This is a genomic window from Draconibacterium sediminis, from assembly GCF_000949475.1.
GTDB lineage: Bacteria > Bacteroidota > Bacteroidia > Bacteroidales > Prolixibacteraceae > Draconibacterium > Draconibacterium sediminis.
The window spans coordinates 1-57,671 of the sequence record NZ_JRHC01000005.1 but is presented as its reverse complement, the minus strand read 5'-3'; the positions used below and the strand labels follow the sequence as shown (position 1 = coordinate 57,671).

At 41.9% G+C, this 57,671-nt stretch carries 46 protein-coding genes (1 of these 46 running past the window's edge); 22 read left to right on the top strand and 24 right to left on the bottom strand.

What is annotated here, in order from left to right:
* On the top strand, positions 1–958 hold the 3' portion of the coding sequence (locus LH29_RS17005; protein WP_045032120.1) for a DEAD/DEAH box helicase. 365 nt of this gene lie to the left of the window's left edge; 958 of the gene's 1,323 nt are visible here — the last part of the coding sequence; its start codon lies off the left edge, out of view; the stop codon is at positions 956–958.
* Positions 959–1,062: 104 nt separating this feature from the next.
* Here LH29_RS17005 and LH29_RS17000 read toward each other — a convergent pair whose 3' ends face one another.
* The 5 genes from LH29_RS17000 to LH29_RS16980 form a co-directional block, all read right to left on the bottom strand.
* Positions 1,063–1,533 carry a hypothetical protein gene (locus tag LH29_RS17000; protein ID WP_045032118.1) on the bottom strand — a complete coding sequence of 157 codons (471 nt, stop codon included), beginning with the start codon at positions 1,531–1,533 and terminating at the stop codon, positions 1,063–1,065.
* 686 nt (positions 1,534–2,219) lie between these two features.
* Positions 2,220–4,097, bottom strand: coding sequence for a PAS domain-containing hybrid sensor histidine kinase/response regulator (locus LH29_RS23995; RefSeq protein WP_052671044.1), 1,878 nt, complete (start codon positions 4,095–4,097; stop codon positions 2,220–2,222).
* Between the two features lie 713 nt (positions 4,098–4,810).
* On the bottom strand, positions 4,811–5,464 hold the full coding sequence (locus tag LH29_RS16990) for an HAD family hydrolase (protein WP_045032116.1): 654 nt from the start codon (positions 5,462–5,464) through the stop codon (positions 4,811–4,813).
* Positions 5,465–5,493: 29 nt separating this feature from the next.
* The gene (locus tag LH29_RS16985) at positions 5,494–7,011 is read right to left on the bottom strand and encodes a bifunctional ADP-dependent NAD(P)H-hydrate dehydratase/NAD(P)H-hydrate epimerase (protein WP_045032114.1); all 1,518 of its coding nucleotides are present in this window, start codon (positions 7,009–7,011) and stop codon (positions 5,494–5,496) included.
* Positions 7,012–7,153: 142 nt separating this feature from the next.
* Complete coding sequence (locus LH29_RS16980; protein WP_045032112.1) at positions 7,154–8,182, bottom strand: DUF481 domain-containing protein; 1,029 nt, start codon at positions 8,180–8,182, stop codon at positions 7,154–7,156.
* Between the two features lie 195 nt (positions 8,183–8,377).
* On the opposite strand from LH29_RS16980, the gene LH29_RS16975 reads away from it, so the two are divergent.
* On the top strand, positions 8,378–9,637 hold the full coding sequence (locus tag LH29_RS16975; RefSeq protein ID WP_045032110.1) for a DUF819 family protein: 1,260 nt from the start codon (positions 8,378–8,380) through the stop codon (positions 9,635–9,637).
* Between the two features lie 20 nt (positions 9,638–9,657).
* Here the strand turns inward: LH29_RS16975 and LH29_RS16970 are convergent, their stop codons facing one another.
* On the bottom strand, positions 9,658–10,149 hold the full coding sequence (locus tag LH29_RS16970) for a response regulator (protein ID WP_045032108.1): 492 nt from the start codon (positions 10,147–10,149) through the stop codon (positions 9,658–9,660).
* Positions 10,150–10,298: 149 nt separating this feature from the next.
* Between LH29_RS16970 and LH29_RS16965 the strand changes: the two genes are divergently transcribed.
* Genes LH29_RS16965 through LH29_RS16955 form a run of 3 tightly spaced genes read left to right on the top strand, consistent with a single transcriptional unit; the run spans position 10,299 to position 13,051 of the window.
* Entirely contained in the window at positions 10,299–11,111 is an 813-nt protein-coding gene (locus LH29_RS16965) for an alpha/beta hydrolase (RefSeq protein ID WP_045032105.1), read from the top strand.
* Positions 11,112–11,124: 13 nt separating this feature from the next.
* Positions 11,125–12,516 (top strand): alpha/beta hydrolase family protein, encoded by a 1,392-nt coding sequence (locus LH29_RS16960; protein WP_045032103.1) that lies wholly within the window; start codon positions 11,125–11,127, stop codon positions 12,514–12,516.
* A 1-nt stretch (position 12,517) separates the two neighbouring features.
* Positions 12,518–13,051 (top strand): GNAT family N-acetyltransferase, encoded by a 534-nt coding sequence (locus LH29_RS16955; protein ID WP_045032102.1) that lies wholly within the window; start codon positions 12,518–12,520, stop codon positions 13,049–13,051.
* A 29-nt stretch (positions 13,052–13,080) separates the two neighbouring features.
* On the opposite strand, the gene LH29_RS16950 is transcribed toward LH29_RS16955, so the two are convergent.
* A complete protein-coding gene (locus tag LH29_RS16950) occupies positions 13,081–14,448 on the bottom strand; it encodes an ADP-ribosylglycohydrolase family protein (protein ID WP_045032101.1) in 1,368 nt (455 codons plus the stop codon).
* Positions 14,449–14,637: 189 nt separating this feature from the next.
* On the opposite strand from LH29_RS16950, the gene LH29_RS16945 reads away from it, so the two are divergent.
* The 3 genes from LH29_RS16945 (at position 14,638) to LH29_RS16935 (ending at position 20,951) form a co-directional block, all read left to right on the top strand.
* A complete protein-coding gene (locus tag LH29_RS16945; protein ID WP_045032099.1) occupies positions 14,638–15,942 on the top strand; it encodes an NRAMP family divalent metal transporter in 1,305 nt (434 codons plus the stop codon).
* Between the two features lies 1 nt (position 15,943).
* Positions 15,944–19,699: a hydantoinase B/oxoprolinase family protein gene (locus tag LH29_RS16940; RefSeq protein WP_045032097.1), complete on the top strand. Its 3,756-nt coding sequence runs from the start codon at positions 15,944–15,946 to the stop codon at positions 19,697–19,699.
* 97 nt (positions 19,700–19,796) lie between these two features.
* A complete protein-coding gene (locus LH29_RS16935) occupies positions 19,797–20,951 on the top strand; it encodes a DUF819 family protein (RefSeq protein WP_045032095.1) in 1,155 nt (384 codons plus the stop codon).
* A gap of 130 nt (positions 20,952–21,081) precedes the next feature.
* Here LH29_RS16935 and LH29_RS16930 read toward each other — a convergent pair whose 3' ends face one another.
* A complete protein-coding gene (locus tag LH29_RS16930) occupies positions 21,082–22,326 on the bottom strand; it encodes a M14 family metallopeptidase (protein WP_045032093.1) in 1,245 nt (414 codons plus the stop codon).
* A gap of 9 nt (positions 22,327–22,335) precedes the next feature.
* On the bottom strand, positions 22,336–22,608 hold the full coding sequence (locus LH29_RS16925) for a hypothetical protein (protein ID WP_198152490.1): 273 nt from the start codon (positions 22,606–22,608) through the stop codon (positions 22,336–22,338).
* A gap of 208 nt (positions 22,609–22,816) precedes the next feature.
* On the opposite strand from LH29_RS16925, the gene LH29_RS16920 reads away from it, so the two are divergent.
* Positions 22,817–23,812, top strand: a complete 996-nt coding sequence (locus LH29_RS16920) for an NAD(P)H-dependent glycerol-3-phosphate dehydrogenase (protein WP_045032091.1) — start codon at positions 22,817–22,819, stop codon at positions 23,810–23,812.
* Positions 23,813–23,913: 101 nt separating this feature from the next.
* On the opposite strand, the gene LH29_RS16915 is transcribed toward LH29_RS16920, so the two are convergent.
* From LH29_RS16915 to LH29_RS16905, 3 genes are all read right to left on the bottom strand, one after another.
* Positions 23,914–24,480 (bottom strand): CDP-alcohol phosphatidyltransferase family protein, encoded by a 567-nt coding sequence (locus LH29_RS16915; RefSeq protein WP_045032089.1) that lies wholly within the window; start codon positions 24,478–24,480, stop codon positions 23,914–23,916.
* 122 nt (positions 24,481–24,602) lie between these two features.
* The gene (gene pgi / locus LH29_RS16910; protein ID WP_045032087.1) at positions 24,603–26,249 is read right to left on the bottom strand and encodes a glucose-6-phosphate isomerase; all 1,647 of its coding nucleotides are present in this window, start codon (positions 26,247–26,249) and stop codon (positions 24,603–24,605) included.
* 210 nt (positions 26,250–26,459) lie between these two features.
* Positions 26,460–26,645: a hypothetical protein gene (locus LH29_RS16905; RefSeq protein ID WP_045032084.1), complete on the bottom strand. Its 186-nt coding sequence runs from the start codon at positions 26,643–26,645 to the stop codon at positions 26,460–26,462.
* 333 nt (positions 26,646–26,978) lie between these two features.
* Between LH29_RS16905 and LH29_RS16900 the strand changes: the two genes are divergently transcribed.
* The 7 genes from LH29_RS16900 (at position 26,979) to ppk2 (ending at position 35,913) form a co-directional block, all read left to right on the top strand.
* Positions 26,979–27,884, top strand: a complete 906-nt coding sequence (locus tag LH29_RS16900) for a DMT family transporter (RefSeq protein WP_045032082.1) — start codon at positions 26,979–26,981, stop codon at positions 27,882–27,884.
* A gap of 244 nt (positions 27,885–28,128) precedes the next feature.
* Positions 28,129–29,514, top strand: coding sequence for an efflux RND transporter periplasmic adaptor subunit (locus tag LH29_RS16895; RefSeq protein WP_052671043.1), 1,386 nt, complete (start codon positions 28,129–28,131; stop codon positions 29,512–29,514).
* Positions 29,515–29,532: 18 nt separating this feature from the next.
* Positions 29,533–30,906: an ABC transporter permease gene (locus LH29_RS16890; protein ID WP_045032080.1), complete on the top strand. Its 1,374-nt coding sequence runs from the start codon at positions 29,533–29,535 to the stop codon at positions 30,904–30,906.
* 114 nt (positions 30,907–31,020) lie between these two features.
* Complete coding sequence (locus tag LH29_RS16885) at positions 31,021–32,502, top strand: TolC family protein (RefSeq protein ID WP_045032749.1); 1,482 nt, start codon at positions 31,021–31,023, stop codon at positions 32,500–32,502.
* A gap of 3 nt (positions 32,503–32,505) precedes the next feature.
* A complete protein-coding gene (locus LH29_RS16880; protein ID WP_045032078.1) occupies positions 32,506–33,741 on the top strand; it encodes an efflux RND transporter periplasmic adaptor subunit in 1,236 nt (411 codons plus the stop codon).
* Between the two features lie 70 nt (positions 33,742–33,811).
* The gene (locus LH29_RS16875; RefSeq protein WP_045032076.1) at positions 33,812–35,035 is read left to right on the top strand and encodes a hypothetical protein; all 1,224 of its coding nucleotides are present in this window, start codon (positions 33,812–33,814) and stop codon (positions 35,033–35,035) included.
* Between the two features lie 65 nt (positions 35,036–35,100).
* Positions 35,101–35,913 carry a polyphosphate kinase 2 gene (gene ppk2, locus LH29_RS16870; protein ID WP_045032074.1) on the top strand — a complete coding sequence of 271 codons (813 nt, stop codon included), beginning with the start codon at positions 35,101–35,103 and terminating at the stop codon, positions 35,911–35,913.
* Positions 35,914–35,964: 51 nt separating this feature from the next.
* On the opposite strand, the gene LH29_RS16865 is transcribed toward ppk2, so the two are convergent.
* A complete protein-coding gene (locus tag LH29_RS16865; protein WP_045032072.1) occupies positions 35,965–36,888 on the bottom strand; it encodes a DUF1338 domain-containing protein in 924 nt (307 codons plus the stop codon).
* 101 nt (positions 36,889–36,989) lie between these two features.
* Positions 36,990–37,895 (bottom strand): PfkB family carbohydrate kinase, encoded by a 906-nt coding sequence (locus LH29_RS16860; RefSeq protein WP_045032070.1) that lies wholly within the window; start codon positions 37,893–37,895, stop codon positions 36,990–36,992.
* Between the two features lie 177 nt (positions 37,896–38,072).
* Here LH29_RS16860 and LH29_RS16855 point away from each other — a divergent pair, with 177 nt between their 5' ends.
* Positions 38,073–38,687 (top strand): acyl carrier protein phosphodiesterase, encoded by a 615-nt coding sequence (locus tag LH29_RS16855; protein WP_045032068.1) that lies wholly within the window; start codon positions 38,073–38,075, stop codon positions 38,685–38,687.
* A 13-nt stretch (positions 38,688–38,700) separates the two neighbouring features.
* Here LH29_RS16855 and LH29_RS16850 read toward each other — a convergent pair whose 3' ends face one another.
* The 7 genes from LH29_RS16850 to purH form a co-directional block, all read right to left on the bottom strand.
* Positions 38,701–39,996 (bottom strand): KamA family radical SAM protein, encoded by a 1,296-nt coding sequence (locus tag LH29_RS16850; RefSeq protein WP_045032065.1) that lies wholly within the window; start codon positions 39,994–39,996, stop codon positions 38,701–38,703.
* A 264-nt stretch (positions 39,997–40,260) separates the two neighbouring features.
* Entirely contained in the window at positions 40,261–41,688 is a 1,428-nt protein-coding gene (rodA, locus tag LH29_RS16845) for a rod shape-determining protein RodA (protein WP_045032063.1), read from the bottom strand.
* Positions 41,688–43,505, bottom strand: a complete 1,818-nt coding sequence (mrdA, locus tag LH29_RS16840) for a penicillin-binding protein 2 (RefSeq protein WP_045032062.1) — start codon at positions 43,503–43,505, stop codon at positions 41,688–41,690. Before mrdA ends, rodA begins: the two co-directional genes overlap by 1 nt.
* Positions 43,506–43,599: 94 nt before the next feature.
* Positions 43,600–44,073, bottom strand: coding sequence for a rod shape-determining protein MreD (gene mreD, locus LH29_RS16835; RefSeq protein WP_232302858.1), 474 nt, complete (start codon positions 44,071–44,073; stop codon positions 43,600–43,602).
* A gap of 10 nt (positions 44,074–44,083) precedes the next feature.
* Entirely contained in the window at positions 44,084–44,932 is an 849-nt protein-coding gene (gene mreC / locus LH29_RS16830; RefSeq protein ID WP_045032058.1) for a rod shape-determining protein MreC, read from the bottom strand.
* Between the two features lie 19 nt (positions 44,933–44,951).
* The gene (locus tag LH29_RS16825) at positions 44,952–45,974 is read right to left on the bottom strand and encodes a rod shape-determining protein (protein ID WP_045032056.1); all 1,023 of its coding nucleotides are present in this window, start codon (positions 45,972–45,974) and stop codon (positions 44,952–44,954) included.
* A gap of 46 nt (positions 45,975–46,020) precedes the next feature.
* Positions 46,021–47,613: a bifunctional phosphoribosylaminoimidazolecarboxamide formyltransferase/IMP cyclohydrolase gene (gene purH, locus LH29_RS16820; protein ID WP_045032054.1), complete on the bottom strand. Its 1,593-nt coding sequence runs from the start codon at positions 47,611–47,613 to the stop codon at positions 46,021–46,023.
* 270 nt (positions 47,614–47,883) lie between these two features.
* Here purH and LH29_RS16815 point away from each other — a divergent pair, with 270 nt between their 5' ends.
* Positions 47,884–49,137: an ABC transporter permease gene (locus LH29_RS16815; RefSeq protein WP_045032053.1), complete on the top strand. Its 1,254-nt coding sequence runs from the start codon at positions 47,884–47,886 to the stop codon at positions 49,135–49,137.
* Here LH29_RS16815 and mgtE read toward each other — a convergent pair.
* Together mgtE and rsmA are read right to left on the bottom strand one after the other, a co-directional pair.
* Positions 49,134–50,492 (bottom strand): magnesium transporter, encoded by a 1,359-nt coding sequence (gene mgtE / locus LH29_RS16810; RefSeq protein WP_045032052.1) that lies wholly within the window; start codon positions 50,490–50,492, stop codon positions 49,134–49,136. The two genes, LH29_RS16815 and mgtE, sit on opposite strands and share 4 nt — an antisense overlap.
* A gap of 3 nt (positions 50,493–50,495) precedes the next feature.
* The gene (gene rsmA, locus LH29_RS16805) at positions 50,496–51,263 is read right to left on the bottom strand and encodes a 16S rRNA (adenine(1518)-N(6)/adenine(1519)-N(6))-dimethyltransferase RsmA (RefSeq protein ID WP_045032050.1); all 768 of its coding nucleotides are present in this window, start codon (positions 51,261–51,263) and stop codon (positions 50,496–50,498) included.
* A 189-nt stretch (positions 51,264–51,452) separates the two neighbouring features.
* Between rsmA and LH29_RS16800 the strand changes: the two genes are divergently transcribed.
* The 4 genes from LH29_RS16800 to LH29_RS16785 all read left to right on the top strand — a co-directional run bounded on the left by LH29_RS16800 (position 51,453) and on the right by LH29_RS16785 (position 55,649).
* A complete protein-coding gene (locus tag LH29_RS16800; RefSeq protein ID WP_045032747.1) occupies positions 51,453–52,481 on the top strand; it encodes a lysylphosphatidylglycerol synthase transmembrane domain-containing protein in 1,029 nt (342 codons plus the stop codon).
* A gap of 76 nt (positions 52,482–52,557) precedes the next feature.
* Positions 52,558–53,811 carry an ABC transporter permease gene (locus tag LH29_RS16795; RefSeq protein ID WP_045032048.1) on the top strand — a complete coding sequence of 418 codons (1,254 nt, stop codon included), beginning with the start codon at positions 52,558–52,560 and terminating at the stop codon, positions 53,809–53,811.
* Between the two features lie 66 nt (positions 53,812–53,877).
* On the top strand, positions 53,878–54,888 hold the full coding sequence (locus tag LH29_RS16790) for an LLM class flavin-dependent oxidoreductase (RefSeq protein WP_045032046.1): 1,011 nt from the start codon (positions 53,878–53,880) through the stop codon (positions 54,886–54,888).
* Between the two features lie 149 nt (positions 54,889–55,037).
* Positions 55,038–55,649, top strand: a complete 612-nt coding sequence (locus LH29_RS16785) for an NUDIX hydrolase (RefSeq protein ID WP_045032044.1) — start codon at positions 55,038–55,040, stop codon at positions 55,647–55,649.
* Here the strand turns inward: LH29_RS16785 and LH29_RS16780 are convergent.
* Positions 55,646–57,592 (bottom strand): putative porin, encoded by a 1,947-nt coding sequence (locus tag LH29_RS16780; RefSeq protein ID WP_045032043.1) that lies wholly within the window; start codon positions 57,590–57,592, stop codon positions 55,646–55,648. The two genes, LH29_RS16785 and LH29_RS16780, sit on opposite strands and share 4 nt — an antisense overlap.
* Between the last annotated feature and the right edge of the window lie 79 nt (positions 57,593–57,671).

Here is a 57,671-nt window from a genome sequence, read left to right as displayed (position 1 = left end):
AATTGATATTCTGGTTGCCACACCGGGCCGTCTGTGGGATTTGTACCAGGTCGGTGCGCTGCGGTTAAAAAAGGTAAAATACCTGGTAATCGACGAAGCCGACCGTATGCTCGACATGGGATTTATCCCTCAAATCAAACAACTTCAGGAAATTATTCCGTCGCGCAGGCAAAACCTGTTGTTTTCGGCTACCTTCTCGGAAAAGATTGAAAAGCTTGCAGAAGAATTTCTCGATCACTACGATAAATTGGAAATAGCACCATCGGCCACTCCGGTTGGTTTGGTAACACAAACCTGCTATAAAGTTCCGAATTACAGAACAAAACTAAACCTCATCAAACACCTGCTTCAGGATGAAGAGAAATTTACGCGTGTGGTAATTTTTGTGAAAACAAAAGAACATGCCGAGGGTGTTTACAAAGTGGTTCAGCGAAAAGCGGAAGGCGAAAAACGGATTCTCCATTCGAACAAAGCGCAAAACTCGCGTATTAATTCCATCCAGGCATTTAAAAGTGGTGAAGTTCGGATATTAATTACTACCGATGTTTCGGCGCGTGGTATGGATGTGAGCCAGGTGAGCCACGTAATTAACTTTGATTTACCGAATGATTACGACGACTATATCCACCGTATTGGCCGAACTGCTCGTGCCGGAAATAAAGGAGACGCAATTACCTTAATCGATCCGGCGGCAGAGTGGCACTGGAAAAAGATTGAAAGTTTGATGCGCCAGGAAATTCAGCTTTTGGATTTACCCGAAGGTATAGAAGTTGTCGAATCGGAGTTTAAAGAAAGCCAGGATATGCTGCGCGAGATCGACCGTCAGCGCAAAATTGACGATCCTACGTTCCAGGGCGCTTTTCATCAGAAAAAAAGAAAAGGCTCTTCAAAACGTTCGTTCGAAGATAAATTTTCGCGCACAAAAGAGCGCCAGAAACGGAAGAAAAGAAAAAAGTAACAGTATAAAATTGCCAACGATGATTTTCGTTGGCATTTTTGCTTTTTGGGCGATGGTTACATGTTCGTTAAGGCACATAGTTTACAAAGTTAAAGTCACATCCTTTACACAATTCTCGGACTTAACCTTGTTGTTGATTCTTTATAACTTAAGTCATTTTGATTAAAGTATCCTAAAAGTGCTAAACCAATTCCGATAAGAAAACTTATTCTTGCTATCCATTTAGTTTTAGGATACTCTTTAAGCATTTTTTCAGCAAGTTCTAAATCTATTTTGGATTTTCTTAGTTCTAAATATTTCCTTTCTTTCTCTTCAGATTCTATTTTTGAGAAACCTCCTGAATTAAGAAATGATTCAATTAATCCGGAAGGTCTTATTTTAAGCGGTGAATTTTGTAGGCTTATTACTTTTATTAGCTCCGGTCTTTCATTAATTATTTCTTTTATTAAAAATTCAATTTCTTCTTTATTTTTATTTTTAAGTATAAACGAATTCAATGATTCGGATGTATAGAAAGTGTTTTTATCTCCAATACCGTTATTAATGGTTCTTAATATTAAATCCTTTTCATTCATTTTTCTTCATCTTCTTTTTCAAACTGAGTGATAACTATGTTGTATGTAAGTAAAAACCTTACAACACACCCAAACACCGGAATTATTATCAGGTTTAGGCATACAATATCTAATTTTGTAAATGCTATTTTCTGTTGTTATTACAGGGCGTGTATTCACGAATTTAGGTTTTGGTGTTATAAAACTAAACATATTTTTTATGTTTCAGGTAGTTAGGGGATAAAAACCAGTAACATAAACTTTCGGTGCTGTGTGGCGTAGGGGAAAATATGGTTGAGATGAAGCGCGACAGCTGTTGCCAACGAAAAACTGGATGAAACCTTTACCCTTTTGTCTGTCGACATTTTCCCTTAAGAAGGGAAAACCGTTCTGATGTAATGCCACAATTTTAATTGTAAAGCTGCTGGTAGCCGGCTCCCCTGCCGAGGGGAGCTCCCGACAGGGTGAGGGGTAAAGGGATCGAATTAAATACTTACCCTTTTGTCCCCAACGTAAAGTACGGGATTTGGCTGTGGCCGATTTTCAATTCGCACGCTCAACTGTCGACATTCCTGCCTATCGGGAGGCAGATTCCCTTAAGAAGGGAAAACCGTTCTGATGTAACGCCGAAAGCAAACCGCAACAGATTTGATAAAATGTAGCAACTTTAAAACATTAACTGCCTGCCCCATGCTATACACACCATGTTAAATGCAATTTTTAATGTTGCTTTCAATCCTTTCCAGAATCTCAGCCTTTTTAATTGGTTTTGCAATATAGTCGTTACAGCCTGATTGAAATGCTTTTTCTCTGTCGCCCGACAAAGCATAGGCTGTTTGGGCGATGATAATTACATCCTTGTTAAACTCGCGAATTCTTTTTGTGGTTTCATGGCCGCTTATTCCCGGCATTTTCATGTCCATTAAAATAATATCAAAATCGGCCTGATTTTTACATTCTTTAATAGCAGTCTCCCCGTTATTGGCATGGGTAATTTTTTCAGCAATATCATATAACATGGTCTTAAGCAAAATGGCAGAAGTTCTGTCGTCTTCAACAATCAGTATTTTGTATTTTCGTTTAAGCCCATTTTGTTTCTGTTCCTGCGTCGAATCCGGAGCACTATTTTTTACTACGTTCGAAACCGGTAAAGTAAAATAGAATTCAGTCCCCACTCCTTCTGTTGATTCCACCCATATTTTGCCATCAAGCATTTCAACATACGATTTTGCTATTGCCAGCCCCAGACCCGAGCCTTCAAATGCTCTTTTGTCTTTAATGTCGGCCTGCTCAAAACGGCTAAAAATAGCTTTTTGCCGATTTAAGGGAATACCTATTCCGGTGTCTTTAATACAAAATTCAATAAATCCGTTTTTTGTGATATGACTAACCGTTATACTTCCCTGCTCGGTAAATTTGATGGCATTTTTAATAAGGTTGGTAAGAATCGATTCAAATTTCGCCCTATCGGTGGTTACGAATATTTCGGCCCCGGGCATTTTATTTTGATAATTTAGCGTTAATCCCTTTTTTTGAGCCTGAACCTGAAAAAACGAGAGGATATCTTTTAATATTCCGCTTACACTAATTTCCGATTTTCTTACCTCCATAATACCGGCTTCAATTTTCGACATTTCCACGATATCGTTTACCGTATTCAGCATTCGCTCGCCACTTTGATGAATAATCTGAATATATTTTTCCTTTGTTTCATCATTCAAGTCAGGATTTAAAAGCAAACTTGTAAATCCGAGAATACCATTCATCGGTGTTCTGATTTCGTGGCTCATATTGGCGAGAAATGCCGATTTCAGACGGTCACTTTCTTCGGCTTTTTCTTTGGCGGCTATAAGCTCATTTTGCGATTTTTTCATTTCACTTACATCAATGATAAAACCGTCATAACTTATGGTGTTTCCATTTTTATCTTTTATGGCTCGCGCAGTCATTAAAACCCAAATGGCACTACCGTCTTTTTTCCTGAATTTTATTTCAAGATTTTTAATTTTTGAACTTTTCGCTGTATCGTATTTATTGATTAATTTTTCTCTTTCATCACCGGAAAAGTAGAAATCAGATATATTCATTGCGAGTAACTCATCGGCATCATCATAACCCAGAATGTTTGCCAACTCCTCGTTTGCAAGGATAAAGTCGCCATTTCTTCGGGTTTTGTAAAAACCAATAGGTGCAAAATCAATGATATTCTGGTATTTTCTTTCGGAGATTTTACGTTGTGTAATGTCTCTCAAAACGACAAGAAAAGCCGGTTCGCCCTCAAAAACAACCGATACGGCTGATACTTCAACATCAATATAATTCCCGTTTTTAAACCTGGCACCCGATTCGTATTTTAATGGCTGATTTTCGCCGTTTTGATTTTTAAGCGACAGGGAATAAAGTTTCTCTAACTCATTATGCTGTACAATTTCCGTAAACTTCACCCCAATTAGTTCAGATAAATTATACCCCGAAAACTCCAATAACCCCCGATTTGCATACTTAATTATCCCATTCTGTATTATAAAAATACTGTCGGTAGATAAATCAATCAATGCTTTTGTAATGTTTATATCGTTTTTCATCTTCCCTGTCAATAATTTAAATTCTGAACCAAGCTTAAATCAGTGTCATAAAAGACCATGAGTTTAAAACTTTAATACCACAATTACAAGAATATAATGAATACTCGTGAACTTGCTGTTATTTTTTAATCGCATTTATGGCTTTGTATATAAAAACTCATTCAATCTATTGTCTCGCAGCGTTATATACACGCGATAAAGGTAACCATACCGGATCTATTTCGGTTATTTTATCGTTCTCTGTTTGCAAGATTTAGTATTGTGTATCGCGCATTACATTTTCAACACACTAAAACGCTTACAAATTTAATGTTTCAGGAAGTTATACGACAAAACTATTACCACGAGCTATCTGCACCGGACTTTAAAAACAAAAAACACCACCTCAAAATCATCGTATCCCGATAAACTTAAAAGTGGTGTGAATTATCAAAAATTACCCTTCTGATTGCACTAACATAATTACGGCAATTGCTATGCCGGTTGCCGAAAATGTTTTTTCACCTCGCAAAACTGCTGGTTTAACTTTTTCTTTAGTGATTGACTTCTATTTTTGAAAAGCGTTTAAAGACGATTGCGGACCACAAGGCGATTTTTATTACTAATATTCTTTTCCCGAAAACAAAACCGTAACTAAAACATTTAGTTTAAGCACAAAACTACCTGGTTACAAAAAATGATATGCCGAAAATAATTTTTAGAAAAGATAAGCCTTATACAAATAAAGTTTTATCTACCTGGTTAAAATGCGTGATTTGCCTGCAGGAATAACCATTGTACTCCGCATTGGCCGAATTTACGATAATCACCTCTCCTGCCCCGGAGCGAATTGCGGCCTCAAGCCCGGCGTGCGAGTCTTCAAAAATCAATGTCTCATCCGCCTTTGTTCCAATGGCCGAAATGGCTTTGTTAAACAGGTCGGGGTGTGGTTTTCCGCGCATTGTACCATCGTTGTAAATAATATGTTCGGGCCTGAAGTAGTTTAACAAAGGGAAATGCTGAATAAAAAAATCAACATTATTTTTTGCCGATGCGGTAGCAATTGCCAATGCTACGCCTGATTCTGCCAAAAAACCAATCAGCTGCTCGGCACCGGGAGCTAGTTGCATACCATGCTCCAGGCACATGCTGCGGTAAATCACTTCCTTTTCTTCGGTGAGCCGGTGTACTTCAGCATCGTTGAGCTCGCGTTTAAACAAATATTCAAAAGTATCTTTGGCATTTATTCCGTGAATGTATTTTTTCTTTTCCTCCTCGTTCAGGGTAAAACCATACTTTTCAAGAAAACGATCCCACGAGTCTTCCTGCAAATGTGTATCCCAAAACAAGGTTCCGTTAAAATCGAAAACTACTCCTTTTACTTTCATTGATAGATTATTTAGGGCTTATATGTTTTTTATAATTCTTCCTGAACTTTTAGAAATGCTTTTCCCAGCGTTTCGATAATATCGCCGGCCATTAACGAAAATTCCGATCGTTTTTTGGCAGCTATATCTCCGGCCAGTCCATGCAGATAAACGCCCAGCAGCGCTGCATCAAACGAAGCCATTCCCTGAGCCAGCAATCCCAGAATTATTCCGGTAAGTACATCGCCGCTTCCGGCGGTTCCCATTCCCGAATTACCTGTTGAGTTCCAGCTAAGTGTTCCATCGGGCGCCGCCACTGAAGTATGTGCTCCTTTTAACACCACCACACAGTTGTATTTTTTGGCAAAAGCCATTTGTTTCTGAATGGCATCGTACGAATCTGTTGTTTCACCCACCAAACGCCGAAACTCGCCCGGATGTGGTGTAAGCACCGAACCTTCAGGGATTTTCTCCAGCCAGGCTTTATTTTCGGCAAGAATATTCAGCGCATCGGCATCGATAACCATCGGTACCTTTGCCTGATCGAACAAATCGCATAAGGCACGGCACGAATTTCGTTTCAGGCCCAGCCCCGGACCAACACCAATAGCCGCATAAGGCTCCAGGTTGGGAAAATCAGTAAACATCGAATCGTGCTGATCGATACTGGCCATTGCTTCGGGCACCGCGGTTTGAATGACCGGGAACCCCATATGCGGAACGTGAGTAGTTAACAATCCTGCTCCGGCACGCAAACAGGCTTTTGAGGCCAGCACGGCCGCTCCCATTTTGCCGTAACTTCCGGCAATAAGCAGTGCGTGCCCAAATGTTCCTTTATGATCGAATTTTGTTCGCATCGGCAAACGAGCTGCCACATCTTCCGCATCGGCAAAGGAATACGGCGATGGTGTTTCGCTGATTCCATCGGGATGCAATCCAATCGGTAACACTTCCCACTGCCCTACAAACTGTTCGTTCTCGGGGAAAAGGAAACTTATCTTCGGGAACTGTAGAGTTAATGTAAAGTCGGCGCGGATAATATTTTCAAGATTATTTTCGACATTGCTTTCCCCCATTAATCCACTGGGGATATCAACAGCCACTACCACATTCAGCAGCTGGTTAATGTATTGCACAAGTTGTGCCGGTAATCCTTCAAGCGGCCGCGACAAACCCGAGCCAAACAAACCGTCGATCAGCACATCGGTTACGTCAACCTGCGGAAAATCGTCTTCCGACCTTAGTTTGCTCAACTTTACTTTGCCCTGCTCTTCCAGACGTTTGTAGTTGATAGCCGGCGATCCTTTTAAAGCTTTTCCAAAATCAAGCAGGTAAACTTCGCACTGGTAATCCAAATCAGCCAGCTGCCGGGCCATTGCCAGGGCATCGCCTCCGTTATTTCCTGGGCCGGCAAAAAACAGGAACCTCTCTTCGGTTGAAAACTGTTGAACAATCCAGTTGGTCATTTGCAGCGAGGCGCGTTCCATCAAATCAATGTCCGTAATGGGTTCATTTTCGATGGTAAACTTATCGATTGCTGCTATTTGTTTAGTTGTAAATAATTTCATTTTGAGAAAGCTGGAACTTACCGGTCAAAATATACTTTTTTGGCCAGCAATATTTGTTTTCTCTAAATTATAAAAAACGGGGGTGATTCCTTGACTTTGAAACAGGAATTATGATGGAAACGATATTTTTTTCTGCAAGCTCTTAATCCCACTCCCAACCTAAGCTGGTTTTAAACACAAAATCGTTTTTAGCAACGCCAGCAACCAACGGATCGCTATCGAAGTTATGCACATAGCTCAGTTTTACGTAAAAATCGAGTGGCAAATCGTACTTCAGCGATGTATCCATGTCGATACGCCACCTTCCCCAATCCGATAAACTTGGATATGTGGTTAGCTTAAACTGAAACGACAGATCGCCTAGATCATAGGCATTAAAATCAAACAGTCCCAGTCCTTCAAAACTTCCCTGCGAAGTTGGATTATCACCACCGTATTTCTCCTGCGAGAATGCCAGTCCTAAACCCGATTGCATGTACATGTGATTGGTACGGAGAAGATACAAACCCAAACCGGCACGAAAAGTAGAACGCAAATCAAGCATCTGTTCGCTGTTACTTAAAAATTCGGCACCACCCAGTATCATTCCATTTCCCCAAATATCGCGAACCAGGGTAACTCCGCCATCGGTACGTTTTAGCGGCTCCACATTGTCCTGAGTTGTTCCCACATTATTAAACTGGGCGCTAATATTCCATTTAATCCCGCGGTAGCTCACTTTGGCCGCTGCCGAGGTTTGCCGCACATTATTGGCCTTACTATAAGACAATCCGGCATCGATCGAAATAATTATCCGGTCGATGATCCGCTGTTCCAGGGAGGTGATTTCAACGATCTGGTCCATGTTCACTGAGATGTTATCATCCAGCGTTTGAATGGTTATTTTTTTGGGTTCGTCGGGTAACGAATTTAACCCACCGTTGTACTTTTTCCCGTCAACTGTATAAATAATCAGCAACCGGGTACTCACTATCCCTTCAATTTCTTCCCAGTCTACCTGAAAATCACTATCGGCATAATCGGTATCGTAAACCAGCACTCCGCGTTTCATCGATTTTATTTCACCCACCAGTACATCTCCGTTCGAGGTGTATATTTTATCGTTTTGGGCTATTACCTGAATAAATGAGAAAATTAACAGTACAGAAATTATACATTTTTTATTTCGCATGATTGAAAGATTTAAAAACCATATAAAAATTACGGCATTTTGTTAATCAATGCAAATGTTTTTTTCTGAAACTGTTTTATAACAAATTTTTACCGGATGGATAAAGCATTGAACCTGACCAATATCAAGTTGTTAAACCTGAAAAGATTTTTATATTTGCCACCTTAGATAAAATTGAGGCAAAAAAAGAGAGGTATGCAGGAAACAGAACAAGTAGAAGCACTTATTAAAAACGACGCAGTAGTATTAGGATTATTATTGGCATTACTGGCCGCTATTTTTTATACCAGCAATTCGTCGAAACCCATTTTTAAGAAATTCTACAGTGTTATTCCGATGCTGCTGCTCTGCTATTTTTTACCCAGTTTGCTCACCACTTTTAATATTGTCGACGGCGAACACTCGCAGCTGTATTTTATGGCATCGCGCTATTTGTTGCCGGCAAGTTTGGTTTTACTAACCCTAAGTATCAACCTTAAAGAAGTGTTTAAATTGGGGAGTAAAGCGCTAATCATGTTCCTTACCGGAACCGTTGGTGTTATTATTGGCGGGCCACTGGCTATTTTAGCTGCTTCGGCCATTAATCCTGATCTTGTTGGAGGCGCAGGCCCCGATGCTGTTTGGCGCGGAATGACAACCATTGCCGGAAGCTGGATTGGTGGTGGTGCCAACCAGGCTGCCATGTACGAAATTTTTAAACCATCGGATCATTTATATTCGATAATGATAACCGTTGATGTATTGGTTGCCGAAGTTTGGATGGCCATTTTACTGATTGGGGTTGGAAAGGCAAAACAGATCGATAAACATTTTAAAGCCGACGCCAGCAGTGTTACCCAACTAAAAGATCATATGCATGAATTCAGTCAGCGGATAGCACGCATTCCTAGCAGCACCGATATTATGGTTATTGCAGCCATTGGGCTTGGTGTTACCGGTTTTGCGCATTTGGTATCCGATTGGATCGCCCCTTACATCGAAGTTCATGCTCCGGCATTAAACAAGTTTAGTTTAACCTCAAAATTCTTCTGGTTAATTATCCTTTCAACCACCATTGGGATTGCGTTGTCGTTTACAAAACTCCGTAATTACGAAGGAGCCGGCGCTTCAAAAATAGGTACAATCTTTATTTATATTCTGGTAGCAACCATTGGTATGAAAATGGATGTTGGCAAGATCTTCGACAACCTTGGATTGTTTTTGGTTGGCGGAATCTGGATGGCTATTCACGTAATTCTGCTGCTGATTGTAGGAAAACTGATCCGTGCACCATATTTCTTCCTTGCGGTTGGTAGTAAAGCAAACATCGGAGGTGCGGCAAGTGCCCCTGTTGTAGCAGCTGCATTCCACCCGTCGCTGGCACCGGTTGGTGTTTTACTGGCCGTTTTAGGTTATGCTTTAGGAACCTACGGAGCGTGGATGTGCGGACTGCTAATGCAAGTGGCGGCACATTAACCTACTTTCTGATTCGCTTATCAGAACACGTTAAAAATTTCGCGGAGGACAACAAGAACGACAATGGCAACTAAAATGGCCAGCGAAACAGCCATGGCATTTTGTACAAAACGGTTTCGCTTTTCGAGCTCTATAATTTTCGATATTTTCCCAATTTTGTTGTACACCTTTTTCAGGGCAATATCGTTGTCTTTTATAATGTAATCGTAGGCACCGTATTTTATCGAATTTACAGCTACTTCCATGTCTTCATGCGAAGTGAGAAAAATAAATTCGGTACGTTCGCTGACTTTTTTTACCGCCTGCAAAACGGCAATCCCCGTAGTGTCATTCAAATGATAATCCTCGATAACAATATCAGGACGCTCGCCTTTGTTTACAGCCGCCAAACAATCCTCGGCATTATAAAACGACTTAACCCTTTTCATTCCTTGTCTCTGAAGAAATTCAACCACCAGTTTGTGGTAAAGTTTGTTGTCTTCAACTATGAAAATCAGTAAATTCTTATTCACAATTGCTAGCTTTTTTGTGTATTTAACATTTAAATGTACGATTAATAATTCATTTTCAACAACTCCGATTCCACCCGACTATTTACCTGAGTTCAATTCCACTGTTCCAAATTCTTTTGTACTTTAGCCCGAAATCAAAAAAAGTAAGCATGAAAAACTATATTTTTCTTTCCCTCATCTTTTTTCTAATTGGTGCGCAAACCCTTGTTGCACAAAACACTGAGTATGCCACCGACGAAAACATTTTGTACACGTCTGACGCTTCGGAATATGCTCAGGAACGTTGCAAACTCGATATTTATTACCCGGAAAATAAAACTGATTTTACCACTGTGGTTTGGTTTCATGGTGGCGGAATAACAGGCGGAAATAAATTTATTCCCGAGAAATTAAAAGAACAGGGAATTGCAGTAGTGGCTGTAAACTACCGATTGTCGCCAAAAGTTAAATGCCCGGTTTATATCGAGGATGCCGCAGCGGCAGTAGCCTGGACCTTTAAAAACATTGAAAAATATGGCGGAAGAAAAGACAAAATTGTTGTTAGCGGACATTCGGCCGGTGGCTACCTTACCAGCATGGTTGGCTTCGACAAACATTACCTTGCCGCACACGATATTAATGCCGACCATATTGCGATGCTCATTCCTTTTAGCGGACACACAGTTACACACTTTACCATTCGCGATGAAAGAGGAATTCCAGGCACGCAAGCGATTGTTGATGAATATGCACCACTCTATTTTGTTCGCCCCGATGCTCCTCCCACGATCTTTATTACTGGCGATCGCGAACAGGAAATGTTGGGCCGTTACGAAGAGAATGCCTACATGTGGCGCATGATGAAAGTAGCCGGCCATAAAAACTGCAAACTAATGGAACTCGACGGCTTTAACCACGGCGAAATGGCCTCGCCGGCACTGGAAGTTTTACTAAAAGAGATCAGAGTATTGGATAAACCTTAAGAGCACTAATAACATGAAAGTGAGCTGTATCCTTATTCTGCTTTTGATTCTATTTTGCGGATTGAATCAGGCAGATGCGCAAAACCTAAATGGTTATTGGGTAGGGAAAGTGAATTTGCCAACCTTGAAAATTACCACCTCGTTTCATGTTTCGGAAGATGAAAGTGGTAAACCGATCATCACTCTTTCTGTTCTTGAAGACGGAACAAAAGACCTGCCGTGCGAACTGATAAAGGTCACAACCGACAGTATGGTTATTTACACGCCCAAAAATGATCATACATATTCAGGTGTCTTTCAAAACGATACTACCATAAAAGGCGAATGGAGTAAAAACGGAATTAACACACCGTTGAATCTTGTAAAAACCGATGAAGTTCCCATCTTAAAACGACCGCAAATTCCACAACCACCATTCCCCTACCTCATTGAGGATGTGGAGTACGTGAATACTGAGTCGGGTTATAAACTGGCGGGCACGTTAACCTGTCCGGATACTACTTCTCCTTGCCCGGCAGTGGTGATGATAACAGGATCGAGTGCTCAGGATCGTGACGAAACCATATATGGGCACAAACTTTTTTGGGTGATTGCTGATTATTTTGCCCGTAATGGAATTGCGGTATTACGTGTTGACGATCGTGGAGTTGGCGGTTCCGAAGGAAATATCTCAACAGCTACCAGTAAAGATTTTGCCGGAGACGTACTTGCCGGGGTAGAATTACTTACAACAAGAAAAGAAATCGATCCTCAAAATATTGGTTTGATTGGGCACAGCGAAGGAGGTTTGATTGCTCCGATTGCAGCTACCAAATCAAAAGACATTGCTTTTATAGTAATGATGGCCGGCCCCGGAACAGTTGGCGAACAAATTCTGAAAGAGCAAAATGCACTGGCGCTGGAAGCAGCGGGTTTGCCGGAATTTCAGATAAAACAAAGCGCGATGATTAATCAGCGTATTTTTGAAATCATAAAAACGGAGCCCGACTCCGCAAAAACGCTTGAGCAACTACGAACCATCCTTTCGCAGGGATTTTATCCCGGCATGAACGACGAAATGAAAGCCGCAATTGATGCTAAAATTGCCGGTGTAAACAACAACTGGTTTCGCTATTTTTTAACCTACGATCCAAAACCGACACTCGAAAAAGTAACATGTCCGGTGTTGGCCATTAATGGTGCAAAAGATGTACAGGTGCCGGTATCGAATCTGGATTCAATAAAATCCGCCATTACAAGTGGTGGAAACACAAAAGTTACCACTATTGCTTTTGAAAACCTGAACCATCTTTTCCAGAACTGCGACACCGGTTCGGCGGCTGAGTATTCGCAAATTGAAGAAACCATCGATTCTGAAGTTTTAAAAACGATGAAAAACTGGATCGTGAAGCAAACTAAAAACTAAAATGCAACTAAACACCAAACGACTAGTATTACGCCCGATCGAAGCAAACGATAAACATGCGATTTTAAGATATCGTTCGGATGAAGAGGCCAACAAATACCAGGGCTGGATTCCGAAAACACTTGACGATGTAGAAATATTTTTGGGGAAATTGTCTGTCGAATTTAATGTGCCGGATACATGGTTTCAACTGGCCGTAGTGGAAAAAAATAATAACGAATTAATTGGCGACATCGGTATTCATTTTATCGACGAGCAACAAGTTGAAATAGGCTACACCATTGCCAAGCAGCACCAGAGTTTAGGATTTGCTACCGAAGCAGCCAAAGCTGTTATCGACCACCTGTTTGGCGAATTGAAAAAACACCGAATTACTGCCTCGATCGATCCCGAAAATATTGCATCAGTTGCTTTGCTCGAAAAACTCGGATTTCGAAAAGAAGCGCATTTTGTTGAAAGCCTGTTGCTAAACGACAAGTGGGTTGATGATGTTATTTATGCTTTGTTGGCACGCGAGTGGAAAACCCGGCAGTAGAAATTCTTTAATTTTGCTCCATTTAGGTTTCAATTGTTGGTTGTATTTGGTATATACCAAGTGTTGTTTTTTAAATCCACTCCGCCATTCATTTCTTCCTGAACGACTTTATCGATGATCCAGATTCCCTTAAGTGCCATATTTTCAAAAGAGTCTACTCCAATCTCCTCAAAGCCGATCCTGGTTCGCTGAATATTAAAACGATTGGAGAACTTCCGGCCAAAAGCCTTTTCAACGCCCTCTTTGCCAACCATAAATCCGATTAAACCACCCCATGTTGCCGTAGGATTATCCGCATCCCAACCGCAGAGTGTTCCAATTTTAATCGTCTCCAACAAATCACCTTCGCCATAAAACAGGCTAACCAAACTCGCCGCAAAGTTAATTCCGGCAGCAAAACACGCATTACAATATAAATTCCGCGATGTCATATCATAGCCATCGGCCTGGTTAAGCTGATACCGGGTATAAACCGAATCCCGGGCCTGTTCCCACGGAATACCTTCGTTGTATTTTGATTTCACATACTCATACATTGCGCGGGAATAAGACGTCTCCGGCAGACGGTCTTTCGCTTGTTCTGCCATCCAAAACAGTTGATCTTTCAATGGCAAAGTTTTATCAACTGCCGAGGCCAGCGAAAACATTGATACATAAAATTCCGAAATCCACTGACTGTTTTCGCGGGCAGTATTCTGAATTGGCAACTGTGCCATTTTTAACGCAATATCAGGCCTGCCTGGCGCAAACAAACCAAAAACCTCGGTGGTTAACTGCGCATCAATCATTTCAAATTCATGATTATTTTTCGGATCTCCGGTTGCCGGCGGAACCAATCCTTCTTTCATTAAATCGAAAGCCTTTTGGTTCGACACCCACAAATAGTTTTCCTCTTCGTGCCTGATATGCTCCAGCCACCCCTCGCGAATTTGTTCGCCCGTTAAAACAGAAGTCTGATATTTTAATAAAAGTTCCTGGTAAATGTATTCGATATCCGTATCATCATCGGCTCCCCAAACACTATCAACATCAGCAAACACAAAATCAATTACAGGCGACAAATCACTTGGAATACCTTCTGCCCAAATACTTGGCTGATCGGGTTTGCCCCAGTCGTTTCGGGTGTAAAAGTCACCGGTTTTCACTTCGCCAATATTTCCGATTTTGTCCATTTCGGTAACTAAACCGGTCCAGTTGGCAATGCAGGTAGCCAGCCAAAAGCCCTGAAGTTTTTTGTAATAATCTTCCCTGCTGATGGTTCTGTCTGTGTTTTTTGGAGTATAGTTCTCATACACAAGATTTGGATTTTGTGCAATCTCAGATGTTTTAGTGCAGCTGGTTGTAATTGCAAAAATGATTATCAATAACAAGAAATACAGGGAAAAGTCGTTTTTCATTTTTTATAAATATTGTCCATCCTGGCGTTCTTGTGCAAGTTAATATTTTGACTACAATTTTTATAAAATATGGCTCTTTAAGCAATTGAAGTAAACACTCAACCTGAATTTTCATCCGCACTTTCCATTTTGTGGCCGATTCAAAATATTTGATGTTCGATTTTTGTATTTTGGAGCTTTCAAACGATTATGTCTACAAAAAAACGCATTCTTAATATCCTTTTCTGGTCGGTGGTATCGGCAGCTTTTATCGGGCCCGGAACAATTACTACCGCTGCCAAATCAGGTGCAGCTTTGGGAACTGATCTGCTTTGGGCCTTACTTTTTTCTACGTTTGCCTGTTTACTTTTGCAGGAAGCGGCAGCACGTTTAACCATCATCTCCGGGTTAAATCTGGGGCAGGCAATTGTGCATCAGTTTGAAAAAAGCAAAGCCAAACTGCCCATTCTGATTTTAGTTTTGGGAGCAATTGTTGTTGGCGCCGCGGCATATGAAATGGGCAACCTGCTGGGAGCTGTTGCCGGATTCAGGCTAATCTTTGAACTGCCTGCCTGGATGCTGGTTTTGATCATTGGCGGCGTAGCAGCCCTTATTCTAAATATACCATCATTAAAAATAATCTCCACCATAATGGGATTTGTGGTGGTGTTAATGGGCATCGGTTTTCTAATTACTGCCTTTTTAATTCGACCTGAATTAAATGCCCTGTTGAAAGGGACTTTCGTACCGCGTTTCCCATCGACCAATGCAGCCGGACTTTTGGTTTTAGGCTTGATCGGAACAACCATTGTTCCTTACAACCTCTTTTTGGGCTCCGGTATTTCCAGCCAGAAACAATCGGTAAAAGAAATGCGTTTCGGACTGGCAGTGGCCATTTTACTGGGCGGACTATTTTCAATGGCCGTGTTGATTGTTGGAACAGCTGTTTTGACAGAGTTTTCATTCGAGAATCTTTCTCTTGCCTTGCAACAGAAAGTTGGCCCTGCCGGGAAATACCTGCTGGGATTTGGTTTGTTTGCCGCCGGTTTTACCTCATCGGTAACCGCACCACTGGCGGCAGCCATTACATTAAAAAGCCTTTTCGGAAATAAATATCCTGAAAAATGGCAGGCAAATTCGTTGAATTTCAAACTGGGCTGGTTTGTGGTTTTGCTTACCGGAATTGGTTTTGCCGTGGTGAATGTAAAACCCATCCCGGCAATCATTCTGGCACAGGCATTAAATGGATTTCTGCTGCCATTTGTGAGCATCTTCCTGTTTATCGTAATCAACAACAAGGCAATAACCGGAACAAAAACAAATCCTACACCTCTGAATGTGTTAATGCTGATTGTAATTTTTGCAACACTGATTCTCGGTTTGAACAGCGCCACAAAAGCATTTTACAGTGTATTTTTGCCAATGCTTACTCCTGGAAATGGGGTACTTTGGGGCATTGGTATTGTGGCAATAATGATTTCAGCGTGGGTGTGGTTTAAAGGACAAAAGAAGTAACATGGCAAATAAATATTTTCAACTTTTTGTAGACACAGGTGGGACCTTCACCGATTGTATCGGCATTGATGAGATGGGTACAGAATACCGTCAAAAGGTTCTGAGCAGCAGCAGCCTGCGCAGTACAATCGAAAAAGTGATTTCAGCAAACCAATGTGTTATCGCAGATACATGGAACTTACATCGCGACATTTTTAATGGCTTTTCATTTCGATTGCTACAACAAAAAACCGCTGGTGGCAAAGTTGTATCGTTTGATGTGCAGAAAAGAATACTTGATCTCGATGCTCCTTGTTTTACTCCTGAAATGGAAGGCAGTAACTTTGAACTCACTTCGCACGAGGAAGCTCCGGTTTTAGGAGCACGACTGATCACTCAAACGGGATTGAACGAAGTGTTTCCGGACTTGCACCTGAAACTTGGATCTACAAAAGGGACCAATGCTTTGTTGGAAAATAAGGGTGCCAAAACACTATTTATCGTTACCAAAGGATTTGCCGATCTGCTGGAAATTGGCAACCAGGCACGCCCCGATATTTTTGCGATGAACGTGGAAAAATCAAGGCAACTGACACATCAAATCATCGAGGTGGATGAACGTATCGAGTCTACGGGCAAAGTTTTAAAACCGCTCGATTTTGATGGCCTCAAAAAAAAGCTAAACGAAGTCGATCTTAACGAAATTGAATCGGTTGCTATCGCGCTGATGAACGCCTTTATCAATCCTGAGCACGAGCACCAACTAGCACAACTTCTGAAAAATATGGGATTTCGTTTTGTTTCCCAATCATCAGAATTATCTCCGCTAATAAAGCTTTTGAATCGCGCCGAAACGGCGGTCGTTAACGCATACCTCTGTCCCATCATTCATAGCTACGTAAACCGCATTGCTGAAAAAACAGGAAGAAATCTGTTCCAGATTATGACCAGCGCCGGAGGTTTGGTATCGGCCGATAAATTCCATCCGAAAGACAGTCTTTTGAGTGGCCCGGCCGGAGGAGTGGTTGGTGCACGCGAAATCGGCGGGAAAGAAGGCTACGCTAAACTCATCACTTTTGATATGGGCGGCACTAGTACCGATGTTTCGCGTATTGATGGTGAGTTTGACTACCGCTACGAACTGCAGGTTGGTGATGCCCGAATAAACAGTCCGGCCATTGCCATTGAAACCGTGGCTGCAGGTGGCGGTTCCATTTGCGGTTTTGATGGCTACAAACTTTTTGTTGGCCCCGAAAGTGCCGGTGCTTATCCCGGACCGGCGTGTTACGGTGCCGGAGGACCGCTTACGATTACCGACGTAAACCTGCTTTTAAACCGGCTTGACGCCAGTCAATTCGGCATTCCTGTTTTCAGAAATGAAGCAGAGAAACGCCTCGAGGAGCTGCTCAATTCGATGCGAAAGAGCACCGGGGATCAAGTATCAGCCAAAACGGTTTTAAACGGATTTATTGCCATTGCTAACGAAATTATGGCCGGAGCCATTCGGAAAATTTCAATTACCAAGGGTTATGATCCAAAAAACTTTGCACTGGTTGCATTTGGTGGTGCGGGCGGTTTGCACACCTGCGACATTGCCGAAATTCTTGGAATAGAAAACATTCTTCTGCCAAAAGATGCAGGACTGTTAAGTGCCTACGGAATTGGCAATGCAAGTGTTGAACGATTTGCTGAAAAACAAGTGCTGCAGGATTTAAGCGAGGTTGATAACCTGCTTCCCGACTGGTTCAACGAAATTGAAACAGAGGCCACAAAAAAATTACAAAACGAAGGTTTCAACAAAGAAAAAATAAGTATACGCCAGCGCATGGTATTTATGCGTTTTGCAGGTCAGGATTCGAGTCTTGAAATTCATTTTTCCGACGTTGAAGAATTGATTACCGACTTCCATCAACAATACAAAAAAGTGTACGGGCACACCGTTAGCAACCGCGCAATAGAGATTGAGGCAATTCGGGTGTTGGCTGCCGTGGAGAATACGGACAAAGAAACGATCACTACAACAAAAACAAGCTATCTGCCCGAACCGCTGAAAACGACAGAAAACGGGACTACTGTTTTTGTAAGAAACGAATTAAAAGCAGGAGCACAAATAACAGGTCCCGCTCTTTTCCTGGATAGTTTCTCTACCACTTTCGTGAAGAATGGCTGGTCATTGGAATTGCAACATTCAGGAACGGCCATTTTAAAAAGCCAGACCGAAAACCAGCAAGCTGACACGATGCAAAACCGAGAAACCGAGCTGGAACTGTTCACGAATCGATTTATGGCCATTGCCGAAAATATGGGGGCTTTGCTGCAGCGTACCTCTTTGTCGGTAAACATTAAAGAACGCCTCGACTTTTCATGTGCTCTGCTGGATAAAGACGGGCGTCTGGTGGCTAATGCTCCGCACATACCTGTACATCTCGGTGGACTTGGCGTTTGTGTGCGTGAACTGATTAAACATTTTGATTTTAAGGAGGGTGACACCATCGTTACTAATCACCCAAAATACGGCGGTTCGCACCTGCCCGATGTTACCTTGGTTACGCCGGTTTTTTATTCCGGCGAACGTGTTGGTTTTGTAGTAAACCGGGCGCATCATTCCGAGATTGGCGGGATCAGCCCGGGATCAATGCCACCAAATGCAAAAAATCTGGAGGAAGAGGGCGTGTGTATTGCTCCCTTTTACCTGGTAAAAAATGGACAACCTGATTGGGATGGGATGCGAAAGATCTTGCTCAGCAGCAAATTCCCAACCCGATCGGTTGAAGAAAACCTGGCTGATTTGAACGCCGCGTTGGCAGCCAATAAAAATGGTTCTGAAGCCTTGACCGACCTCATCTATAAACACGGAAAAGAAACCGTGCAAAATTACCTCGACCTGTTGCGCGAACATGCTTCACAAAAAATGAAAGCCACACTTCAGAAATTTAAAAATGGTAATTATTCGGCTACAGAATACCTCGACGACGGATCAAAACTGAAGGTAAACATTCAGCTTAATGATGGCAACTGCAGCATCGATTTTACCGGCAGTTCGGCGGTACACAAAGGCAATATGAATGCCACTGAGGCAATCGTAAAAAGTGTGAGTATATATGTGCTCCGGCTGTTGTTGAATGAAACCATTCCGTTGAATGACGGTCTTTTGGAGCCTGTAGATTTTATATTGCCAACCGGATTATTAAACCCTGATTTTGATGATGACCCGGCAAAATGTCCTGCCGTGGTTGGTGGCAATGTTGAAATCAGTCAACGCCTAACCGACACGCTGCTGAAAGCTTTTGGCGTTGTGGCAGCGAGCCAGGGAACCATGAACAACACACTGTTTGGCAACAAGAATTTTGGCTACTACGAAACCATTTGCGGTGGTTGCGGTGCCGGAAATGGCTTTAACGGAGCCAGCGCTGTTCATCACCACATGACCAACACGCGCATTACCGACCCTGAAATAATGGAACACCGTTACCCGGTTCGTTTGGAGGAATTCAGCATTCGAAAAAACTCAGGCGGCAGTGGCAAATGGCACGGTGGCGACGGCGTGAAACGTGTATTAAAATTTCTGGAGCCGGTAAATCTTTCCGTTCTCACCCAACGTCGAAAATCCGGGCCTTTTGGCTTAAATGGAGGAAAAGACGGAAAACCGGGGTGCCAAAAAGTAGTTCGTGCCAATGGCGAAGAGGTCGTTCTTGATTCCATCCAGAATATAAACATGGAGCAAGGCGACACTTTTATAATTGAAACGCCGGGAGGCGGTGGTTATGGAACAGAATAATGCGTAAACAAAATACAATGCCCGAAAATAATTACCAGTTTGTAGTTTCTCCTCATTCTGATATCTTTACCGCCCGGTAAGGGAAAATTTTAAAACTATGGAGACACCGTTTCTGGCGTTAATTATTCTTTTTGTTATCACTCCTCTTGTTGTTATTTATCTTGAAGGCAAGTTTTCGATATTAAAGAAAATTGGCGCCGTACTGATTTGTTACGGGGTTGGTTTAATTATTGGCAACATGGGCGTACTGCCTCACGGGGCCGAAAAATACCAGAATATGCTTACGGATATTACCATTCCGTTGGCCTTACCTTTGATCCTTTTTTCGGTTGATGTACGTTCGTGGTTTAAAATGGCACGATCGGCATTTTTGGCGCTTATAACCGGATTGATCTCGGTGTTGCTGATTGTAATTATCGGCTTTTTTATTTTCCGAAACGATATTGAAAACATCTGGCAGGTGGCCGGAATGCTGGTAGGTGTGTACACCGGCGGAACACCAAATATGGCCGCCATGAAAACAGCTTTGAATGTTTCGCAGGAGTTGTACATTATGACCCACACCTACGACCTTACGCTTGGTGCCATTTACCTGGTTTTTATTCTTTCCATCGGGCAGAAAGTGTTTCTGTGGTTTTTGCCGCCTTTTAAACCGGTTAAAACAGAAGATACAGCCGTTGCAGAAATGAATATGGAAGAAGAGTTTGAATCGTACGACGGGATGTTGAGGAAAAAGACCTTACTGCCATTAATTGGTGCGTTTGGAATTTCAGTGGCTATTCTAGGTGTGAGTTACGGTATCAGTCTGCTTTTGCCCAAAGAGTATCAAACAGCTGTTGTTATTCTGCTTATTACCTCGTTTGGAATTGCGTTTTCGTTTGTGCCCAAAATAAAAGCCATAAAAAAGACCTTTCAGCTGGGGATGTACCTCATCCTAATTTTCTGTTTAACCGTTGCCTCCATGGCCGATATCAGTAAATTATCTAATATCTCCTTTTCACTGTTTTACTATGTGGCGTTGGCTGTTTACGGGTCGCACATTATTCACATAGTTCTGGCCCGTATTTTTAAAATTGATGCCGATACGGTCATCATTTCAACCAGCGCCCTTATCTGCTCGCCACCGTTTGTTCCGGTGGTTGCCGGCGCATTAAAAAACCGCCAGGTAATTTTAACCGGACTGGTTGTTGGAATTGCCGGTTATGCCGTTGGAAATTATTTGGGGGTTCTTATTGCTTATCTGCTAAAATAGCGCAAATTCACGAGAATCATTTCTACCATCCGCCGAAAAATCTCACACAGTTCATCGCTGTATCCAGTCACAGTCTTCAGTCACAGCATCAAGTATCAAGTATCAAGTATCAAGTATCCAGCATCCAGTGCTACAACTCCGCAAAGTTCTCCCAAATATCTCCAATCATATCAAACGAAACACTAAGTGCATTGCTGCGCCATTTTTCGGATGGAGGGTAGAACATTTCGTAATAACCGGCCAATGCTTTTAAACTGTCCTTTTCTGATTTATAACCGTAATGTGCGCCCTGATTTTCGACAATAGAAATGTGTGCCGATATTACTGCGCCAATTGTTGAACTTGTATTTAAAGTACCAAACTCCAACAACATAGGAATCGATGTTTTATCGGGCAGCAAGTCACCAATGTATTCTACGAACTGTCCAGATACTGTATAGAAATTATCCGAGTCGCCCCAATTGATTGGATAGCCTTTAAATACCTGCTCGGTCTTTGCTTTTAACTCCGGATCATTGATTGGATTCGGAAAAAGATGCAACTCTCCCCGCTCGCCAAAACCGGTATGCAGATCGAGGTTTAAGAGGGTGGAATAAGGCGTTGCAATGTCAGTTAAAACTTCCGACATAATTGCCACCTGCTGCTCAAAATCGTTTCCTCCAAAATAAATTCCTTCCTGAAATTCGTACTGCCCCTGGGCAAAAGCCTGTAACAATGCCTGCATTCCCTTTCGGGCTATTTGATTAACAGCCGTTACCAGAAAGAATTTGTTGCCCAAGCTATTCATGTTCAACTTACCTTTTGGCGTAAGCATATCATAAAGCGCCACAAAACCATCGTTATTTGTGTCAAAGAGCGATTTATCGGTACTGTAGTTCCGGTTCAGATCGACATTATTTTCTGTAAAACGCCGCTGGTTTTTAAAGCCCCAGGCATTTAATCCGTGTACCAGCAAAACCCCGGTATTCTTAAGCATCTCAGGCTTAAAAAATTCGGCCATTAGTAGTTGCTGTACCGCACTGCCCACAAAACCTTCAATGCCGTGTGTCCCGGAGCAAATCATCACCAGTTTTTCAGTGGTGTCGCTTGCCGGTATGTAGCAAAAATCAATGGTTAAACCCGTGTCGGTTTTGCTTTCTACCGATCGCGAAAATATCACCACACTATCAAACCGCGTTTTCATGGAATTGGCTTGCGCCCTGAACGCAGCCCGACACTCCTCCCACGAGTTTTGGTAATAGGCAAGTTTTGCTTTGTCGACCGTTACATCGGGGTCGGTGGGCGAATAGGAATTAAAGCTCACGTACGCGTACCCCAATACGAAGACAACCAAAACAACGATGGTTACTCCGGCAATTTTTAGAAATTTCTTCATAGCATTTTTTTAGATAACAAACTTCACAAGCCGGTCTTCAATCATTTGTTGTAACTGGCTAAGCAAAGCCTTTTCGTGTTTATCGATATAGCCGTCTTCGGTGGCAATATTTATAATCTTGTCGTAATCGTCGCGCGTGATCTTATGATCGGCAATGGCTTGTTCGATCATTGCTCTTAAACGAATTGAACTTTCACTTACTTCTTCTTTCATTTCATTAAAATTGGTTGTTTTCTTTGGATTAAGCTGGAACTCATCACCAATATTCGGGACTTGTTTCATCAAACTCAGTTCCTTGTGAACATATTTACTAAAAATACAGATTCATCTTACAATTAACAAATACCCTGCACACATCTCTACCCTGTTAGTTTACAATAGAATAAAACTTTCCCTGTTCAAAAACCGAATTCTTAAAAACTATTAAAATCATACTTTTTCTTCGTTAAGCTCGTACAAATTGTACCTTTGCGCGTTATTTATCACAGAAATGAATTTAAAAACAGACAAAGTTGGCATAATCGGGAGTGGTAGCTGGGCAACAGCTTTGGCGAAAATTCTTTTAGAAAACGTAAACGAGATTAACTGGTATTTTCGTAAGCAATCAACCATCGAAACGTTTAAAAAGAATAAACACAATCCGCGTTATTTGCACGAAGTTGAGTTTGATACTTCAAAAATCAATTTCTGCGACGATATAAATTGCATCATTGCTCATTCCGATATTCTTATAATAGCTGTTCCTTCAGCATTCCTTCCTACCGTGTTGGCCGATGTAAAAGATCTTTCGGGTAAATACATTTTATCGGGAGTTAAAGGAATTGTTACGGACGAAAACCTTTTGGTAGCTGAATATTTGCTAAAATATTTTAATGTCGATCATGATATGATTGGTGTTTTGGCGGGTCCGTGCCATGCCGAAGAAGTTGCGCGCGAAAAGCTGTCGTACCTTACCGTGGCCTGCACCACCGAAGAGAAGGCGATGAAATTTACACAGCTTATTGAATGCGATTATATTTACACTTCGGCATCGGATGATATTTGGGGAACCGAATATGCCGCTGTACTGAAAAACATTATTGCCATTGCCGCCGGTATTGCACACGGGCAACGTTTTGGCGACAATTTTCATGCGGTACTCGTTTCGCGGGCTATCCAGGAAATTAAACGTTTTGTAGACCAGGTTCATCCAATTGACCGCGACATAAAAGCGCCGGCTTATCTGGGCGACCTGATGGTTACCGCTTACTCGCAATTTAGCCGCAACCGTACTTTCGGATCAATGATTGGAAAAGGTTACTCGGTAAAAGCAGCACAATTGGAATTAAATATGGTTGCCGAAGGTTATTACGCTACAAAATCCATTCACCAAATTAACGAAAAGCACCAAGTAGATATGCCGATTTGCGAAGCGGTTTACCAAATTCTTTACGATAAAATTCCTCCACACAAGGTATTTGGCGAGTTAACAAGAAAATTGTGTTAAAACTTTAATAACGAAGGAAAACAAGCGGGCTACACGTATTGTCTTCATACCGCTTCTGAATTTCCCCGTGGAAAGAACTGTCCTCTCAGGCAATTTCTGAGCTACTCATTTAACACCCAATAAATTCCCCGTGCATTCGAACGTTTTTGTTTCAATATCAATGTGATACTGATTAGTTCCAATTCGGCCAATATCCCAAATCCCATGGCGAAATAATAGTAACCAGGAAAAAAACCGATAAAAAACCACAAAATAAATAGCAGGCCATGCAGATAACCGGTGGTTTTAAATGAATAAAGATGGAGACTGGAAAATGTTCCAAACTTATAAATATGAATAATTTGAGACAGTACAAGCAACACCATAAATACATATAAAAGCCATCCGTGACTTTGCAGGTCGGTACGTTTAAAGGTAAATAGTCCGCAAAAAGCCAACAAATACGTTCCGTAATCTGCCAGCGAATCCAAACGGGCACCAAATTTGGTTACCATATTAAATGTTCGCGCAATAAAACCATCCAGAAAATCGGTTAACAGATTAATTGCAATAAAGATGGAAAACAGGCTTTCATTTTTCTGAAAAAGTAGCAGTAAAACAAAGGGAAAGATAATAAGGCGGTAGGCACTCAATGCATTCGGAATATTATAAATCTTCTCCTTGGCCATGGCAAGATTGTTTGACGCCTGAAGTTAGCACATTTTTTAATTCCTTATGATGCAAAGTAAAACGAAAAAAAATGCCACCCGTTAAGCGAATGGCATTTCAGAAAATTATGGTGAGAATCTTTTTATCTCATTGCTTTCCAGGCGTTGATCAAACCATTGGTTGATGCATCGTGGCCTGTTACTTTTTCGTCGTTGTTCAGTTCCGGCAGAATGGCGTTGGCCAACTGTTTACCCAACTCAACTCCCCACTGATCGAAACTGTAAATATTCCAGATAATTCCCTGAACAAAGATTTTGTGTTCGTACATGGCAATTAACGATCCTAAAACACGAGGCGTTAATTGTTTCACCAAAATCGAGTTGGTTGGGATGTTGCCCATGAATATTTTAAACGGCGTTAATTCTTTAATTTCCGCTTCCGATTTACTGGCAGCTTTTAATTCGGCAACCACCTGCTCTTCCGTTTTACCCACCATCATTGCTTCAGTTTGTGCAAAGAAATTGGCCAGTAATTTCGGATGATGATCACCTACTTTATTGTGGTTAATTGCCGATGCTATAAAGTCGCAGGGAATCAGTTTTGTTCCCTGATGGATCAGCTGATAAAAAGCGTGCTGACCGTTTGTTCCGGGCTCTCCCCAGATAATCGGGCCGGTTTGGTAATCTACCTGCTCGCCGTTGCGGTCAACATATTTACCGTTACTTTCCATGTTTCCTTGTTGGAAATAGGCTGAAAAACGGTGCATGTACTGGTCGTATGGAAGAATAGCTTCACTCTCGGCACCGTAAAAATTGTTGTACCAAAGTCCGATCAGAGCAAGGATCACCGGTATATTTTTATCAAAATCGGTTTCGCTGAAATGTTTGTCCATGGTATGAGCACCTTCCAGCAACTCAATGTAGTTGTCGTAACCAATGCCAAGCATAATGCTTAAACCAATGGCCGACCACAACGAATAACGTCCACCTACCCAGTTCCAGAAACGGAACATATTATCGGTATCGATTCCAAAAGCAGAAACCGCTTCGGCGTTTGTTGAAACGGCAACAAAGTGTTTGGCTACATTCTCCAAATCTTTTGCCGACTCCAGGAACCAGTCTTTAGCCGTGTTGGCATTGGTCATGGTTTCTTGCGTGGTGAACGTTTTTGAAGCCACAATAAACATCGTCGTTTCCGGATCAACTTCTTTTAGTGTTTCGGCAATGTGTGTTCCGTCAACATTCGATACAAAATGCAGTTTCAAATGGTTTTTATAAGGTTTTAACGCCTCGGTAACCATTAACGGACCAAGGTCTGATCCGCCAATACCAATGTTAACAATATCAGTAATTGTTTTTCTGGTGTATCCTTTCCACTCGCCCGAAATCACTTTTCCGGTAAAACCTTTCATTTGGTCGAGCACAGCATTTACCTCAGGCATTACATCTTCGCGATCAACAACGATTGGTGTGTTGCTGCGGTTGCGTAACGCCACATGAAGTACTGCACGGTCTTCGGTCGCATTAATTTTCTGGCCCGAAAACATGGCCGAAATCGCTTCTTTTAAACCACACTCTTCAGCCAGCTCCAGCAATGCTTCTTTCACCTCATCGTTAACAATGTTTTTCGAGAAGTCGAGCAGGATATCTTCAAATTTCAGCGAGTATTTTTCAAACCTGTCAGCATCGGCTGCAAACAGATCTTTAATATGCGTGCCTTCAAACTCGAAATATAGCTCTTCCAGTTTTTGCCAGGCTTTGGTTTCAATAGGATTAATTTTAGGTAACATATTTTTGTTTTAAGCAGGAAGACCGAAGCCTGAAGTTTTCTTCAAACCTGATGCTGCAGCCGTCCGATAGTTAATATTCTAATTGTAGTGTTCACTCAGTGCGAGCGTACCACTAATATATCTTTACAAAGATAATTGATTCTGAAGATTGCGGCTGAAACTTTCGGGAAGGTTAATGTTGGGTTAAGAAAAAATGTGTACTCGTGTAAATTAATGCATTTTCGGCCGCCACATGGCAACAACAAGGGCTGCGGTGGCCATAATTAATCCGGTGAAAACCAAACGACAGCAAAGCATGTTACTCCAATGCTCAAATCTTGCATAAGAACCAATACCTGCCAAAATAAAAGCAGCTGCTAAAAAAGAAATTAATAATGTTTTTCGGGTCTTCGACATTTTGCTGGTTTTAACATTAAACGCAACAAAGCTATAAACACCGAATATTTATCCAAAGTTTTCATTTTAAAGATTGCAGAATGTAATTGATTTGTAATATTTTTTACCATTTGAAGATTGGAATTTTACGATTTGATATACCGGTTTACTTTTTGCATTGATTTTCTATCTTTACCACCTCTTCCGGAGAGGAATTAAATTGTAATTATGACGCCGGAAATACAACACAATTATTAGGAATGAAACAAGTTTCGATAATAGTCGCCCGGAGAGAATTATTACAATCGATACCGATTCCGTACTTTACCTTTAAAAGTTATCAATTTTGACAGTATGAAAACAGCCACATTTAAGGGATATCTGCTGGCCCTTGTTGCCACCATTGCTTTCTCAAACGTTTACATTTTTAGTAAGGCTGCGTTAAATGAAATTCATTTAACACAATTTGGTATTTACTGGTGTGGTTTAGGGATGCTCTTTAGTTTACTTTTTGCATTAAAAAACAAAAAGTTGGGTCAGTTAAAGGTTCTCGATAAAAGGCAACGCCGTATACTTTTGCTACTCGGCATTCTCGAAATACTCACAACCACTTCGTTTTTTATATCTATAAACATTATCCCCGATCCTTCAGTCACATCTTTTATTGGTAATCTTTTCCCGGTAATGGTTACTTTGGGTGGTATTGTACTGCTAAAAGAAAAGTTTGGCTGGGTAGAAGTTATTGGTGCATCGCTGGCACTAATCGGTACTTTTGTTATCAGTTATTCGGGTGGTACAAGTTTAAAAACGCTGTTTATTGCCGGCACCGGCGTGGTTGTAATTAACGCGCTATTTGCCACCACCGCTACACTAATTGTAAAAGTGCATGTAAAAAATATAAGCCCCGAGCTGTTTAACCTGAACCGCTATACCTGGCTGTTCGCATTTTCGCTTATTGCATTTTTTATCTACAGCCCGGAAGCCAGCATTTCATCAAGGGCTCTTGCCAACGTATCTATCGGTTCCTTCCTCGAGTTCGTCGCCATTTTAACGGTGTATTATTCCTATCAATTTATCGATGCATCGCGCTCGGCAGTGGTGCAAACGCTAAAAGGTATTTTTGTTTTAACAGGTGCCTACCTTGTCTTTCATACCTTTCCGTTGTTGCACCAGTTTATTGGCGGAATGATAACGGTTATTGGCGTACTGATAATGACACTGGCACAAGCCGGTATTTTAAAAACCAGACTCTCAAACTGAACTTTCAGTTAAAAAACTACTCATTTAGTTTATTTGAAGTTTATTTAACAAAATTTCATACTTATTTTTTGTTTCTTTCGTTGAATTTATGCCAAGGCACAATTTTTGTTAAACAAGAAAAAACAATTTCAAACAGAAACGAAAACTAAAACAATGAAACGAAATCCTCATAATTATACTTAAAAACAGCATGCCCTCATGCCTAATTCACCCGTTACCATTGAAAACTAAAAGCATACTAAAAATGAAGAAAAAAAACTGGCTGTTTGCCGCCATGGCAGTAATTCTACTGTTTGTGGTATTTATTGTATTATCAGGTTCGAAAAACGAAACCACTCAAATTACCACTACCGTAAAGAAAGGCCCTTTTGAAGTGCTGGTGTACTCAAGCGGGCAACTCGAATCGGAAAACTCCGACCATGTTTATATTCCCGAAGAAATGAAGGATCGCCAAACGCGTATTTCTAACTTAACAATTACTGATATTGTTGAAGAAGGAACCTATGTAGATTCGGGGGATTATGTGGCCACACTCGATCATCAGGCTGTTCAGGAACAGTTAAAAGATGCGCAGGATGAGATGGAAAAAATACTGTCGGAATACAACGACAGTAAGATCGACTCCAACCTGACGCTTAGCAACGAACGCGACCAGATTATTAACGCCACACTTGATGTAGAAGAACGAAAGATTGCGGTTGATGAATCGATTTATGAATCACCTTCAGAGCAAAAAAAGGTGAAAATGGATTACGACAAAGCCTTGCGAAAACTGGAACAATCAAAACAGGCCTATGAATTAAAAACTCAACAGGAAATTAATAAGGTGAACCGCAAATTCATCACTTACAAACAAGTAAAAGAACGCGTTGATGCACTGGAAAGATTAATGGATAAGTTGATCATTTATTCGCCCAAAGCAGGTATTATTTCCTATCATCAATACGAGTGGGGAGGTACTGTAGAAACCGGATCGCGCGTGTCGCAATGGAGCCCGATTATTGCTACGTTCCCAAACATGCGTAACCTGGTTACCAAAACCTTTATAAACGAAATTGATATTGCGCTGATAAAACCCGGCCAGAAAGTAAAAATTGGAATTGATGCTTTCCCTGATAAAACGTTAAACGGAGAAGTAGCCACCGTAGCCAACATGGGGCAAGTGATGCCCAAAAGTGATGCAAAGGTTTTTGAGGTAAAAATTAAGGTCAACGGCTCCGACCCCGAGCTGAAACCAGCCATGACCACCAGTAACACGATCCAGGCCAGTTTTATTGAAAATGCCACCTATATTCCAATTGAGGCTGTATTTTCAAACGATAGCTTATCCTATGTATATCTTTCTGATTCGCAAACCGCACAAATTATTGAGCCCGGCGAAGCCAACGAAAATTATGTGGTAATAAACCAGGGACTTGAAGAAGGCCAGGAAGTGCAGCTACTGGAACCCGAAGATGCCGGCGATTACAAACTAACAGGTTTTGAAATTTATGCCGATATAAAACGTAAAGCAGCCGAAAAAGCTGCAGAGGAAGCAGCAAGAAAAAAGGAACGGGAAGAGGAAAAAGCACCTGAATTGCCTCAGGGAATGGCTTTACCTGCTGGTGTTACTGTTATTTCAGCTAATTAACCACTCAAACCAAACAAGATGTTTATAAAAAGATATTTACACGATATTCTGATAGCGGTTGAAGCCATTATAGCCAACCGCCTGAAATCGATACTTACCGCTCTCGGTATCATCTTTGGTGTTGCTGCGGTAATTAGTATGATGGCCATTGGGAATGGTGCCGAGCAGGAAATTCTGGAACAGATAAAACTGGTTGGGGTAAACAACATTGTTATAACGCCAAGCACTTATTCATTATCCGACGGAGGAGGTGGCGACGGCAATGGCCAACCCACTGCTAAGAAATTTTCGAAAGGACTGACACTTCTTGATGTTGAGGCCATCAAAAAAATTGTTCCAACTGTTGAACGTATTTCGCCGGTAATTTCCTTTAACTATTCGGCCCTGCTTAATGGTATCAGCAGACCTGTCGTACTCGAAGGAATTGATAATCATTACTTCGATTTATTTAACATGCAACTGGCCGAAGGAAGTCGTTTTAACGCTACTCAGGCAGAAAAAGGACTACCCGTTTGTGTGGTTGGAAATAACATTAAAGAGCAATTTTTTCGTCAGCAGGATCCCATTGGGAAATACATAAAATGCGGACAGATTTGGTTAAAAATTATAGGAGTTGTTGAACGACGCGATTTTACCGCATCGGCATCCGACGAACTGGGGATCAGCAGTTCCGACAATAAAATTTTTATACCCGTACAAACCATGCTGTTGCGTTTTAAAAACCGTTCGCTAATCAGGGCCGACGAAGTTTTAAATGCCAATAAAAACGCAAATGGAAATGGTATGGTGGTTATTTATGGCGGCCCGGAACAAAAAGAAGAGCCGATTGACACCGACGATAATCTTAACCAACTCGACAAGATCGTTGTTCAGATAAAGGAAACGGAACAACTCAACAACTCGGCAACATTAATAAAACGAATGTTGCTCAGGCGCCACTCCGATTTGTACGATTTTGAAGTTACGATCCCCGAATTGCTGCTTAAACAACAACAAAAAACAAAAAAGATATTCAACATCGTTTTAGGTGTAATTGCAGGTATTTCGCTGGTTGTTGGCGGAATTGGTATTATGAATATTATGCTGGCATCTGTATTGGAACGTATTCGCGAAATTGGTGTTCGTCAGGCATTGGGTGCCAAACAAAAAGACATTATCGCACAGTTTCTTTCCGAGTCAACATTAATCAGTTTAACCGGAGGAATTATCGGAATAATTCTGGGCGTTGTACTCTCGCAAATTATTACGGCCGTGTTCGATATTAAAACAATTGTTTCTGCCTTTAGCATTCTTATTGCTTTTGGCGTATCGGTTGGCGTCGGAATTATTTTTGGTTATCTGCCTGCCAAACGCGCGGCAGCCAACGATCCGGTAGTAAGTCTTCGTTCATAAAATAACCTGAAAACAAACAAAAAAATGAAACGAGCATATCACAATTTAAGACACGGTCAAATAGATAACAGCGAGTTACATGAGTTACCACTGAAAACAAACAATCTTAAACGAATGAAAAACATATTTCTATCATTTATATTTATTTTGGGCCTTACGGTATTTGCCGAAGCCCAGGACGAATTAGTGTTAACACTTCCCGAAGTAATTGATATTGCATCAGGACAATCAATTGATGCTTTCCGAAATAAAAACATGTATTTGGCCAGCTACTGGGAACACCGGTTTTATAAAGCCGAGCGCTTACCCAGTATTTCGTTAAGATCCAATCCGGCCGATTTTAACCGTTTTAGTAATCGGGAATACAACTTCGAAACCAACGAGGACGAATTCCGCCTGCGCGAATATTTTAACTCCGAAGTTTCAGTATCAGCTGTTCAAAACGTTTCACTAACCGGCGGACAGGTATTTTTACGCTCGGAGCTGGGAATGATTAAAAACCTTGGTGGCGACAAAAATACATCGTTTAATGCAACGCCTATCAGTATTGGTTTTTCGCAGGAATTAAACGGGTATAACCGCCTGAAATGGCAAGCCAAAATTGAACCCTTGAAGTTTGAGAAAGCCAAAAAAGAATTTATCCAGGATATGGAAGATTTGCGTGTAACTTCCACCAACCGCTTTTTTGGGTTGATAAATGCCCAGATTCAGAAAAATATTGCCGAGATGAATTACGCCAACGCCGATACACTATATAAAATCGGAAAAGGGCGTTTCCAGGTAGGAACCGTAACTCAGGATGAATTGCTTGAACTGGAACTCCGTTTGCTGAACAGCGAGCAGGCACTGAGTGTTGCCCAGCTTGGCGAAAAAAGAGCACAGGCAAGGTTGAACTCTTTCCTCGGACTTCCAAAAGAAACCATGATAAAATGTATTGTTCCCAGCGAAATTCCGGAGCTGAAAATTGATCCGGACCAGGCCATCGACGAGGCGATTAAAAACAACCCTGAGATTCTGAACCATCAACAGCAAAAGCTGCAGCAAGACGAGAATGTTGCCATTGCCAAATCAGAACGAGGGCTTAACACCACGCTTTACGCCATGTATGGATTAAACAAAAGTGCCGAAAATTTTGATGATGTTTATACCGAACCAGACAAAAGCCAGGTGTTTAGCCTGGGCCTAAACATCCCCATTGTTGACTGGGGACGCGGAAAAGGACGTTATTCAATGGCCAAGTCTAACCGCGAAGTGGCTCTTGCAACAATAAGGCAGGAACGTATTGATTTTGAGCAGGATATTTACCAAAGCGTGCTGGAATTTAATCTTCAGGCCGGACAAGTAAACACAGCAGCAAAAGCCGATACGGTTGCACAAATGGGATACAACGTTACCTTTCAGCGTTTTCTTATCGGAAAGATTGATGTAACACGACTAAATATTGCCAGCAACGACCAGGAAACTGCGCGTATGGCCTACCTAACGCGGTTACGCGATTACTGGTCGGCCTATTACCGACTGCGCAGTTTAACACTTTTTGATTTTGAAAAAAAGAAACCACTTGAAGCCGATTACGACAAACTTTTAGAAAACTAGTTTATGGCCGTAAAAAGAAAACATATTATAATAACTGCAGCAGTAATTTGTGTTATTGCTATTGCAGCTTTTGCCGGATCGCTTACCACAAGCAAGTCGGAGAAAATCTATGTGGTTGAAAAAGGCCCCTTTGAAGCGACGTTAACCTGCAAAGGAGAAATAAACGGTTTGGTGTCTACCCCAATCCCAATGCCCAAAATACTTGGCGACAGAGAACTAAGGATTTGGGAACTAAAAATTCTTGATTTGGCACAAGATGGAAAATACGTCAAAAAAGGCGATTTTATTATGCAGCTTGATGCCAGCCAGATCATGTCGGGAATGCGCCAGGAAAGGCAAAATCTTGAAACGGCAGAAGCCGATCTGAAAAATGCCAGAATTGATAGCACGGTACGATTAACCGCTCTTAGGGAAGATATAAAAAATGCCAAACTCGATTTGGAATACAATAAAATCGATTTGGAGCAATCGATCTACGAATCGGCTGCCTACCAGCGCAAAGCCCAAATGACTTATAAAAAAGCGGAAAATACAATTGCCAAAAAGAAGCGCGATTACCAGCTTGAACAAAATAAGTTAAAAATGGGCGTGGCCCGAACAGAAGAAAGGGTAAAACGCAGCCAGGAGAAAATAGAAAAATTTCAACAGGCTATGCAAGCGGCGCGTATTTTTGCTCCTGAAGATGGTATTGTAATTTTTGGCGAAAGTTGGGACGGATCGAAATACAGTAAAGATGGTGATATTTCAACCTGGTCGAACGGACCTCCAATTGCCACCTTGCCCGATATGTCGGAAGTAATTTCGGAAACCTATGTAAAAGAAATTGATATATCGAAGATAAAAGTGGGCGATAAAGTGAGAGTTTCGTTTGACGCCCTTGAAGGAGTGATAATCAGTGGTAAAATAAATTCGATTGCACGTGTTGGTGAAGACCATAAAGATTTCGATATGAAAGTTTTTAAGGTACTTATTCATCTCGATGAATCGAACGACGGGTTAAAGCCTGCCATGTCGAGCAACAATGAAATAATTCTTGCCCAAAAAGAGGAAGCATTGTTTGTTCCTTTAAAAGCTGTTATTAGCGAAAATGGTGAGGATTTTGTATACCTGTCAAAACATGGAGAGACGGAAAAAACTCCGGTAACCACCGGTTTTGAGAATGAAGAATTTGTGCTGATAGAAAGCGGACTTCAGGAAGGCGACAAAGTAATTCTAAGCCCGGTACTGGAGGAAATTTAGAATACACTTAGTAACAAATAGTAAAAACGGGCTGAATTATCAGTCCGTTTTTTTTGTATAAATTCGCGCCATGCAGAAATCGGTACATCCTAGCATTTATTTATTTAATCCCACTTGCGAGTACGCGGTGGCGAATGGCAATGCCTCGTGGCATCCGAATAAAATTCTGCAAAAAATGGAAGCCGACCTGGCTACCCTCCCCCTCTATTTTGCTGCTGAAACCGATGTGGTAATTGTTCCTCAAATTCCTACAACCGATTTTTTTGAGCACCTGCAAAAAATCGGAGTTACACCGCCTGTTTTTGCTACGGAAAAAGAGCTGAAAAATAACCCGCCGGAACAAGTTGGGAAACTCCAACCGTGGGGCTGGAGCCCGGCCGTGCACAAACGTTTGGAAAGTTTTAAGCCGCTTTGTTCTTCTGAATTTAAATCATCCCCGGTGTTTATGTGGAAAGCGGAATACCGAGAACTTTACTCAAAGAAATTTGCCTTGCAGATTTTACGGCAACTGACAGACAAGCATCCGTCGGCCAGTTTTATCGGGGAAAACGAAGTTACCGAGATTTGTGAAACGCAGGACCAGATAGAAACGCTTTTGGCAAAGTGGGATAAACTTATGGTGAAGGCCCCATGGAGCAGTTCGGGACGCGGATTACAACCCATTACCAGGCAACCCATACATGAAAAAGTTTGGGAAAAACTGCTTGGCATTGTAAAAGAACAGGGGTACGCAATTGTTGAAGCATTCCAAAATAAAGAGCTCGATCTTGCTTTTCAGTTTGAATTAAAAGCCGGCGAAATACAGTATTTGGGAACCAGTAATTTTTCAGCCGATAAAAAAGGGCAATACCTGGGAAACAGCCTAAACGGCTTACCTGATGAACTGGATGAGGAGGTAAAAGACTTTGCCCGGGAAATGTCAACGCTTATCGTCCCTGCACTGAAAGACGAGATCGGGAAAAGCAAATTAGCCGAGAACTACGAGGGCTATTTTGGTGTCGACACCCTTATATTCAGAGACAAAACGGGGGCACTTAAAATAAATCCTTGTTTGGAAATTAATGTGCGTCACAACATGGGATTGCTTTCGCTGTACCTCGAAAAATTTATTGCTCCAACAAAAAAAGGACGCTTCCGCATGTTTTTCAATCCAAAAACACCATTTGCTGATTTCTGCCGGCAAATGAGCCACGACCACCCTCTTGTACTTGAGAATCAAAAAATCGTTTCCGGCTTTTTCACGCTTACGGCCATTACATACTCCACCGGATTTGGCGCCTATCTGCTCGTTTAATTCAACTGACTTGATTTTAACTTCATTTTGTTTACCTTTAAATGAACGATTAAAGCCGGGCTGCTATGGAAAATAAGGACGAAAAACATACGAAGAAAGGGAAAAAGCTCTCCAAAAAATTTTACGAAAACGAACTCAACAGATTGCAGGTTGAATTGGTACGTCTGCAGGAATGGATAAAGTTTAAAGGACTTAAAGTGGTAGTGATTTTTGAAGGGCGCGACGCTGCCGGAAAAGGTGGTACGATAAAACGCATCATTCAAACATTAAACCCGCGTATTTGCCGCGTTGTTGCGCTGGGAACTCCAACCGAACGCGAAAAAACACAATGGTATTTTCAGCGTTATGCTCCACATCTTCCGGCCGCCGGCGAAATGGTTTTGTTCGATCGTAGCTGGTACAACCGGGCCGGCGTTGAGAAAGTAATGGGCTTTTGTACCAACGAAGAATACTGGGAGTTTCTTCGCTCGTGCCCAAATTTCGAACGCATGCTAATCCGCTCGGGTATTATTCTGATAAAATACTGGTTTTCGGTGAGCCAGGATGAACAGGAAAAACGTTTCAGGGCGCGATTAAACGAGCCAACAAAACGATGGAAACTGAGCCCGATGGACATTAAATCGATGGAGAAATTTGAAGAATATTCGAAAGCCAAAGATGAAATGTTTGCTTACACCGACACAAAAATAAGCCCGTGGTTAATGGTTGATGCCGACGATAAAAAACGAGCCAGGCTGAATTGCATCCATCACCTGTTATCGTCAATACCATACAAGGAGCTGGATCAACCGGAAATTGTACTTCCTGAACGACAGGAAAGAAAAGGTTATATACGCCCGCCGCTGGATGAAATGACATATGTACCGGAAGTTTATTGATATAAAAAAGGGAAGCGATTAGCTTCCCTTTCCATTTTCTTTTCCATTACTCTAGTTATCCCTTGTCCTGGTCATGTCGAACAGGTGCCTCGCCTGGTCTCCAAGGAATCCTGAGAATAACTTCTCCTCTCCATTTTCAATCACTAAACCTCTTTCTGCTAATTCGTAGTAGGCATAGGTCCAGGGCATTTTTTCTATTCCATCTTCGCCCTTAACCTCTATTTCTTCTTTTACAGCCAACGTTGCCGATTGCTGCAATTTACTTCCCTTTTCACCTTCAAGTGCTTCTTTCATGGGTATCCCGGCATCTGCCAATCCCTTACAGGTTGTTTCCAGATCGGGCCACTCACTAACGTTCTGATAGTTTACAAAAGCGGTAAAATGATTCACCGCGTTACCATGCAGCAGCACCCAGGCCGCGTACTGCGACACATCATTTACTTTTAAAACATCGTCTTTACGCGGAATTTCCCATGGTCTTCTGAAATATTGAGCTAAATCTTTCACCAACATTTCTCCTGCCACCCGGGGTAATTCCCCTTTCGCTTTTAAAGTTGCCAATAACCCGATACTCTCATCAGATAATAAATAAGGCGTTTCTTTTACTGTGTTCTTTATAATTTGCTGGGCCCATTCGGGTAATTCTTCCACCTCCAACTGGCTCACAAATAGTTTAGGGAACATCGGATCGGGATGTTCAAAATGAACGGCATTAAGTTTTTTCTTCTTGAAATTATATTTTTCAACCGGAACATACTCCAGGCAGGAAATGATGTGTTTTATTGCTCTTATTCCTTCCGGCTGTTCTCCGGTGTGCGTGTTAAATGTTCGAAAGGCAATGTGATCGTTTACCACGCTACCTCCCTTCTCGTTAACCAAGCGCTGATATTCCCGGGCATACGAAACACGATCGAGATACATAACCCACAGTCGAGTGAGTAATGCTTTGGTAATTTCTTTTGCTGTAACTTTCATCCTGTAGCTTTTTTATATTAAACAAAAAAAACAGGGCTTTTGTTACTAAAAAACAGATGTTTAAGAATATAGGATAATTGATAAAAAAACTATAGCACAGGCTAGTGCTGACTGGTATTTTTCATGAACTCAAGCACGTCTTCTTTTGTGAACGCGCTGGTGGCTCCCATTTTTGTAGTATTTAATGCTCCAACAGCATTCCCGAATTTCAGAGCTTCGTCAACGGGTTTTCCGTTCAGATAGTAATGCAAGAATCCGGCGGCAAAAGCCATCCCTGATCCAACATTATCAATTGCTTTTAAATTATAACCCGGTTCAAAAAATAATCCCTCAGTGGCGTGTAGTGCTAAAACACCTGTGCTGCCACGGGTGATAATTACAATGTCGATTTTGAATATTTCAGACAATTTCCGGGCAAAATCTTCAACTTCGGTATATTCAATTTCCAGTTTATCGGCCAAAAATTCGATTTCCTTTTCTTTTATGCGCACTACATTGGCAGCTTTCAGTAACCGTTTTACAACCTTTCTACTGAAAAAGTGTTCGAACAGCTTGAGATCGAAAAAGTGCAGCGAATCGGGCGATTCTTTAATAAGCTCGCGTAATGTATTTTTCGAGAGGCCAAAACGTTGCGGCAACAATCCAAACACCAAGCAGTCGGCTTTGCGAACCAATTTCAGGGCTTCGGCCGAAAACTCGATATGATCAAAAGCCACATCGTTTGCCACTTTATAAACCGCTTCATCGTTTTCGTTAAAACTCACTTCAACTGTTCCGGTTTTAAATACCGGATCGAGCTGAACATTTTTATCTGAAATACCGAGTTCTATAAGCGTATCAATGGCCTCCATCCCCAGTTCATCATCGCCTACACGCGAAAGTAAGTAGCCTTTTTCGCCCAGTGAGTTACACCGAAATACGAAATTAGATGGCGTTCCGCCCAGCACTTTACCATTAGGTAAAATGTCCCAGACAACCTCTCCAAATGCAACTATTTTTTTAGCCATAACCTTACTTTCGGATGCAAATGTAAAAATTAATAAAACGCTATCAAAAGTCAGTATGTGTCTCTTTTTCAATTTAAAAGCAAAAACAGATTAATCAATTGATAATGAACAGTTTTTACATGCAAAAAAAATGAAGCAAAAAAACAATTTTTACATTAAAGCGTTTGTTTCTTTACAATGAACTATTTAGCACATCTCCATCTATCGGGCGAATCGGAAAAAATGCTGGTTGGAAATTTTATTGGCGATTACATAAAAGGCAATAAATACCTGCAGTATGAAGAAGAAATTGCCAAAGGAATTTTGCTTCATCGGCAAATCGATTCGTTTACCGACGCGCACCCGTTGCAACGGGAAGCCCGCTTGCTGTTTCGCCCCGAATTTGGATTGTACTCGGGAATTGTAGTTGACTTTATCTACGATCATTTTCTGGCAAAAAACTGGAGCCAGTATTCCACACTTCGCCTGCCGGTTTTTGCCAAAAAGGTTCATGCCATTTTACTCAGCCACTTTAGTACACTTCCCTTAAGAGTGCAGGGATTCCTGCCCTTCCTTATTCAACACAAACGTTTGGTTTCGTATGCTTCGGTTGACGGGATTATACAGTCGTTAAAAATTATGGGAAAGCATTCCAGCCTGCCTTCAAAATCGGAGGAGGTTGAACGCATACTACTGGAAAATTACATTGAACTGGAAATAAATTTCGCGGCCTTTTTTACTGATCTTCTTGATTTTGTTTCAGAAAAGCAAGGTATTGAAATTAAAAAGCCCGATCTGATGACCGGGCTATGAATGGTAATAGTTTTTATGCAAGTAATTCAAGGAAGGCTTGTTCGTAAAAGAAATTCGACTCGCCCAAAGCCGGTTTTAAATCATTTAGCCAAATGGCATCCGGATCGTATTTGGCAAAAAACGGACGACCTACCCAACTTGGATCGCGCCCCTGCAAAAAGTTCAAAACAAATACTTTTTCTCCTGCAACTTCGCTAACACCAACAATTTGCACTTTCCCCGGGTTGCACGACATGCTGGGCCCTTTAACCGTGCGGCAAACTCCACTAACCTGATTATACGCACTTTTGAAAATTTTCCAGGCCCTGTCGAGCGTAACCGCAAAATAATCCTGAGCACCTGTATTGCGCGCGATAAACATGTAATAAGGAATGATTCCCAGTTTAACCTGTTCTCTCCAGTTTTCGGCCCATACGTTGCTATTATCGTTTATATGATGTAATAAAGGCGATTGTGAACGAATCTGTACTCCGGCACTTATCAGTCGTTTTACGGCCTTTTGAACAGCCTCTGTTTTTAATTCTCCCGGATGATTAAAGTGAGCCATCAGAGCAATGTTGATTCCGCGCTTTTTCACTTTCTCGAATAGCCGGATTAAATCATCCGCATCATCGTCGGTTGTATAGCGGTACGGCCAGTAAGCCAACGATTTTGTTCCGATACGAATATTACGCAGGTGCGGGATATCGGCATCGAGCAAAGCATTAAAGTAAGCCTCGAAAAATTTGGTTTTCATTACCGCCGGATCGCCACCGGTAAACAATACGTCGCTAATGTGCGGGTTGGCTTTTATGTATTCTACCAACGTATCTGCCTCTTTCATGGCAAATTTAAAGTCGTTTAGCGCAAACTGCGGCCAACGAAAACAAAATGTACAATAAGCGTGGCAGGTTTGCCCCTGGGTAGGAAAAAACAACATGGTTTCGCGGTATTTATGTTGTATCCCGCTTAGTTTTTTTCCGTTAAAAACGGGTACGTTACTTTCCTGTCCGGCCGGGTTTGGGTTAAGCCGTAACCTGATTTTATTAACTTCTTCCTGAATGGTTTTTCGGGGAGCATTACCCGTAATTAACGAAGCCATTTTATTAAAAGTGGCTTTATCAAGCATTTCTCGTTGCGGAAAATTGAGAATAAAAAACGGATCGCGTTCAAAATTATTCCAGTCGATCAACTCATCAACTACATAATTATCAGTTTTAAATGGCAAAACCGTTCCAACCACCTCAATTTCCAGTTTCTGTTCTTCCGAAAGAAACTCCATCTGCGGAATTTGCCTAAAGTTGTGAAGAGAATAAGGTTTATAAATCATCTCATTAAAATTTTTTAATGGGATCGCATGCAAGTCGATCTGCAAAAGTGAACGCACAAGTCTAAGTACTCGCTACCCGAATAAATCTGCGGTTCTTCCTCCCATAGGATATTAAAGAACTATGTTAATTTTTACTGTCTGTTTTTCCCTTTATTGATAAATTTCTGTAAAGAAATTCTTCCGATTTTTTTAAAGCCCCACAAAGGTATAAAAATGGGGGTAGTAAAAAAATGTTTTAAAGAATCTGTAAAAGTAGCAACAACGCTAACCAGAAAGTTTTTCTAAACGACTGGCATCCAGCCGAATAAATATAAACAATAAGATTGTAAACGACCACAACGAAGATCCCCCGTAACTAAAGAATGGAAGTGGTATACCAATAACGGGCATCATGCCAATGGTCATTCCAATGTTTACCATAAAATGGAAAAAGAGGATTACTGCCACCGAATAGCCATAAATACGCGAGAATGTTGACCGTTGCCGCTCAGCAAGCCAGATAAGGCGCATAAAGAAAACCAAGAATAGTAAGATTATGCTCAGCGTTCCTACAAACCCCCACTCTTCGCCAACAGTACAAAATATAAAATCGGTACTTTGTTCCGGTACAAAATCAAATTTGGTTTGTGTTCCTTGCAGATAACCTTTACCCCACATACCTCCTGAACCGATAGCAATTTTACTCTGATTTACGTGGTAGCCGGCACCCTGCGGATTCGATTCAATTCCCAGCAGTTCGTTTATACGTACCTGGTGGTGCGGTTCTAACAAGTTCTCGAAACCGTAATCAACCGAAATGGTGAATAATATGGAACCAATAAATACGATTGCAATCTTTGTATAATTCGGGAGTTTGTTCCGAACACTTTGGTACAACACAATTATTGAGCCCACAACAGCTCCGGTGAGTATAAATTGTGCCAGCTCGAATGAAGTCTTAACCACAAAGTTTAAAAGAACAAAAAAGCCTATTGACAAGGCATAGATAATAGCCACATAAAAAAACTGCTTGAGCTTAGGGTTAAAAATCAGGTACATTATTAAAGCCACACCAACCATTATTAATGCCAGGGTAAGATTGGCTAGTACCAGGGCCAAAACAAAAAGAAGTGCTATCAGGGTTCCGAAGAAAAGTACCACGCCCGATAAACCTTCGCGATACAACACCAAAACAAACGAAAAGTAAACCAATGCCGAGCCGGTATCGTTCTGCAACAAAATTAAAAACACCGGCCCTAATATAATTGCCGCAACAGTTAGTAACGATTTGGGAGTTTGCAATTTAAAACCATGCGTGCTCATGTAGCGTGCCAATGCCAGCGCTGTTGCTGATTTTGTAAACTCGGACGGTTGAAATAAGAATGGCCCGATTTCGTACCATGATCGTGCTCCGTTTATTTCTTTCCCGATAAAGGGAACCAGCAGTAGTAATACAATGAATACACCATAAATAATGTAGGAGAAAAACACATAAAAGTTATCCTCCAGCAACATAACAATCAAGGCCAATACGGCTGCGAATCCGATCCACATCAGCTGTTTTCCATATTGTTGTGTAATATCGAAAATGCTTTGATGCTCATCGCTGTACAAAGCTGCATAAATATTAAACCAGCCCAGGAACACCATTAATAAATACAGGCCAACGGTTAACCAATCAATATTTGCTAATATGTTATTTCTTCTTGGCATTAATCTGCTAATTCCGGGTTGTGCGGATCTGTTAAAACAGCCTCCATCATTTGTTTTTCGTATATAAGCCGGTTATCGGCAATACTATCGTTCAGGTACTTTTCAATCAGTAAGCTTGCAATAGGCGCCGCATAACTTGCTCCCCATTTACTATGCTCAACATATACACAAAGTGCAATTTTCGGATCGTCAGCAGGTGCAAAAGCCATGTACGCGCCATGATCGATTCCCTGGTTGTTTTCAATGGTTCCCGTCTTTCCACAATAACTAATTCCGGGAACAGAACGGTTTAAACGTGCAATGGTAACCTGTCGCATACCCTCGTAAACTGGCTCGAAATATTGGGCGTCAATTCCGGTTTCGTGTTTAACCGAAAAACTACTTTGTACCGTATCATTTTCAACCTCCTTAATAATATGCGGTTGATAATAGTAGCCTCTGTTGGCCAGAATAGCTGCCAGATTGGCCATTTGCAGTGGAGTTGTTCCCAACTCTCCCTGCCCGATTGCCAGCGATCGTACGGTGAGTGCCTGCCACCAATCTCCCTTATGTACCCTATTGTAATATTCTACTGTTGGTCGCAGTCCCGGATTTTCGTTATAAAACTCGGTACTTACTCTTTGCCCCAGTCCAAAACGTTTTACATACTCACTCCACACATGAAAACCGACAGCTGTGGTTGGATATTTATTGATCGTACTTCGGAATGTATTCCACAAAAACGGGTTACACGATTCGCGCACCGCATCGATAACACTGGCCGGCGAAATATGATTATGAGTACACTTGATTGGACTGGAAGACCTGCCGTTACAAACAATCCTTGTGGCATTGTTGATTGCACCTTCCTGCAAGCCAATTAAAATGTTGAAAGGCTTAAATGTTGACCCCGGCGGATAACGCGCTTGCAACGAGCGATCAAACAAAGGCATTAAGGTATCGTTTTGCAGCTGGCTAAAGTTTTTTCCCCGAACCCGTCCCACCAGCAAACCCGGATCGTAAGTCGGGGCACTCAACATGGCAAGAATTTCGCCTGTTTTTGGTTCAATCGCCACTACAGCTCCTTTTTTATTCTGAAAAAGTTCTTCGGCATAAAGCTGCAAATCAATATCAATTGTCGATACAAGGTTTTTACCTATTTCGGCCGGTTTATCTTCTGCTCCGTTCAGGTATGAGCCCTGGTTGCGGTTGTGCACGTCAACCATTATTTTTTTTACACCTTTTACGCCGCGAAGCTGCTTTTCGTAGGTTCTTTCGACCCCACTTTGCCCAATATAGTCGCCCGATTTATAGTAGGTATCCCGTTTTATGTCGGAAGCATTAACTTCGCCTACGTAACCTAAAACGTGGGCTGCAACCGGGTATGAATATTCACGTAATGTTCTGGTTTGCGAGTGAAACCCTTTAAACTTATACAACTGTTCCTGTAACAAGGCAAAACTTTCAGGCGATATCTGTTTGATTAAAACCGATGGTTTATAGCTTGAATAATTTTTGGCTTTGGCAATTCCCTCTTCAAGATCTGGGCGGGTAATATCAAGTAAATTACAAAGTAAAAGGGTATCGAATTCGCCTACTTCGCGTGGTGTAATCATCAGATCGTAGGCCGTTGTATTGTACACCAGCAACTCGCCATTACGGTCGTACACCAGTCCGCGTGCCGGATACTGAACAACTTCGCGTAAAACCTGGTTAGTGGCAGATTGTTTATAATCAGAATCCATTACCTGAAGGCGGAACAGATCGATAATATAAATCAATCCAACCACCACAAAAATGGCTGCAACAATATAACTTCGTTTCGACAAATTGTTCATGTATTACCTGCCTGTAATAAGTTCTGACTACCAGCAACAAAAAGCTGCCATTCTATCTAAAAATTCAAATTAAGTACCCTTCTTTCGACTTCTGTTAATCGCGAAATACAATAAACTGGCTTAAAACTATAACAAAAATTGAAAACAAGGAACTTAAAACGATACGATATAGGGTTCCTAAAATATCAGCGAAAGTAAATACTTCGACAAAGAATAGTGCCAAATGATGCAGGAACACCATTACTGCCGTGTAATACAGAAACCAGCCCAAACCGTTTTGAGCCAATCCCGGGTAATCTGCCATGTCCTCTTCGCGGCTGGTAATAGACCTGATGATAGGCGGACGCAAAAAAGCAATAAACACCGAGGCAAAAGCATGAACACCCAGAGTATTGGAGAAGATATCGATACTGAGGCCGATGAAAAATCCGCCCAAAAGAAGCACATACCGTGGTGTATTTACCGGAAGCAGCATAATAAACAAGATGTAGATATATGGATTTACAAACCCACTAACCTGCACCTGGTTTAAAAACAGTACTTGCGTAAGCACAAGCACAATAAACATTATTGCATATTTAATTATTTCCCGCCCCATCTAATACTTCATTCTCCAGAGTTTTTAACTCCTCTTTTTTCACATTTTCGATTACATGCACATAACGTATCGATTTAAAATCGACAGCCAGCTTCACATTTATATTGTAGTAATTTTCGCCCTGTGGTTTATCAAACGATAAAATCGTACCAATCAGTAATCCTTCAGGGAAAATAGATGAATAACCACTTGTTACCACCGTATCTCCTTTTGCCAGATTTACGTGAATTGGAATTTCGAGCAAATCGGCCTGACGGTAATTCTGTCCGTCCCAGCGCAACGAACCGTAATAGCCCGAGTTTTTGAGTTTTGCTGAAATGCTCCATCGCGGATTAAGCAACGACAAACCCGAAGCATAGGAATTTGAAACACTGGTAACCACCCCAACCACTCCTTGAGGCGACAGAATCCCCTGATCGGCTTTTATTCCGTCTTCGAGACCTTTATTTAGCGTAATATAATTCTGCTGCTTATTGGCCGAATTATTAATAATACGCGCTGCCCTGAACACAAAATTTGAATCGGACAGTTCAAACGTAGTTATTATCGAATCTGATACTGATATTTCCTCCAATGTACCTTCATCGAGCACCGACCGAAGATAAGCATTTTCGTTTGCCAGCTCTTTATTTACGCGTGCCAGTTCGAAATACTGAAATACCGAACTTGTGGCATTGTAAAAACTGGCCGAAATATAATTGGCTGAATTCAGAAAACGCGACCGCTGAAAACTATTGTAGTTAAATACCAGCACCAACGAAACCGCTTCTAAAAAAAGAAACAGTAGAAACGCAAAATTTCTTACCAGGAATCGAAGGAGACTGCGCATTTATATTTTTAACTTTCTGTTATCGGATAAGGAATGAGAAGTTTTCAACATTTTTCAGGGCAATACCGGTACCTCTTACCACCGCACGTAACGGATCTTCTGCAATGTGGAACGGAATACCAATTTTGTCGGTCAGTCGTTTGTCAAGGCCTTTTAACAAGGCGCCACCGCCTGCCAGCCAAATTCCTTTAACCACAATATCGGCATACAACTCCGGAGGTGTTTGCTCCAAAGCACTCAACACCGCAGTTTCAATTTTCGAGATCGATTTTTCCAGGCAATGTGCAATTTCCTGGTACGAAACCGGCACCTCAATTGGTAATGCAGTCATTTGGTTTGGCCCCTGAACTACATAATCCGGTGGTGGTTCTTTTAGCTGTGATAAAGCCGAACCAACATGAATTTTTATTTCCTCTGCTGTACGTTCACCAATTTTAATATTGTGTTGATGACGCATATATTCCATAATGTCGGCGGTAAGATCGTCGCCGGCAATACGGATTGATTTGTTGGTAACAATACCACCGAGAGAGATAACTGCAATCTCGGTAGTACCACCACCTATATCCACTACCATGTTTCCTTCAGGTGCTTCCACATCTAACCCGATACCAATTGCGGCGGCCAGTGGTTCGTAAACCATGTACACCTCGCGTCCGCCGGCATGTTCCGACGAGTCGCGTACCGCACGAATTTCAACTTCGGTACTTCCTGAAGGGATACAAATTACCATTTTTAAAGCCGGAGAAAACATCCTCGACTTCGGGTTAATCATTTTAATCATCCCCCTGATCATCTGCTCCGCAGCATTAAAGTCGGCAATTACACCGTCGCGTAACGGTCTGATCGTCTTTAAATTTGCGTGCGTCTTCCCCTGCATTTGCCTGGCTTTCTCTCCAATGGCAACCATCTTTTCGGTTTTCATATCGATGGCTACAATCGAAGGTTCGTCCACTACAATTTTATCATTATGGATGATAATAGTATTGGCCGTTCCAAGGTCAATTGCTATCTCCTGCGTTAAAAATGAAAATAAGCCCATAAATTAATTTGCTTTGTATCTAGTGCTATAAAGATAATTTTATTTATTAATGTCTGAAATGTCTGCGGCCTGTAAATGCCATGGCAATGCCAAATTCGTTACAAGCGTCGATCACCTCTTCGTCGCGGATGCTTCCACCCGGCTCGATGATGTATTTTACTCCGTATTCGTTGGCTGCCTCAATGCTGTCGCGGAACGGGAAGAAAGCATCCGAAATCAGTACCGATTTTTCGATATCCAATCCACCTTTCAGGTCGAAACGCGGCATGGTAAGGTAGCGTAAACTGTCTAAGCGGTTTGGCTGCCCCATTCCTGCTCCGGTTAACCAGAATGCTCCGTTTTCATTCTCGGTAACTACTGCAATGGCGTTACTTTTTAAATGTTTACAAGCGATTGAACCGAATTTGGCCAGGTTCATTTTCGAGGCTTCAAATTCTTTTTTGGTTACTGTTTTGAATTCTGTATCCAAACCTTCATCTTCATCCTGAACCAGCATACCACCGCTAATCGAACGGTATAATTTTTCTCCTGCCACCATTGGGCGAACCGGTGTTACCAAAACACGAAGATTTTTCTTCTTGGCTAAAACCTCCAGTGCCTCGTCGGTATATGCAGGAGCGATAATAATTTCGATGAATTTTTTACCAAACCATTCAGCTACTTCCTGGGTAACGGTTTCTGTAAAACAAATAATTCCGCCAAAGGCGCTGATTGGGTCACCGGCCCAGGCCAGTTCCAACGATTCCATAATGCTGTCGGTTACTGCCAAACCACAAGGATTTAGGTGTTTAATAACCGAAACGGCCACTTTATTTTCAAGATGTGTAACCGAGTGATAAGCGTCGCTGGCTGATTTCCAGGCTGCATCGGCATCCAGCATATTGTTGTATGATAATGCTTTTCCCTGAAGTACCTGAGCATTGGCAAGGCCTGCACCTTTGGCAACGTTATTGAATTTAAAGAATGTAGCTGCCTGGTGTGGATTTTCTCCGTAACGTAAAACATCACCATCGTTCAGGCTAATGCGCTCTGTTCCGGCATCAACACCTTCGTTGAAATAGCTAAAAATTGCAGCATCGTAATGCGACGAAACACCAAATGCTTTTCCGGCAAACCATTTACGGTCTTCCAAACTAAATTCGCCATTGTTGGCTTCCAGTTTTTCAAGAAGTGGCTGATATTCGTTTTGCGAAGGAACGATCACCACATCTTTAAAGTTTTTGGCAGCGGCACGAATCAATGAAATTCCACCTATATCTATTTTTTCAATAATATCCTGTTCTTCGGCTCCCGAGGCCACTGTATCTTCAAACGGATACAGATCAACAATTACTAGGTCGATCTCCGGGATTTCGTATTCTGTTAACTGGCTTACATCGCCCTGGTTGTCGCGACGTGATAAAATTCCGCCAAACACTTTTGGATGCAACGTTTTTACGCGTCCGCCCAAAATCGACGGGTAACCGGTTAAACTTTCAACTGCAGTAACCTCAACACCCAACGACTCGATAAAACTTTTTGTACCACCTGTACTTAAAATCTTAACACCCAAGTCGTTTAGTTTTGTAACAATCTTATCTAAATTTTCTTTGTGAAAGACTGAAACCAGAGCAGTCTTAATTTTTTTATTATCAGCCATTTATTGGATTTTTCAAATTCGCTTGCAAAGATAAAAAAAACAGACAATTTACTATTATAAACAAAGGGCGAATTAAAATATTATTCACAGCTTTAAGTATTTCTAAAATCATTGTAATATTTTCACCAAAATTACACTAATACAACAGTTCCTATTTGCTGACTTTGGTACGAGGATAAAATTATCCAAAATCACTTTTTTAAAACCTGTTGTTTTTAAGTAGCACAATAGAAAACAAGTACTACTTTTACTTTAAATTAAAACCTGAAAATGTTACTGCTTCGATTGATATACGAGTCCTTTTCATTTGCTGCAAATTCGCTTACAGCCAATAAACTGCGAACCATACTTTCGTTGCTGGGTGTTACCATCGGCATTTTCGCTATAATTTCCGTTTTTACGGTTATCGATTCGTTGGAAGGTTTTATCCGCGACAGCCTGAACTCGCTGGGCAGCAACATGGTTTATGTGCAAAAAATGCCCTGGACTCCTCCTGAAGGTGAAACTGAATATCCGTTCTGGAAATACCAAAATCGCCCCGTACCTACCTTAGAAGAAACTGAAGAAGTAATAAGGCGTGCACAAACGATTGACAATGCCGCTTTTTTATTTGGTTTTGGCCGTAAAGTTCAGTATGGAAGCACCACACTCGACAATGCAGTAATCATGGCAACCTCAGGCGGACTGATGGATGTGTGGAACCTGGAAATTGCACAAGGGCGTTACTTTACAGATTCGGAAATGCGAAACGGGGCACCGGCTGCAGTTATCGGGCACGAAATTGCCGACCAGCTTTTCGATGGACTGGATCCGGTTGGCCGAACCATAAAAATTCAGGGGCAGAAGTTTAATATTATTGGTGTTTACACGCCAATGGGCCAGGATGCTTTTGGAACCAGCATGGACCGCTATATCCACATTAGTGTTGTAAAATCGTATTACATGATTGATGTGCGTGACCGCGACCGTGGACAAACCATTTGTATTAAAGCAAAAGATAATATTGATACCGACAAATTTATGGCCGAATTGGAAGGTATTATGCGCACCATTCGCCGGCTGAAACCAATGGAGGAGAACGACTTTGCACTAAATGAAGTGAGTATTGTAGCCAACCAGTTCGATCAGTTTTTTGTGGTGTTTAACCTCGCCGGAGCTATTATTGGCGGATTCTCGATATTGGTTGGAGGTTTTGGAATTGCGAACATCATGTTTGTTTCGGTAAAAGAACGAACCAAAATAATTGGCATACAGAAATCGCTGGGAGCCAAACGTTATTTTATACTGTTACAATTTATTTTCGAGGCAATTGTACTTTCAGTAATTGGCGGAGTTATCGGCTTGCTGTTGATTTATGCAGGAACAATTATTGTAAACCAGTCGACCGATTTCACCATTGTTTTAACTACCGGAAATATAATTAACGGCCTGATGATTTCATCCGTTATCGGTTTCCTCGCCGGATTTATGCCGGCACGTGCCGCAGCCAAACTCGATCCGGTAATTGCAATAAACTCAGTTTAAACCAAATTGAAGAATATACCCGAGATTGTCAGGTAAATCATCATTCCCAAAATATCGTTCATGGTAGTAATAAAGGGCCCGGTTGCCAAAGCAGGGTCGATCTTAAAACGATGGAGAATCAAGGGAATTACAGTGCCAAACAAGGAAGCAAAAAGAATAACAATAAACAGTGAAATAGACACCGAATAGGTAAGGTTCATATTGCCGGAGACAAAAAAGTTGTAGCAAAAAATAAGCAATGCAAAAATACTCGCCGTTAAAACAGCTACCGAAACCTCTTTAACAATTTTTCGTGCCGGCGTTTCAATATCTTTAACACCACTGGCAATACTTTGCACTACAATTGATGACGATTGTACTCCAACATTACCGGCCATCGCTGCAATAAGCGGAATAAAAAATGCGAGTTCCGTTACTTTTTGCAACGATTCCTCGTGTGAGCCTAAAACCACTGCTCCGAGAATACCTCCCAATAATCCAATCAGCAACCACGGAAAACGTGCTCGCAAAACCTGAAAGACTTTATCGCCTGGCTCCACATCGCCGGTAATACCCGAAACCATCTGGTAATCTTTTTCGGCCTCGTCACGCACAAAATCAATCACATCATCGAAAGTGATTCGCCCTTGCAAACGCCCGATTTCATCCACCACCGGCATGGCTACAAGGTCGTATTTATCCATTAACTCGGCTACCTCTTCCTGCCGTGTATTGGTGTATACTTTTTGTATATCCGGATCGTAAATTTTCGATACTTTGGTGTTGGTATGATTTAATATCAGCTTTTTCAGCGAAAGTACGCCCTTAAGTTTATCGTCGTTGTCGGTTACATAAATATAGAAAATCTCGTCTACCTCTTCTGCCTGTCGGCTTATTTCTTTCAGGCAGGTGGCCACATTCCAGTTTTCGTTTACAGCAACCAGCTCTTTTGCCATTATACCACCGGCCGAATCTTCTTCGTAATCCAGCAGATCGATAATATCCCCCGCCTGCTCAATGTCTTCAATTTCATTCAGTACTTCTTTCTGTACGTCTTCATCCAGATCGGCAACAATATCGGCAGCATCATCCGAATCCATGAATTCGATGAAGCGTGTGGCGATCATTTCAGGCGGAATAACTTTCAAAAAGCGGCGGCGGTCGTCTTCATCAATCTCAATCAGAACATCAGAAGCTTTTTCTCCATCAAGCAATAAATAAATGAATTTCGCTTCGTCAGTGTTCAGATCATCCATAACCTCGGCAATATCAGCCGGGTGGAGATCCTGCATTAAGGCAGCAACTTCCTTCTTCTTCCCCTCCTCAATCAGCTCTTTTAACTGCTCAATGTATTCTCTGGTTGCTTCAAAACTCATGATTTACTGTTTTTCGATTTCTTCGATTTTACAAGTTAGATCAATAAACGCACCGACCGAAAGTTGTTCCGGACGTTTCATAGCATACTCTTCGGGTAAAGCTGAACAAATTTCCTTTAAAGAGTTACGTAGCATTTTTCGGCGAAGGTTAAAGGCTGCCTTCACCACTTTTACAAACAGTGCTTCACTGCACGGTAGTTCTTTTAACTGGTTGCGTTTTAACCTTACCACTGCCGATTTTACTTTTGGCGGTGGGTTAAACACACCTTCTGACACGGTAAACAGGTATTCGATATCGAAAAAAGCCTGTAGTAGAACACTCAGGATACCATAAACTTTCGATCCGTGAGGCGCAGCAATACGTTCGGCAACCTCTTTTTGTATCATTCCAACAGTTTCGGGAATGCGGTTGCGGTATTCCAACACGCGAAAAAAGATTTGCGATGAAATATTGTAAGGGAAATTACCGATAACACTGAAATTACCTGAAAAACGATCAGCAACATCAGCTTTCAGAAAATCTTCTCCCCAAATATGTTGAAGTGTCGGAAAATTTTGTTTGAGGTATTCTACCGATTCGGTATCGATCTCAACAACATGGACATTAAGTTCCGGGCGTTGTAAAAGATATTGAGTGAGTACTCCCATTCCAGGGCCGATTTCCAGTATATCCGGTACATCGGCTCCCAGGCTGTCAACAATTTTCCGCGCAATATTTTGGTCGGTTAAAAAATGCTGACCTAGATTTTTTTTGGGTCTTACATAACTCATTACACTCAGCCTCGTCCATTGTCAATTTTACTTAATATCTCTTTTTCGTTCGATTAATAAAACAAATTTATATTTTTGCCATCAAAGAAATGCTCGATACCTAAGGGTATTTTTCGCGTCGTGAAAGTAGTAAAATTTAAGGGAAATAACAGATAGCGCGGAAAAGAAAGCATTAAAAAGACCTTGATTTTGAAAAAAACAATCGTTAAGATTCTACAGTTTATCGGCTTCTTTGCACTGGGAGCTTTCATCTTTTGGCTTATTTACAAAGATCAGGATATTGAACGGATTAAAACCGTTTTAAAGAATGATGTAAACTACTGGTGGGTGGCACTCTCGCTGTTTCTTGGCTTGTTGAGCCACATCAGCCGCACTCTTCGCTGGGGTTTAATGATCGAACCTATTGGACATAAACCACGCTTTATCAATACTTTTCTGGCCGTTATGGTAGGCTATTTAATGAACATGGCATTCCCACGTATGGGCGAAGTATCGCGCTGCGGTGTTTTGGCCCGTTACGAAAAAATATCGTTTACCAAACTGGTGGGCACTGTGGTTGCGGAGCGACTGATCGACCTGATATCGCTGCTGATTTTGCTGGCGCTTGTTATTCTTTCGCAGTTTGGAGAGATGCTTAACTTTATGAAAGCCAATCCGGGAATATCGGAGAAACTACATGCCGCCATCACGTCGCCTTACCTTATCATTGGCGTTGTTGTGCTGGCCGTTTTGATCTTTGTTTTCAGAAACGCATTTAAACATACTGCCTTTTTCAAAAAGATAATAGAAGTAATACGCAACTTTAAAGAGGGTTTCATTTCTATCCGAAACATAGAGAAAAAAGGCTGGTTCTTTTTTCACTCGGCGTTTATCTGGGGCATGTATTACCTAATGCTTTACGCGGTATTCTTTGCATTCGATTTTACCAGCGACCTGAACCCGATTGCCGGACTAACCACATTTGTACTTGCAAGTTTTGGAATGGTGGCCCCGGTGCAGGGTGGAATCGGGGCATGGCATTTTATGGCAAAAGAAGCCTTGTCGCTGTACGGCGTAGCCAACGAAAATGGAATTATCTTTGCTTTTGTGGCGCACACGTCAATGACTGCAATGATAATTCTCATTGGTATACTATCTATACTCATTCTTCCGTTTATTAATCGCCGAAGTGATGTTACTGAAGAAAAACCGGTTCAGGAAACCGTGAGTGCAATCTAGCCGCCGTATTTAAGCGGCCTGCACCCAATGCTTATCGGTATTATTTGTATTTTGGCAACTTAAAACGTCGACAATTTTGAACACCGAACTCTTTATATCGCGCAGGCTTTTTTTCGACAAGGCTAACAAAAAGCAATTGTCGCAACGTATTATTCGTATTGCGCTGGCAGGTATTGCACTGGGTTTAACGGTAATGATTGTTGCCGTGGCGGTGGTTACCGGTTTTAAAAAAGAGATCCGCAACAAAGTGATCGGCTTTGGTTCGCACATTCAGATTATTAATTACGACTCGAACAACTCGTACGAAACCAGCGCTGTTTCAGAAGATCAGCCATTCTTAGCCGATGTAAAAGCACTACCCGGTGTAAAACGCCTGCAGCCTTATGCCACCAAACCGGGAATGATAAAAACCGACGAGTACATTCAGGGAATTGTGTTTAAAGGTGTAGACGAAAACTACGACTGGCAATTTTTTAACAAACATCTTATTGAGGGCCAATTACCGAATATTAACGACACTGCCCGTGTAAACGAAGTGTTGCTGTCGGCGCAGGTGGCCAAACTGTTGCGCCTGAAACTGAACGACCGTATTGTAGTATATTTTATTACCGGCGACGAGGTTATTCCGCGCATGCAGCAAATGCAGATTAGTGGTATTTACCGCACCGGTTTCGAAGAGTTCGACCAGCTGTTTATTGTGGGCGACCTGAAACAAATTCAACGCCTTAACGACTGGCGCCCCGACCAGATTACCGGCTTCGAAGTAATTGCCACCGACTTTTTCGATATCGACAATATTGAGCAGCAAATACGCAATATTATTATCAGCTACCGCGAAGAAAACGCGGAGATACTGCGCACACAAAGTATTACGCGCGTTTACCCGCAAATTTTCGACTGGCTGTCGATACTCGATATGAACGTTTGGATCATCCTGATTTTGATGGTTATTGTTGCGGCATTTAACATGGTGTCGGGGCTGCTGGTGCTGATACTCGAACGTACCGGAATGATCGGCGTGCTAAAAGCGATGGGAAGCCCCAACTGGAGCATCCGAAAAGTGTTTGTGTACCTCTCGGTATTTCTAACCGGGCGTGGGCTGCTGTGGGGAAACATTATTGGCGTGGCTATCGTGTTGCTGCAAAAGTTTTTTCATATCATTCAGCTTAATCCCGAATCGTATTACGTTGATTATGTTCCGATGAATTTTTCGCTTTCGCATTTGCTGCTACTCAACCTCGGAACCATTGTTATTACTTCACTCATCCTGATAATTCCAAGCTGGTTTATCTCCAAAATTTCGCCTGATAAAGTGATTCGCTTCGACTAATTTTACTTCTGCACATAATCAATATCACTCCTTCTTTGTTATTAAAGGCCAAAGGAGAAAACAAGTATGACAGACAGAAAACAATTGGCCTTTTCGGTGCTCGATTTAGCACCGGTTGCCGAAGGCTCGACTCCCGCTGATGCTTTACGCAACAGCCTCGAACTGGCACAACACACTGAACAGCTGGGCTACAGCCGCTACTGGGTGGCCGAACATCACAACATCATAAGTGTGGCCAGCGCCGCCACATCGATAATAATTGGATACATTGCCGCAGGAACAAAAAACATACGCGTAGGTTCCGGTGGAATTATGCTGCCCAACCATTCGCCGCTAATCGTTTCCGAGCAGTTTGGTACCCTCGCTGCGCTTTACCCCAATCGTATCGATCTGGGTTTAGGCCGCGCACCCGGAACCGACCCGGTAACGGCTGCCGAACTGCGTTACGACCGCATGCGTGCCGCACAGGATTTCCCCAACGAAGTGCGTAAGATTCAACAATATTTCTCAGTTGAAAATAAAAATTCCGAAGTGCGCTCCGTTTTGTCGGAAGGTGCCGACGTGCCTATTTATATCTTAGGATCGAGCACCGACAGTGCTTACCTGGCCGCCGAACTGGGATTGCCTTATGCATTTGCCAGCCATTTTGCCCCGCAAATGCTTATTGCGTCGCTGAGAATTTACCGCGGGAATTTTAAACCATCGGCCCAACTCGACAAACCGTATGTGATTGTTGGCAGCCAGGTGGTTGCTGCCGAAACCGACGACGAAGCCGAGTACCTGGCCAGCACCATGCGACGAAGTTTTATGGGAATTCTTACCGGCCGTCGTGAGCTGATGCAGCCACCCACCCACCACCTGGGTTACGAAAAATGGGGCATTATAAAAGAGCGCATCGACCAGATGCTCGCCTGCTCGCTTATTGGCGGAAATGAAAAAGTTGAGCGTGAGCTAAAAGAGCTTGTCGCAAACACCAATGCAGACGAAATTATTGTTTCATCGCACATTTACGATCAACAAAAGCGGTTGGATTCGTACCGGATTTTTTCTGAGGTGGTGAAAGGTTTTGAATATTAATCTGATTCTGCCCCTCGTTTGCAAACGAGGGGTAGTTGAGTAAAATCCAGTCATAGTAACTTTATGTTACCCTTTGCTCACACAACAACAAACATTGTTTCTGCGTTTGTCCTACTCAATTCTGCAGGTATTTTTTATTTTTGCGTCTTATGATCACCAGTCCTGATAAAATAGCAGCCGCTTTAAAAGCCGACCTTCCCGGTTCACCGTCGCATTATAAAATGCTGCCGCCCGGGCGTGTGCTAAATCCTGCTCCCGAAGACCAGAGTAAGGTGAAGCCTAGCAGTGTGCTGGTGTTGCTTTTTCGTGATGTTGACGGATTAAAGGTCTGCCTGATTAAGCGCCCCGCGTATATGAAACACCATGCCGGGCAAATTGCCTTGCCGGGCGGACGGATAGAGCCCAACGAAAGTGCAAGTGAAACTGCGTTGCGTGAAACTTACGAAGAAATTGGAATTCCACGAGATAAGATCAGGCTGTTGGGAACGCTTTCGCCTTTTTATGTTGAGGTGAGCCGTTTCCAGATCACGCCTTTTGTGGGTTGGATGGATACCAATCCTGAATTTATACTTTGTCCTGATGAAGTGGAGAAAACCATTCTTTTCCCAATTGATGACTTTAAACCACCATACTCCACCATCGAATTAAAAACACTTACCGGATTAATGAAAGTGCCCTGCGTAAAATACGATGGAGAAATAATTTGGGGTGCTACCGCTATGATTCTTTCGGAATTTTATGACTTGATCAATCAAGCCTAATCATACCACGCCCACGAAACTCCCAAACGGAAAGTAGCCCGCGGCATTGGGTAATTTGGTGTTGTCATGTAATCACCATCAATAAAATGTGTACCGATGTTCATATATTTAAAGAATACCTTCGTACGTTTCAGGCGCAATGTAGCATACACATCAATGTATGGATAGTTTCCGTATTCTTTTTCGCTCTGCAAATAAAACAAGCCGGTTGACGGTGAATACGCATCGGCATAATAACTTGTATTGTAGCGCACATCGGCACCAATTTGTGTGAACATTACTTTCGAAATGGTAAACTGGTAATAGGTATTTACAAAAGCCGACCATTCGGGTAAATGCAGGTAGCGCTCCTCCGAAACTTTTTGCCAAAGTAATCGCGTGCGGAAATGAAAACGCCGGTAGTTAAAATCCTTATCGGCATATACCGACATTACCAGTATTTCGTTTGACGTTTGATCAGGAATAGCTTCCTCGTTATTATACAGGAAATTATTTATGGCCGCATAGTTGACTGCCAATTCGAGTTTGCGTTGCGGTACTTTGAATTTTGCTCCCAGCGTAATACGTTGTTCGGCACCAAAATCGTTGTCCCACTGAAAATGATTCGACCGGAATGTTTCCTGGAAATAGTCAGGCACACGGTTCTCGAACGAACCGGTAAAAATCATTGCTGCTGCTGAATCGCCCCAGAACTGAAATGGTTTGGTAATCATTCCATTTAACTCGAGCTCTCCGGCATTTCGCCCGGCCAGGTTCACTTTCCCATCAAAATTCCACAGCCAAAAGCTGCCCATTTCCCTGAAAATACCTCCACCAATATACAGGTTCGAGTATTTAATATCAAAACGTCGGTGGGTTGAATCATTTACCTGAACACCCGGAGTATTTCCGCGGTACAGCTCGTGCCCCAGAAAGGCTCTTTTTCCAAAGGTGTATTTTCTGTTCGGGTTTTCGTACTGTTTCAGTTGAAATACATTACTAATTCTCCGGTATTTAATTTCATCGGTTGTGTAACCATCGCCGAAGTATGTATTCTCAAAAAAAACGTTTGAAGTGTCTTCTTCATCTATAAACTTCTGTGAATAACGGTCGTGCTCGAAACTGTACATTATTCCGAGTATTGGCCTGAACACATCTACGCTGTCTACCGGATCGAAATCGTATTTCCCCAGTCGGTATTCGGCGGTGGTGTAATAGTTAATACTGTTGAATTTACTACTTGCCTCAGTCAGGTTCGTAGACCAGTATTCCGGATCAAGTTCCGAAGAAAGTAGTGTATCGCTTACTATTCCACCGTTTTCGCTGTTTTTTATTGAGTTGGAGATAAAACCTCCGTGAACATTCCACTGGTCGCGATTATAACTGGTATTTAGTGCCACAAAGTTGTTTTTGGCATCCTGTGCGCTGTATTGTCCGTCCGATTTCTCCTGATTGGTACGGAAAGTCCAGTTCCAGAAAGGCGTAACATTTTGCGAGTGCACCACATCAAAACGCGTTTCGTTATTCCTCGATTTGTTTTCGCTTTGGCTGTAATCGAATCGGGTATACGGCGTAGTGGTGTTCATGTATTTAATTTTCGCCGGTGTTAACAGGTAATCCTGCCTCGATTGAAGGAAAAAGTAATTGGTTTGATTGCGACGCTGGAAAAAGTCGTTGGTCATACCGGGATTACCGTAGTTACCCGTATAGGTTGCCGATATGGCATTTTTAAATACCGGATGATAGATGTGATTGTAATCGTGTAGTGTATCTAATATTGTTGAATCTTTAAACGCACCATCACCTTTAAGATACCACAGTTTTATTTTTGACGGAACTTCTTTTACAGATGTTTGTTCTTCCTGTTCCCCCTCCATGTCGATACCCCGTGGCTGCGCCATTACAAAAATGGGCAGTACCATAAAAATAACAACCGTGAATAAAAAATACCGTGCTTTTAGCATACAGAAAATTTTAGCACAAATCTAAAAAAAGCATTTAAGGCGTCATTATAAGTTAAATACTTTTTAGCTTAATTAACAA

What these genes read in the sequence shown, in the direction of transcription:
- LH29_RS17000 (WP_045032118.1), bottom strand. Translation starts at nt 1,533, where the DNA reads ATGAATGAAAAGGATTTAATATTAAGAACCATTAATAACGGTATTGGA.
- LH29_RS23995 (WP_052671044.1), bottom strand. Translation starts at nt 4,097, where the DNA reads ATGAAAAACGATATAAACATTACAAAAGCATTGATTGATTTATCTACC.
- LH29_RS16990 (WP_045032116.1), bottom strand. Translation starts at nt 5,464, where the DNA reads ATGAAAGTAAAAGGAGTAGTTTTCGATTTTAACGGAACCTTGTTTTGG.
- LH29_RS16985 (WP_045032114.1), bottom strand. Translation starts at nt 7,011, where the DNA reads ATGAAATTATTTACAACTAAACAAATAGCAGCAATCGATAAGTTTACC.
- LH29_RS16980 (WP_045032112.1), bottom strand. Translation starts at nt 8,182, where the DNA reads ATGCGAAATAAAAAATGTATAATTTCTGTACTGTTAATTTTCTCATTT.
- LH29_RS16975 (WP_045032110.1), top strand. Translation starts at nt 8,378, where the DNA reads ATGCAGGAAACAGAACAAGTAGAAGCACTTATTAAAAACGACGCAGTA.
- LH29_RS16965 (WP_045032105.1), top strand. Translation starts at nt 10,299, where the DNA reads ATGAAAAACTATATTTTTCTTTCCCTCATCTTTTTTCTAATTGGTGCG.
- LH29_RS16960 (WP_045032103.1), top strand. Translation starts at nt 11,125, where the DNA reads ATGAAAGTGAGCTGTATCCTTATTCTGCTTTTGATTCTATTTTGCGGA.
- LH29_RS16955 (WP_045032102.1), top strand. Translation starts at nt 12,518, where the DNA reads ATGCAACTAAACACCAAACGACTAGTATTACGCCCGATCGAAGCAAAC.
- LH29_RS16950 (WP_045032101.1), bottom strand. Translation starts at nt 14,448, where the DNA reads ATGAAAAACGACTTTTCCCTGTATTTCTTGTTATTGATAATCATTTTT.
- LH29_RS16945 (WP_045032099.1), top strand. Translation starts at nt 14,638, where the DNA reads ATGTCTACAAAAAAACGCATTCTTAATATCCTTTTCTGGTCGGTGGTA.
- LH29_RS16940 (WP_045032097.1), top strand. Translation starts at nt 15,944, where the DNA reads ATGGCAAATAAATATTTTCAACTTTTTGTAGACACAGGTGGGACCTTC.
- LH29_RS16935 (WP_045032095.1), top strand. Translation starts at nt 19,797, where the DNA reads ATGGAGACACCGTTTCTGGCGTTAATTATTCTTTTTGTTATCACTCCT.
- LH29_RS16930 (WP_045032093.1), bottom strand. Translation starts at nt 22,326, where the DNA reads ATGAAGAAATTTCTAAAAATTGCCGGAGTAACCATCGTTGTTTTGGTT.
- LH29_RS16925 (WP_198152490.1), bottom strand. Translation starts at nt 22,608, where the DNA reads ATGAAACAAGTCCCGAATATTGGTGATGAGTTCCAGCTTAATCCAAAG.
- LH29_RS16920 (WP_045032091.1), top strand. Translation starts at nt 22,817, where the DNA reads ATGAATTTAAAAACAGACAAAGTTGGCATAATCGGGAGTGGTAGCTGG.
- LH29_RS16915 (WP_045032089.1), bottom strand. Translation starts at nt 24,480, where the DNA reads ATGGCCAAGGAGAAGATTTATAATATTCCGAATGCATTGAGTGCCTAC.
- pgi (WP_045032087.1), bottom strand. Translation starts at nt 26,249, where the DNA reads ATGTTACCTAAAATTAATCCTATTGAAACCAAAGCCTGGCAAAAACTG.
- LH29_RS16905 (WP_045032084.1), bottom strand. Translation starts at nt 26,645, where the DNA reads ATGTCGAAGACCCGAAAAACATTATTAATTTCTTTTTTAGCAGCTGCT.
- LH29_RS16900 (WP_045032082.1), top strand. Translation starts at nt 26,979, where the DNA reads ATGAAAACAGCCACATTTAAGGGATATCTGCTGGCCCTTGTTGCCACC.
- LH29_RS16895 (WP_052671043.1), top strand. Translation starts at nt 28,129, where the DNA reads ATGAAGAAAAAAAACTGGCTGTTTGCCGCCATGGCAGTAATTCTACTG.
- LH29_RS16890 (WP_045032080.1), top strand. Translation starts at nt 29,533, where the DNA reads ATGTTTATAAAAAGATATTTACACGATATTCTGATAGCGGTTGAAGCC.
- LH29_RS16885 (WP_045032749.1), top strand. Translation starts at nt 31,021, where the DNA reads ATGAAAAACATATTTCTATCATTTATATTTATTTTGGGCCTTACGGTA.
- LH29_RS16880 (WP_045032078.1), top strand. Translation starts at nt 32,506, where the DNA reads ATGGCCGTAAAAAGAAAACATATTATAATAACTGCAGCAGTAATTTGT.
- LH29_RS16875 (WP_045032076.1), top strand. Translation starts at nt 33,812, where the DNA reads ATGCAGAAATCGGTACATCCTAGCATTTATTTATTTAATCCCACTTGC.
- ppk2 (WP_045032074.1), top strand. Translation starts at nt 35,101, where the DNA reads ATGGAAAATAAGGACGAAAAACATACGAAGAAAGGGAAAAAGCTCTCC.
- LH29_RS16865 (WP_045032072.1), bottom strand. Translation starts at nt 36,888, where the DNA reads ATGAAAGTTACAGCAAAAGAAATTACCAAAGCATTACTCACTCGACTG.
- LH29_RS16860 (WP_045032070.1), bottom strand. Translation starts at nt 37,895, where the DNA reads ATGGCTAAAAAAATAGTTGCATTTGGAGAGGTTGTCTGGGACATTTTA.
- LH29_RS16855 (WP_045032068.1), top strand. Translation starts at nt 38,073, where the DNA reads ATGAACTATTTAGCACATCTCCATCTATCGGGCGAATCGGAAAAAATG.
- LH29_RS16850 (WP_045032065.1), bottom strand. Translation starts at nt 39,996, where the DNA reads ATGATTTATAAACCTTATTCTCTTCACAACTTTAGGCAAATTCCGCAG.
- rodA (WP_045032063.1), bottom strand. Translation starts at nt 41,688, where the DNA reads ATGCCAAGAAGAAATAACATATTAGCAAATATTGATTGGTTAACCGTT.
- mrdA (WP_045032062.1), bottom strand. Translation starts at nt 43,505, where the DNA reads ATGAACAATTTGTCGAAACGAAGTTATATTGTTGCAGCCATTTTTGTG.
- mreD (WP_232302858.1), bottom strand. Translation starts at nt 44,073, where the DNA reads ATGTTTATTGTGCTTGTGCTTACGCAAGTACTGTTTTTAAACCAGGTG.
- mreC (WP_045032058.1), bottom strand. Translation starts at nt 44,932, where the DNA reads ATGCGCAGTCTCCTTCGATTCCTGGTAAGAAATTTTGCGTTTCTACTG.
- LH29_RS16825 (WP_045032056.1), bottom strand. Translation starts at nt 45,974, where the DNA reads ATGGGCTTATTTTCATTTTTAACGCAGGAGATAGCAATTGACCTTGGA.
- purH (WP_045032054.1), bottom strand. Translation starts at nt 47,613, where the DNA reads ATGGCTGATAATAAAAAAATTAAGACTGCTCTGGTTTCAGTCTTTCAC.
- LH29_RS16815 (WP_045032053.1), top strand. Translation starts at nt 47,884, where the DNA reads ATGTTACTGCTTCGATTGATATACGAGTCCTTTTCATTTGCTGCAAAT.
- mgtE (WP_045032052.1), bottom strand. Translation starts at nt 50,492, where the DNA reads ATGAGTTTTGAAGCAACCAGAGAATACATTGAGCAGTTAAAAGAGCTG.
- rsmA (WP_045032050.1), bottom strand. Translation starts at nt 51,263, where the DNA reads ATGAGTTATGTAAGACCCAAAAAAAATCTAGGTCAGCATTTTTTAACC.
- LH29_RS16790 (WP_045032046.1), top strand. Translation starts at nt 53,878, where the DNA reads ATGACAGACAGAAAACAATTGGCCTTTTCGGTGCTCGATTTAGCACCG.
- LH29_RS16785 (WP_045032044.1), top strand. Translation starts at nt 55,038, where the DNA reads ATGATCACCAGTCCTGATAAAATAGCAGCCGCTTTAAAAGCCGACCTT.
- LH29_RS16780 (WP_045032043.1), bottom strand. Translation starts at nt 57,592, where the DNA reads ATGCTAAAAGCACGGTATTTTTTATTCACGGTTGTTATTTTTATGGTA.